The following is a 44,638-nucleotide window of genomic DNA, read 5'->3' on the forward strand; positions in this document are numbered from 1 at the left end:
CGGCCGCGCCAGTTCGGCGCGCATGAGCAGCGCGAGCACGCCGCCGATGATGAAGAACGCGAACGACGTGATCAGGTACAGGCTGCCGATGGTCTTGTGGTCGGTGGTGCTGAGCCACTTGACCACGACGGAGCCGCGGTCGTGCCGCCGGATGGGGATTTCGTCCTCGTACGAGTCGTCGGCCTCCGCCGCGCCCTGAGGTTCGTTGAGAATGCTCATGTGGTCTTGGGCTCCGAGTTCTTCGCGTTGCCCGTGGTGGGAATGCCGGCCGGGATGTAACCCGTCTGACCCTTCGCCGCCAGGTCCTTGAGGTGCTGCTGGTACTGCTGCGGCGTCACGACCTTGACGTTGAACAGCATCCGGGAGTGGTCCTGCCCGCAGAGCTCGGCGCACTTGCCCTTGAAGTCACCGATCTTGTTCGGCGTCACCTGGAAGACGTTGGTGTGGCCGGGGATGACGTCCATCTTCATCAGGAAGGGGATGACCCAGAAGGAGTGGATCACGTCGCGCGAGGTGAGCACGAACCGCACGGTCTGCCCCTCGGGCAGCCACAGGGTCGGGCCCGGCAGGCCCGTGTCCGGGTCCACGCTGGCGGGAGTGCCCACTTCGTAGACACCCTCGTCGCCGGGCGTGAAGTCCAGCTTGCTCGCGGGGATCGCGGACAGCTGGCTGGGCACGGTGGCTCCGGTGGCCGGGTTGCCGTCCACGTCGGCCACGTAGTTGAAGCCCCAGCTCCATTGGAAGCCGACCACGTTGATCACGTTCTGCGGCTTCTTGGAGGTCTCGAGCAGCTTCGACTCGTCCCGTGCGGTGAAGTAGAAGAGCACCGCGATCACGAGGATCGGCACGAACGTGTAGAGCGCCTCGATGGGCATGTTGTAGCGGGTCTGCGGAGGGACCTCCACCTTGGTCCGGCTGCGCCGGTGGAAGATCACGCTCCACAGGATCAAGCCCCAGACAAGGCAGCCCGTCGCCAGCGCGGCGGCCCAGGATCCCTGCCACAGGGAGAGGATCCGGGGTGCCTGTTCCGTGGCGGGACTGGGCATGCCGAGTCGGGGATAGTCCTTGTACGAGCAGCCAGTGGCGGTCGCCAGGACCAGGCCCGCGGCCAGCGCCCGCGGCAGCCATCGCCGTACCGGGCGCCGCGACGTGGAAGTACCTCCCACGCCAGTCTGGCCGTGGGGGAGGTCGGAGCCGTTGGGACTCACGTAGCGCCTTCCCGAGAGTCTCGCCCGCGCGTGTCGAGTGTTCCGGCCGTCTGCTGGTCGGTCGGCCCGTGCGCGGACACCAGGTGTGGATGTTTATGCGGACCAAACCCTACTGGACGCTATTTGGGGTCGCGCGGCCAGGGGGTACAACGCGCCGGGCCTCACTCCGAAGGGGCGCCGAAGGGGTGGAATCACCCGTTCCGCGCCCGTGGCACCCGGCATCCGACAGCGCCCGGAGGCGGGTTGTACCGTGCTGACGTGTCCTATTTCGACATGGCTTCGGCCGCTCCGCTGCACCCCGTGGCCCGCGAGGCACTGAACGCGGCACTTGACGAGGGATGGGCCGACCCGGCCCGGCTCTACCGCGAGGGCCGCCGGGCGCGGCTGCTGCTCGACGCGGCCCGCGAGGCCGCGGCGGAGGCGGTGGGCGCTCGCCCCGACGAACTCGTCTTCACTCCTTCGGGGACAAGGGCGCTGCACTCCGCGGTTGCCGGCGCGATGGCCGGGCGGCGCAGGACGGGCCGGCACCTGGTCCGGTCCGCGGTCGAGCACTCGGCGGTGCTGCACGCGGCCGAGCCGTACGACGTCACGTCGGTGGGCGTGGACCGCTCCGGCCTGGTCGCCGCCGGGGACTTCGCGGCGGCGCTGCGCGCGGACACCGCGCTGGCCTGCCTGCAGTCGGCGAACCACGAGGTGGGTACGGTCCAGCCGGTCGCCGAAGTGGCCGACCTGTGCCGGGCGTCGGGGGTGCCGCTGCTGGTGGACGCGGCGCAGTCGCTGGGGTGGGGACCGGTCGAGGGTGCGTGGTCACTGCTCGCCGGCAGTGCGCACAAATGGGGCGGACCGCCCGGAGTCGGACTCCTGGTGGTGCGCAAGGGGACCCGGTACGCGCCCCAGGAGCCCGCGGACGAACGGGAGTCGGGCCGCTCGCCGGGCTTCGGGAACCTGCCCGCCGTCGTCGCAGCGGCCGCGTCGCTGCGCGCGGTGCGCGCCGAGGCCGCGGCGGCCGCGCGGCGGCTGTCCGACCTGGTGGACCTGATCAGGGCGCGGGTCCCGGACCTGGTCCCCGACACCGAGGTGGTGGGCCACGACCGGCTGCGGCTGCCGCACCTGGTCACCTTCTCCTGCCTGTACGTGGACGGCGAGGCCCTGCTGACGGCCCTGGACCGGGCCGGGTTCTCGGTGTCCTCCGGTTCGTCGTGCACGTCGAGCACGCTGACCCCCAGCCATGTGCTCAAGGCGATGGGTGTGCTCTCCGAGGGCAACGTGCGGGTGTCGCTGCCGCCGGCCACCACCCGGGCCGAGGTCGACCGCTTCCTGGAGGTGCTGCCGGGCGTGGTGGCCGGGGTGCGGGCCGAGTTGGGCGCGCCGGAGGCGGTCGGGGCCGCCCCCTCCGGAACTCCGGACGAGGGCGGCCTGCTGGTCGACGCGCTCGGCAAGCGCTGCCCGATCCCGGTCATCGAGCTGGCCAAGGTGGTCGGCGACGTACCGGTCGGCGGCCTGGTGACCGTCCTGTCCGACGACGAGGCGGCCCGCCTCGACATCCCCGCGTGGTGCGGGATGGTCGGCCAGGAGTACGTGGGGGAACGCCCGTCCGCCCGCGGCGCCGCCTACGTGGTGCGCCGCAGGGCCTGAACGGCCGGAACTCCCGGTCCAGCGGGACCCGAGCGGTCTCAGTCCCGCAGGTGGGCGCGGACCTCGGACGCGGCGTCGTCGCCGTACGCCTTGGTGAAGCGCTCGACGAAGTGCGCGCGGCGCAGCTCGTACTCCTGGGTGCCGACGGTCTCGATGACGAGGGTGGCGAGCATGCAGCCGACCTGCGCGGCGCGTTCCAGGCCGACGCCCCAGGCCAGGCCGGACAGGAAGCCGGCGCGGAAGGCGTCGCCGACGCCGGTCGGGTCGGCCTTGGCCTCCTCCTCCGGGCAGCCGACCTCGATCGGCGGCTCGCCCTCGCGGTCCACGCGGACGCCCCGGGCGCCGAGGGTGGTGACGCGCGTACCGACCCGCTCCAGGATCTCGTCGGCCGACCAGCCGGTCTTGGACTCGATGAGGCCCTTCTCGTACTCGTTGTTGAACAGGTACGCGGCGCCGTCCACGAGGGTGCGGATGTCGTCGCCGTTCATGCGGGCGATCTGCTGGGAGAAGTCGGCGGCGAAGGGGATGCCGCGGGCGCGGCACTCCTCGGTGTGCCGGATCATCGCTTCGGGGTCGTCGGCGCCGATGGACACCAGGTCGAGACCGCCGACCCGGTCGGCGACGTGCTGCAGCTCGATCAGCCGGGCCTCGCTCATGGCTCCGGTGTAGAAGGAGCCGATCTGGTTGTGGTCGGCGTCGGTGGTGCAGATGAAGCGGGCGGTGTGCAGCACCTCGGAGATCCGCACGGAGGCGGTGTCCACACCGTGCCGCTCCAGCCAGGCCCGGTACTCACCGAAGTCGTTGCCCGCCGCGCCGACGAGGACGGGCCGCACGCCCAGCTGCCCCATGCCGAAGCAGATGTTGGCGCCGACCCCGCCGCGGCGCACCTCCAGGGCGTCGACCAGGAAGGACAGCGACACCGTGTGCAGCTGGTCGGCCACGAACTGGTCGGCGAACCGGCCCGGGAACGTCATCAGGTGGTCGGTGGCGATGGATCCGGTGACGGCGATACGCACGGTGGCTGACTCCTGGGGGCCTGTGTCGGGGGGTGGGCCTGTGTCGGGGGACCTGTGGCGGCGGGCGGGACCTGGGCGGACCCGGGGTTCGGGGAACCACCCGATAGTAGGGCTTTCTCCGCGGGGACCACGTGTCCAGGGTCGCAGACATGAGCGGTGTCCCGCCCGTGCTTCTCCCCCCTTCCCAGCCGGCCGAACCGCCGGTCGCCGAAAGCGGCCGGCCGGCGGCTGCCGGCGCGCGGCCGGGCTCGGGAGGGCCCCCGGCCACCGCGACGCGGCCCGCGTGACCCCGGCCGGCCTGCGGCGTGTCACCGTGCCGCCGGTGTCCGCCCATGTGGTGGAGGGGGACGCGGGGTACGCGGACCGGGCCGCGGCACCGGCCGGATTCCACCCGTTCGGCCGAGCGGCGAGCCCCCGTGGCGGCGCCCGGGCCGACGTCCGGGCCGACGCCCGCGGAACCGGTCGGCGGCTCGCCGCGTCCCATCGGCACCAAGCGGTCACCAGACGGTGAGCAAGCCGAAGGAGCACGCGGTGAGCAGCGAGCACGACGAGGACGCCCGCACAGGTGAGGACACCGGCACGGAGGCGCGGGAGCCCGGCCGGGACGAGGACCGCGGACCCGCCCGCAGGTCGCGGCTGGTGGTGGCCTGCGTTGCCGCGGCCGTGCTGCTGGCCGGGGGCGGCGGCGCCTGGTGGGCGGCCGCGGCGGGCGGCGGCTCCTCCGACGCGGGTGGGAACCGCCCGTCGGGGAACGGCGAACCGCGGGACGCGAGCGCGCCGGAGGGTTGGCCCGTCGCGGGTGCCGTGTACAAGCTGACGGGGACGCTTCCGGCCCACGGTCCGAAGAGCGCCCCGGTCTACCGCCCGTCGGGCCGGGTGGGCCAGGACGAGGTACGCCGGCTCGCCACCGCGCTGGGCCTGAGCGGCCCGGTCGTCGACGATCAGGGCTTCTGGCGGGTGGGTACGGCGCCGGGCACCGGCACCGGGCCCGTCCTGACCGTGGGCAAGGAGGGCCCGGCCACATGGTCGTACCTGCGGGCCGCGCCCCCGGTCCCGCACATGCGGCCGGACGCCACCGGGAACCAGGGCCCGGCCGCCTCCCCCGCGCCCGGCGGCGCCGGTCCCGCCTCCGGGGCTTCCACCTCCTCGCACCCGGGGTCCGGTGCTTCCGTTTCCTCGGGCCCGGCCGCCGCCGCCTCCTCCGGCGCCTCGGCGCCGGACGTCGCGGCCGCCCCGTCGGCGGTGGCCACGCCTGCCCCCGCCCCGCGGAACACGGTGATCACCTATACGGCGAAGGCGGCCGACCCCGCCGAGCCGCCGGTGTCCGAGGCGAAGGCGATGTCCGTGGCCGCCCCCGTCCTGGCGGAGCTGGGCCTGTCCGGCGCGCGGACCGACGCCTCGCGGACGCTCGGCCCGATGCGGACGGTGACCGCGGACCCGGTGGTCGGCGGACTGCCCACGTCCGGCTGGAGCACCCAGCTGGAGATCGGCCACGACGGGAAGCTGGACGAGGGCTACGGGCGGCTCGCGCCGCTCACCGCGGGCGGCACCTACCCGGTGGACGGCGCGGCCGCCGCCTTCAAGCGGCTCGGCGCCGAAAGCGCGGCCACGGCCACCGTGTGCTCGGCCCCGGTCCCGAGTGCGACGCACCCGTCCGACGACAAGAAGCTGCCGCTGTCGCGGCCGTGCATGTCGGCCGGCAGCCCCCGCACGATGGAGGTGCGCGGCGCGGCCTTCGGGCTGTCGGCGCAGTTCATGTCGGGTACGCAGGAGTTGGTGCCGTCCTGGCTGTTCGACGTCGCGCCCTCCGGCGTGCGGACGACGTCCGTGGTGGCCGAGCCCGCGGTGCCCGCCGCCGACCTGTCCGGCGGCTCGGCGGGGACCGAACCGGGTCAAAGCGGTCCCGGCCGGTCCGCTCCTGGCCGGACACCGTCGCCGGGCGTGAACCCGGGCGGCCCCGACATGCCGGGACCGGCCATGCCGTCCGACCCGCGGGCGCCGCTGCACGTGAAGCCGACCGGCTACCGGGCGAGCGGTACGACCCTGACCCTGACGTTCTTCGGCGGCGTGTGCGACACGTACAAGGCCACCGCGGACGAGAGCGCGACGCAGGTGCGGGTGAACGTGACGGCCACGCCCAAGCCGTCGGTCCGCGTGTGCCCGATGATCGCCCGCAGCTTCACCGTGTCGGTGCAGCTCAAGCAGCCGCTGGGGGACCGTACCGTGGTGAACGCCCAGGACGGGCGGCCGGTCAAGGGACAGTGACCGGTACGCCTGCACAAAGAAGCGGCGGCACCTGGTGGGGGTGCCGCCGCTTTCTGCCGCTCGGCGGGAGTCGCCGGTGGCGGGACTCAGTGGAAGGAGTCGCCGCAGGCGCAGGAGCCCGTCGCGTTCGGGTTGTCGATGGTGAAGCCCTGCTTCTCGATGGTGTCCACGAAGTCGATCGAGGCGCCGCCCAGGTACGGGGCGCTCATCCGGTCCGTGACGACCTTGACCCCGCCGAAGTCCTTGACGACGTCGCCGTCGAGCGAACGCTCGTCGAAGAAGAGCTGGTAGCGCAGGCCCGAGCAGCCACCGGGCTGAACGGCGACCCGCAGCGCGAGGTCCTCACGGCCCTCCTGCTCCAGCAAGCTCTTCACCTTGGCGGCCGCGGCGTCGGACAGGATGATGCCCTCGCTCGTGGTGGTCTCGTCCTGAACCGTCATCTGCTTCACTCCCGGGTTGTACGGACTTCTGGGTATCGATGGCCAACAGCGGCCCTCGCGGATTCATTCCGTGCCGGAGCGGCCGTCGCGGTACTCCGCGTCGTCCCTCTCCGTGCCCGCTTCTGTCCTCCTCCATGCTCGCACACGGCCGGATGATGCGGCCGCGGCAGCCGCCGGACGCCCCTACGTGCCCCTTTTCACCCGCGCGCGCCCCTGGCGGGCAGGTGTCCCCGCCGGGGCCGGCGCTCGCCTCCACTCGGGCCGGCGCCCGCCTCGGCCCCGGCCGCTGCCCGCCTCCGCCCCCGTACTCCGGGGAATGCGTCACATTGACGAGACCAGTGTCGTCAATGTGACACGAAGCGGCTATGATAGATAGCGTCAAGTAGACGAAAAGGTCTGCTGTGCCGCAAAGAAAGGGCTACGGGCCCGTGACCACCACCGAAACGCCGGCCGACGCGCTGGACGTACAGCCCACTCCCCTCGCCCTGCTCCTGCTCGGCCGCGAGTCCGACCCGCGCAGCGAGCGCGGCGTGGACTGCCCCGGCGACCTGCCCGCCCCGTCCGACCCCGACCTGGTGGCACGCGCCCGGGCCGCGAAGGCGCGCCTGGGCAGCAAGGTCTTCGTCCTCGGCCACCACTACCAGCGCGACGAGGTGATCGAGTTCGCCGACGTGACCGGCGACTCCTTCAAGCTGGCCAGGGACGCGGCGGCCCGGCCCGAGGCGGAGTACATCGTCTTCTGCGGGGTCCACTTCATGGCCGAGTCCGCGGACATCCTCACCACGGACCGGCAGCAGGTCGTCCTCCCCGACCTGGCGGCCGGCTGCTCCATGGCGGACATGGCGAGCGCGGAGCAGGTCGCCGAGTGCTGGGACGTGCTGACCGAGGCCGGCGTGGCGGACACGACGGTCCCGGTGACCTACATGAACTCCTCGGCGGACATCAAGGCGTTCACCGGGCGGCACGGCGGCACCATCTGCACCTCCTCCAACGCCCGGCGGGCCCTGGAGTGGGCGTTCGAGCAGGGCGAGAAGGTGCTGTTCCTGCCCGACCAGCACCTCGGCCGCAACACCGCGGTGCGCGAGATGGGCTTCTCGCTCGACGACTGCGTGGTCTACAACCCGCACAAGCCGGGCGGCGGGGTGAGCGCCGAGCAGCTTCGCGCGGCGAAGATGATCCTGTGGCGCGGCCACTGCTCGGTGCACGGCCGCTTCTCGCTGGACTCGGTGCGGGAGGTCAGGGACCGCATACCCGGTGTCAACGTCCTCGTGCACCCCGAGTGCAGGCACGAGGTGGTCGCCGCCGCCGACCAGGTGGGCTCGACCGAGTACATCATCAAGACCCTCGACGCGGCCCCGGCCGGCTCGGCGTGGGCCGTGGGCACCGAGCTCAACCTGGTGCGGCGGCTGGCCAACGCCCACCCGGACAAGCGGATCGTCTTCCTCGACCGCACCGTCTGCTTCTGCTCCACCATGAACCGCATCGACCTGCCGCACCTGGTGTGGGCCCTGGAGTCGCTGGCCGACGGCAAGGTGGTCAACCGCATCCAGGTGGACGCCGAGACCGAGCACTTCGCCAAGCTCGCCCTGGAGCGGATGCTCGCCCTCCCGTAACCCCCGCGCCCCGAAGGCCGTCGCGGGTCCGCGTCCAGGACGCGGTTCGCGTCCGCACCCTGGACGCGGTTGCGGCCCGCGCCCAGGACGCGGCTTCCCGGCCGTGTCCTTAACCGGCGGCGCCCCGGCGGCGGATGATGGAGCGGTGACTCCGCTGATTCTGCGACCGGTACGGGACGACGAGGCGGACGCCGCACTGGTACGGGAGGTGGCCGCCGCCGCGTTCGGCGCGCGCCGGGCGCTGCCCCTGGGGTACGGCTCCGGCGGGCGGGCGGGCGGCGGTCCGCCGCCCGCCGAGGAGTGGCCGGCGGACCGGACGGCGCGGTACGTCGGCCGTACCCGGCACCTGGCGCGTACCGACGCCGGAGGGTGCTGGCTGGTCGAGGACCGGGCGGCCGGGCCGATCGCGGTGGCGCTGTCCGCCCGGCGGGAGGGGACCTGGTCGCTGCCGCTGCTGGCGGTGGTGCCCGAGGCGCAGGGCAAGGGGGTCGGGCGGACGCTGCTGGCCCGGGCGATGGAGTACGGCAGGGCCTGTCTGCGCGGGCTGGCCTGCGCGCCGGCCGAACCCGTGGCCGTGCGCACCCTGCGCCACGCGGGGTTCGACGTGCACCCCACGATGCGGCTGACCGGACCGGCCGACCCCGCCCGCCTGGAGCCGCCGGACGGCGCTGTCCACGAGGGCACCGCCCGCCACCGCGACCTGATGGACTCCGTCGACCGGCGCACCCGCGGCGGCGCCCACGGCCCCGACCACGAGGAACTGCTGCGCCACCACCGCCTGTTCGTCGTGGACGACCTGGCCGGCAGCGGCTACTGCTACGCGCGCGGCGGCCGCGTCGAGGCCCTCGCGGCCACTTCCCGGCGGCTGGCCACCCGCCTCCTCACCGCCGCCCTTCTCGCCGCACCGCCCGGCGAACCCGTCCACGTGGGCCGTGTGGTGGCCGAGGCGCAGTGGGCGGTGGACGTCGCCGTGGCGGCGGGTCTGCAGATCGTCCCGGACGGCTTCGTGTGCCTGCGCGGCATGCGCCCGCACGAACTGGCGCTCACCTCGGACCTGCTGCCGTGACGAGGATGCGGCGACGAGGGTGCGGCGGAGCCCGGCGGGCGGTCAGTTCAAGCCGATCCACTGGCTGTTGAAGGGCAGCGGGACGACCTGGCGGGCGAGGTCGACGGCCGGCGGCAGGGTGGTGGCGGCCGCCCGGATCATGGAGTAGCGCATACGGCCGGGCGGGGCGCCCGCATCGGCGGTCATACCCGCGCCCGACGCCTTGAAGTTCAGGCCCGAGGTGACGCCGTTGCAGAGGAAGACGACGTAATAGCGCCCGGCGGCGGCGTGGTACGGCGTGGTCCACGGCACCTCGTTCACCCGCTGGTGCTCCGGGCTGGACCAGAGGGGCGTCTGGTCGGCGGTCCGCGCGAGGAGCCTGCCGGTGGAGCTGTAGAGGCCGATGAGGTTCTGGCCGGGGGTCAGGCCGGTGGGCTGGGCGCCGGACAGGCCGTACAGGACGTGGGTGAGGGTGGCCGGGGACCGCAGCAGGACCGCGGTGAGGAAGAGGTAGCCATTGGTGCGGGCGGTGGGGTTCCAGGTGGCGCCGGCGCCCGAGGGATCGTAGTCCCAGGCGATCAGCCCCTGGTCGGCGGGCTGCCACACCGGTACGGCGGCGCCTTTCGCGTCGCCGGGCCCACCGCCGCCCGACGTACAGCCGGCGAGTGCTCCGGCACACAGCAGCGCCACGACGGCACGGCGTACACGCATCGCTCCCACTCCCCCTGAAGCCAGATCGGCGATCCGTCCAGGGAGAGTACGCGGCGGCCCGCGCGGTTCCGGGCCGTGGCCGGCAACGGGGCGGAGGGCGGGGCGGTCAGCCCGGGATCAGGCCGTCCTCGCGGAGCATCTCCCGGACCTCCTCCAGACTGGCGTCGGGCGAGGGCAGGATCAGCTCGGAGGGTTCGAGCGAGTCGTCGGGCAGCGGGCTGCCGAGCCTGCGCACCCCGGCGAGCAGGGCCTCCAGGGTGCGGTGGAAGCCCTCGTCGTCGCCGGCCCGGACGGCGGCCATCAGCTCGTCGTCCAGCGCGTTCAGTTCGGCGACGCGGGCATCGTCCAGCGTCACCTGGCCCTCCCCCATGATCCGTACGATCATGTCGGCCTCCTCGTCGGGTCCGCGGTCGCGCGGTCCGTCGTCCGGTCGGTACGTGCGCGGGCCGGTCGAGTCCGCGGGCCGGGGCGCCCGCGGGCCGGGCGTCCCACGGCCCCCGGAGCCGCGGCCGGTCCCGGGGTGAGCGACAAGATCGTGTCAGCTCTTGTCGAACTTCGGCGTGTCCTGCGGCTGGTTCTGCGCGGACTGGCCGCTCTGGCCGCCCTCGATGGCCTGGGGGGCGGCGCCGCCGGCCAGCTCCGCCTTCATCCGCTGCAGCTCCAGCTCCACGTCGCTGCCGCCGGAGAGCCGGTCCAGTTCGGCCTGGATGTCGTCCTTGGCCAGGCCGCTCGGGTCGTCCAGGGCGCCGGAGGCCAGCAGCTCGTCCAGGGCGCCGGCCCGGGCCCGCAGCTGCTCGGTCTTGTCCTCGGCCCGCTGGATGGCCATGCCGACGTCGCCCATCTCCTCGGAGATGCCGGAGAACGCCTCGCCGATCTGGGTCTGCGCCTGGGCCGCGGTGTAGGTGGCCTTGATGGTCTCCTTCTTGGTGCGGAAGGCGTCGACCTTGGCCTGGAGCCGCTGGGAGGCCAGGGTGAGCTTCTCCTCCTCGCCCTGGAGCTGGGTGTGCTGCGCCTCCAGGTCGGTGACCTGCTGCTGGAGCGCGGCGCGGCGGGACAGCGCCTCCCGGGCCAGGTCCTCGCGGCCCAGCGCGAGCGCCTTGCGGCCCTGGTCCTCGTAGGTGGCGGACTTCTTCTGCAGCTCGGTGAGCTGCAGCTCCAGCCGCTTGCGGGAGGTGGCGACGTCCGCCACGCCCCGGCGCACCTTCTGCAGCAGTTCGAGCTGCTTCTGGTACGAGTAGTCGAGGGTTTCGCGCGGGTCCTCGGCCCTGTCCAGGGCCTTGTTGGCCTTCGCGCGGAAAATCAATCCCATCCGCTTCATGACACCGCTCATGGGCCTCGCGCGCCCCCTTCTCGGCAACAGCTCCGGCTCTACAGACCCCAGCGTACGGGCCCTGGTTCCATTACCGCACTGTTCGGGCACGGATGCGGTCATCCCCAAGGACGATCACGGTTCGGCGACCTCCGGCCCAGGGAGTAGGAGGGGGGCTGGGGTCGCGCGGCCGGAGTACGTAAGCTGGAGTCGTGTTCCGACGCCGTTCCCACGATGAGCAGTCCGCCAGCACCACCTTGCTGGAGGACCGGCCCCGCGATCCGCAGGCCCCCAAGGGCCGCCCGACCCCCAAGCGCAACGAAGCGCAGAGCGCCCGCCGCAAGGCGGCCGTCGCGCCCAAGGACCGCAAGGCGGCGGCCCGTGCCGCCCGCGAGGCGCGCCGGGTGGACCTCGCCAAGCAGCGCGAGGCCCTGGCGGGAGGCGACGAGCGGTACCTGCCGGGCCGCGACCGCGGCCCGGTGCGCAAGTTCGTCCGCGACTACGTGGACGGGCGCTTCCGGGTGGCCGAGATCTTCCTGCCGATCGCCGTGGTCATCGTGATCATGAGCCTGATCCAGGTCGGCTCGCTGCGCGACATCTCGCTGCTGCTGTGGCTGGTGGTGATCGTGATGATCGTCACGGACTCGCTGGTCACCGGACTGCGGCTGCGGAGCCTGCTGCGCAAGCGGTTCCCGGACGAGAACACCAGGGGCGCGGTCGCCTACGGGCTGATGCGCTCCATCCAGATGCGCCGGCTGCGGCTGCCCAAGCCCCAGGTCGGCCGCGGCGCCAAGCGCTGACGCCCTGAGTGCGCGGACCGCTCGCCGTACCTGCGGCGGCGGCCCGCGGATCGCTGCGAGCACCTGACCGGGCCCCCTGGGGGGACGCGCTCCCCGGCGTGGTGCGCCGGCCCCCGCCGGAGGCGGGACCACCCCGGCAGGCGGGAGGGAACGGAATCGCGATGGACTTCGGCGTGACCGGAAGCACGGTCCCGGGCGCGGCGGGCTTCTCCGGCGGCGCGGAGGGCTGGCTGGCGGGTCTTGGCGGGCTGCGGAACACCGTCCGCCAGGAGCTGGTCGCCCGGCAGCTCGACGAGCAGCTCGCCGCCTGCTTCCCCCAGCCGTCCGGCGCCCACGCGCTGCGGCGGCTGCGCGTCCTGGACATCGGCCCCGGGCAGGGCACGCAGGCGCTGCGGCTGGCCCGGGCCGGCCACCTGGTCACGGGCCTGGAGAAGGACCCGGCGATGCTCGCCGCCCTGCGCGCGGCGGTCGCCCGCGAGGCCGCCGACGTACGCGACAGGTTCGTGGTGCTGCCCGGCGACGGCCGGGAGACCGGCCGCCACTTCGGCCCCGCCTGCTTCGACGTGGTGCTGTGCCACGGCGTGCTGATGTACGTGCCGGAGCCCGAGCCGATGCTCGCCGCGCTCGCGCGGGTGCTGGCGCCCGGCGGACTGCTGTCCCTGGTGGTGCGCAACGGCGACGCCCTGGCGATGCGGCCCGGCCTGCTCGGCGACTGGCAGGGCGCGCTGGACGCGTTCGGCTCCGCCTCGTACACCAACCGGCTGGGCCTGGCGACCAGGGCGGACCGCCGCGAGGACCTCGACGCGACCCTGTCGGGCATCGGGGTGCCGCTGCGCGCCTGGTACGGGGTGCGGGTCTTCACCGACGCCGCCGCCGACCGGGCCCTGCCCCCGCGCGATCCGGCGGACCTGGCCCGCCTGCTCGACGCGGAGGACCGCGCGGGCCGCGAGGACCCGTACCGGGGGGTGGCGGCGCTCCTGCACCTGTGCGGCGTGCGGGGCTGAGCGCCGCCCGGGTCGCGCGCCGGCGCGTCCGGGAACGGGCGGGGGCCGGGGACCCGTATGGCCGCCCGGGCCGGGCCCGGGGGACCGCGGAAAGCGACAATTCCGGTATGAGCGGATCACGTCTTTCGAGGGGCCGGCTGCTGGGGGCGGCGGGCGTCGCCGGCGCCCTGGCGCTCGCCGCCGGGTGCGACTCCGCCGGGGGTTCGGGCGCCACCACCAGGACGGCGACGACCTCCGGGGCGACCGCGGGCGCGGCCGCCTCCTCGGCCGAGGATCTGCAGGCCGCGTACGAGAACGCCGTGCGGACCGTGCTGCCCTCGGTCGTGCAGATCACCACCAGCGCGGACCTGGGCTCGGGCATCGTCTACGACACCAAGGGCGACATCGTCACCAACGCCCACGTACTGGGCGGCGCCAAGTCCTTCAAGGTGCAGCTCGCGACCGGCGGCAGCCCCATCGGCGCGCGGCTCGTGTCGTCCTTCCCCGCCAACGACCTCGCCGTGATCAAGCTGGACTCGACGCCCGGCGGGCTGAAGCCGGCGACCTTCGCCGACTCGAACAAGATCGCGGTCGGCGAGATCGTGCTGGCGATGGGCAACCCGCTCGGCCTGTCCGGAAGTGTCAGCGAGGGCATCGTCTCGGCGACCGGCCGTACGGTCAGCGAGGGCGGCAGCGCCGGCGGGACGGGAGCGACCATCCCCGACATGGTGCAGACGTCCGCCGCGATCAACCCGGGCAACAGCGGTGGCGCCCTGGTCGACCTGAACGACCAGGTGATCGGCATCCCCACGCTCGCGGCCACCGACCCGCAGTTCGGCGGCGGCTCAGCGCCGGGCATCGGCTTCGCGATCGGCTCCTCCACGGTGAAGCGGATCGCCGACCAGATCATCGCCAACGGCAAGGTCACCGACTCCGGCCGGGCCGCGCTCGGGGTGACCGTGCGCGGTGTGGTCGACCAGAACTTCCAGCCGTCCGGCACGGCGATCGTCCGCCTCGCACCGGGGGGCGCGGCCCAGAAGGCGGGCCTGCGGGTCGGCGACGTGATCACGAAGGTCGACGGCTCCGCCATCACCACCGTGCAGTCGCTGACGGAGACCCTCGCGGGCTACAAGCCGGGCGAGCGGGTGCCGGTGACCTACGACAGGAGCGGGTCGTCGCACACGGTCCAGGTGACGCTGGGCTCGCTGTGACGGCCGGCCGACCCGGGGCGCCGCGAGCCCCGGGCCGGGCCGGCCGCCGCGCCGTCAGACCTCGGTGGTGTCGCCGTGCAGGCTCATCGGGCCGTAGACCTTCTGGTCGCCCTCGTAGAGCTCGACCTGGTCGGCGCCGCCTTCCAGCAGGTCCTTCCACACCTCGCCGATCCACGACTCGGCGTCCCCCTGGGTGGTGAACTCCTCGGGCTGCACCGCGGGCTCCACCTCGGTGCCGTCGGCCTTCTCGAACCGCCACATCCACGCCATGTGTGCTTCTCCTCGGTTGTCGTCGCCGGGTCGTCGTCGGGCTCGATCGGGCTGCTGCGGCCGCCTGGTGCAGCGTATCCGTCCGAGATCCTTTTGGCGCCGGCCACCCGCCACCCGCCGGGCCGCGGGGCCCCGGGAACCCGCCGCCCGGCGGTCGCCGCCGTCCCTCATCGTGAACCGGGCGCGACCGCGGCCGCCGGACGCGAGACGATCGTTGACGTGGAACTGACGTTGCTCGGCACCGGGTCCCCCGAGGGGCTGCCGGTGCCCGACTGCCCGTGCGCGGTGTGCGCGGCCTCGACGGGCGAGGGCGCGCGCGGCGCGACCGCCCTGCTGGTCGACGGCGTGGTGCTGGTGGACCTCACGCCCGGGCCGGCCCTGGCCGCGGCCAGGGCCGGGCAGAGCCTGGCCGGGCTGCGGCTCGTACTGCTGTCGCACCCGCACAACGGACCCGCGGTGGAGATCCCGCCGGTCCTGCCCGCCCCCACCCGGGTGCCGGACGGGCGCCGGCTGCCGCTGATCACCGGTCACCGGGTGGCGGCCGTGGCGACGGACGCGCCGGGCACGGGGTACGCGATCGAGTCGCCCGACGGCATGCGCGCGCTGTACCTGCCGCCGGGCTGCGCGCCCGCGGGCCCCGTACCGGCGCAGACGGCCCCGTACGACTTGGTGCTCCTCGACGCGGCCGGGCGGCCCGACGCGCTGGCGAAGCTGCGGGCGGCGGGCGCGGTCACCGGTACGACCGACGTGGTGGCGGTCCACCTCGGGCACGACGCCGCGCCGGCCGGCCCCGAGCTCGACCGGCGGCTGGCCGCGCTCGGCGCGCGGGCCGTGCCGGACGGCACCACCCTGGTCGCCGGCGACTACCAGAAGGTGCCCGACGTGCCCCGCCGCACCCTCGTGCTCGGCGGCGCACGTTCCGGCAAGTCGGTGGAGGCCGAGCGGCGGCTGGCGGCGTTCCCCGGCGTGGTCTACGTGGCCACCGGCGGCACCCGCGCGGACGACGCCGAGTGGACGCGGCGCGTGGCACACCACCGCGAACGCCGTCCGGCGTCCTGGCGCACGGAGGAGACCTGCGACCTCGTCCCCCTGCTGGCGGCGTCCGACGGTCCCCCGCTGCTCGTCGACTGCCTGTCGCTGTGGCTCACCGACGTCATGGACGAGGCCGGCGCCTGGGACGACGACGCCTGGCGGCGCGGAGCCGCCGACGAGGTCCGCGCGCGTGCCGCCGAACTGGCCGCCGCCTGGCGCGCCACCCGCCGCACGGTCGTGGCCGTCTCCAACGAGGTCGGCTCGGGCGTCGTCCCGGCAACCTCCTCCGGCCGGCGCTTCCGTGACGAACTCGGCCGCCTCAACGCCGCGATCGCCGCCGAGTCCGAGCACGTCCTGCTGGTCGTGGCGGGCCAGGCGGTACCGCTGCGCGGCTGACGGCGCATCGGACCGGCCCCCGGCGCCGGGCGTCCGGCGTCCGGGTACCCTTCGGCGGGTGAGCGGCATCGACTTGGACGAATTCGGCTCCCTGGTGGAGCGTCCCGACGCGGGTCTGCGCAGGGACTCGCAGGAACGGTGGACGCGGCTGGTCCCGCCGGCCGGCGCGCTGGGCAGGCCCGCGGAACTCGCCGACTGGCTGTCCGCGGTGCAGGGCGCCGTACCGGCCCGGCCGATCACCCGCCCCAAGGTGCTGCTGTTCGCGGCCGACCACGGGGTCGCCTCGCTGGGAGTGTCGGCCCGCCCGGCGGGCACCGCGGTGGAGCTGGTCCGGGCCGTCGTGGAGGGCACGGCCCCCGTCGCCGTGCTGTCGCGGCAGTACGGGGCCCCGGTCCGGGTGATCGACATGGCGCTGGACTGCGACCCGGCCGAGCTGCCCGCCGGCGTCGCCGCCCACCGGGTGCGGCGCGGCTCGGGCCGCTGGGACGTCGAGGACGCGCTCACCGCGCAGGAGGCCGAGCAGGCGTTCCGCGCCGGCGTGGCGATCGCGGACGAGGAGGCGGACTCCGGCACCGACCTGGTCCTGCTCGGCGACCTCAGCGTGGGCGGGACGACCACGGCGGGCGTGCTCGTCGCGGCGCTGTGCGGCACCGACGCCTCCGTGGTCACCGGGCGCGGTTCGGGCCTCGACGACCTGGGCTGGATGCGCAAGTGCGCCGCGATCCGCGACGGGCTACGCCGGGCCCGGCCGGTCCTCGGCGACCAGCTCGCCCTGCTGGCCGCGGTCGGCGGCGCGGACTTCGCGGCGACCACGGGCTTCCTCCTCCAGGCCGCCGTACGCAAGCTCCCGGTGGTCCTGGACGGCGTCGTCAGCGCGGCCTGCGCCCTGGTCGCCCAGCGCATCGCCTTCCGCGCCCCCGACTGGTGGCTCGCCGCCCACACCACCGGCGAGCCCGGCCAGGACAAGGCCCTGGACCGCGTCTCCCTCGAACCCCTCCTCACGCACGGCCTGCACACGGGCTCCGCCGTGGGCCCGCTGCTCGCCCTCCCGCTCCTGCAGGCCGCGGCCGCCCTCTCCGCCGAACTCCCGGACCCGAAGCCGGACGAGGCGCGGGACGACGTTCCCGACGAGGGGCCGGACCCGAAGCCGGACGAGGGTGCCGAGCAGGGGCTTGACGAGGGGCCGGGCCGGACGCAGGACGCAGGACAGGACGAGGGGCCCGACGGGACGCCCGGCCAGGCGCCGACCGTCTGAGCCGCCGGGGAGCCGCCGTCTCCCGCGCGGCTCCCCGGCCCGCCCGGAGGCGGGCACCGCCGGCGCCGTCGGCGCGGGGTGCCCGCACACCACCTGGCGCGGGGTTCCCGCATTCCGGACATCAGCGCATATGATCGCCCAGTATGGGAACGGTCACCGGGGGCCCGCCGCGGGGGATCACGCGCCCGCGCCCGTGGGCCCGCCGGGGCGCCGCGTACACCGTCTGGTACCTGCGCCTGGTCGCCCTGCTGAACGTCCTGGGCGTCGTCTGGGTGTCGTTCGGCAGCGACATCCGGCGGCACAACGCCCAGGACTACTTCACCCCCTACCTGCTGACCGCCGGCTTCACCTCCGGCTTCTTCGCGCTGTTCCTGGCGGTCACCATGCGCCGCAGGAAACGGGCCGCCTGGATCCTGAACCTGGTGCTGTGCGGCCTGTTCTTCGCCGCCCTGGCGGTGAGCATGGTGTGGCCGCAGATCCACCGGCACGCCCAGAACTGGGTCTCGCTCGTGCTGACCGGCTCCTTCCTCGCCGCGCTCGTCGTGGGCAGGAAGGAGTTCCGGGCCAAGGGCGATCCGGCGAACCCGTGGTACGCGGGGCTGACCGCCGCCGTCGGGCTCGTGGTCGCCGCGCTGCTGGGCACGGCGCTCGTGGCGGGCACGAACTCGGCCAACGGCGCGAATTTCGGCGACGTCTTCGGCTACGCCCTGGTACGGCTGATCAGCCTGGTGCCCAGCGACACCGAGTTCGCGGCCATCGAGGCACCGGGCTGGGTGGACGTGGCGATCAACGTCATGAGCGCCGCGCTCTTCCTGCTGGTGCTGTTCGTGGCGTTCCGCTCGCCCCGCAACCGCGAGCTGCTGTGCGGCGAGGACGAGGAGCGGCTGCGGGCGCTGCTGGACAGGTACGGCGAGCGGGACTCGCTGGGCTATTTCGCGCTGCGCCGCGACAAGAGCGTCATCTGGTCGCCGACCGGCAAGTCGGCGATCGCCTACCGGGTGCTCGGCGGCGTCACCCTGGCGTCGGGTGACCCGATCGGCGACCCCGAGGCGTGGCCGGGCGCCATCGACGCCTGGCTGGCGGAGGCCAAGCAGCACGCCTGGGTCCCGGCGGTCATGGGCGCGGGGGAGGAGGCGGGCAGGGTCTACGCCCGGCACGGCCTCGACGCCTTGGAACTGGGCGACGAGGCGATCGTCGACACCGCGGACTTCACGCTGGAGGGCCGGGCGATGCGCACCGTCCGGCAGGCGTACAACCGGGTGAGGCGCTCCGGCTGCACCGTACGGATCCGGCGGCACGCCGACATCCCGGCCCGGGAGATGGACGCCCTGGTGGAGCGGGCCGACCACTGGCGCGACGGAGGCACCGAGCGCGGCTTCTCGATGGCGCTGGGGCGACTGGGCGACCCGGCCGACGGCCGGTGCGTGATGGTGGAGTGCGCGGACGGGGAGGGCAGGCCCAAGGCGCTGCTGAGCTTCGTGCCGTGGGGGCCGCACGGCCTGTCGCTGGACCTGATGCGCCGGGACCGCTCGGCCGACAACGGCCTGATCGAGTTCATGGTGATCGAGCTGATCCAGCGGGCCGAGGAGGTGGGGGTGCGGCAGATCTCGCTGAACTTCGCGATGTTCCGGTCGGTGTTCGAGCGGGGGTCGCGGCTCGGGGCGGGGCCGGTGCTGCGGCTGTGGCACTCGCTGCTGACGTTCTTCTCGCGGTGGTGGCAGATCGAGTCGCTCTACCGCGCCAACGCCAAGTTCCGCCCCATCTGGGAGCCGCGCTATGTGCTGTTCGGCAAGTCCAGCGAACTGCCCAGGATCGGCCTCGCCGGCGCGCGGGCCGAAGGGTTCCTCGGCGTCCCCCGGCTGCCCGCTCCCCTGCGCCGCGGCGAGCGGCGCCGCGAAGGGCTCGGCGCCCGGATCGGCAACGCCCGGCCTGGCCGGCCCCACCCCCGGCGCGGAGGCGCGGACCGCGGACCCACCGCCGATCCGCGCCCGCACCGCTGACCGGCTGCGGCGGCTGGCCGTCCGCGAATGGGGCGCGGTCTTCCCTGACATCGGGCGCCGGCTGCGCGCGGCCCGGCTGCGCGCCCTCCCGCTGACCCTCGCCTCGTGCCTGGGCATCCTGCTCCTGCAGCTCCTGCAGCACACCGGCGGCGCCGCGGACTGGGTGGACCGGCTCGGCGGGGTGTACGCGACGCTGCCGTGGTGGCAGGCGCTGCTGCGCACCCCCCTGTCGCTGCTGGTACCCGACGCCTCGCTGCCGAGCTGGGGCCTGATCGTGCAGGTCGTGGTCGTCTTCGGCATCGCGGAGACCACGGTCGGCGCCCGCCGCGCCTTAGGCGTCGCCCTGCTGGCCACTCTGGCGGGAACCTGTTTCGCCCGCTACTCGCTGTGGACCGGACCGCACGGCTTCCTGGGCCTGCCGGCCGCCGACCTCGCCGTACGCGACACCGGCCCGTCGGCGGCGGTGGTCGCGCTCGGGGTGTACGTGGCCTGCCGCTACCGCGCCTGGCTGACGGCGTCGGCGGTCGCGCTGGCGATGGTCGCCGAGGTGGTGTGGGTGACGAACCTGGCGGGCTGCGAGCACCTCGCGGGCGTGCTGTGCGTTCTCGCCCTCGCCGCGGGGGAGGCGGTGCGCGGCCGAGGCGGTAGCCTCGCGCGGTGACCGACGCCGAAGCGACCCCGCCCGAGCACCGGCAGGCACCCCCGGAGGACGCCCCGCCCCCGCCCGCACCCCAGGAACCGTCGCCCATACCCGCGCCCCAGGCAGCCGCCCAGGACCCGGCGCCCGTACCCCGAACGCCCAGGCCGCAACCGGCGCCCCCGCCCGCACCCCAGGCAGCCGCCCGGCAACCCGCGCCCCAGACGCCCGCCCAGGACCCGGCGCCCGTACCCCGAACGCCCAGGCCGCAACCCGCACCTATACCGGCGCCCCAGGAACCGGCACCCGCCCCCCAGGCCACGCAGGACTCCGCGCCCGTACCCGCGCAGGAGTCCCCGCGGCCCGCGGCGCCGCCGGCGGACGTCCCGCTTCCGCCCGAGCATCCGCCGGCGCCGGCCGGGGAGCCGGTGGCCGAGGCCGCCGTGTCCGGTGGCGACGCGCTGCGGTTCGCGTTCGGGACGCTGAGCGTGCTGCCCGTGCGGGTGGGCCGCTGGGACCGTACGGCGGCCGGCGGCGGAATGGCGGCGGCCCCGGTCGTGGGTCTGGCGATCGGGCTGGCCGTGGCGGCGCTCGGCTGGCTGCTGCACGCGCTCGGCGCGTCGCCGCTGCTGACCGCCGTGGCCGCGGTCGCGGTGCCGGCCGCGGCCACGCGGGGGCTCCACCTGGACGGCCTCGCCGACACCGCCGACGGCTTGGGCTGCGGCAAGCCCGCCGAGGAGGCGCTGCGGGTCATGAAGCGCTCGGACATCGGCCCCTTCGGCGTCCTGGTCCTGGTGCTCGTCCTGCTCGCGCAGACCGCCGCGCTCGCGTCGTGCTACGGGCACGGGTGGGTGTACGGCGGTACGGCCGCGGTGGTGGCGGCGGTGACCGGGCGCACCGCCATGACGCTGGCGTGCCGCGAGGGGGTCGCGGCCGCCCGGCCCGACGGCCTGGGGGCGGCCGTCGCGGGAGCGGTCGACGCCGGTACGGCCTGGGGCACGGCGCTGCTCGTCACCGTGCTCGCGGCCGCGGCGGGAGCGCCCTTCGGCGGCGCGACCGCGCTGCGCTCGGGCCTGGCCGCGGGCGCCGGCCTGCTCGTCTCCGAGGCGCTGCTGCGGCGCTGCGGGCGGCGCTTCGGCGGGGTCACCGGGGACGTGTTCGGCGCGCTGTGCGAGAGCGCCGTCACCGCCGCCGCCGTGGTGCTGGCCATGCGCGGCTGACCGGCGGCGCATGGCCGGATTCCCGCCTCCGCGGTCGCGTTCTCGGGCCGCGGGCGGCGGCGGGTGCCGCCGGACCTGGGACGACGAAGGGCCGATGGGACGGGAGGGGCCCTCGCGCCGCCTGGGCGGGCGTAATCTCGACGGAATCGGCAGCCACCCCGCTCCGCACCGCTGATCTGGCGCAATACGATGCGGGGGGCCGGGCCGGGCCATCCACCGGCCGCTGACAGGACCTCGACCGAATAGGACCTCATCCACCGTGACTGCTCTGACTCTCAGTACCTCCTCCGCCGCGGCGTTGCGTGCGGACGCCGTCGTCGTGGGCGTGATCAAGGGGCCCAAGGGCCCGCGGCTCGCGCCCGGTGCGGAGGCGGTGGACTCCGCGTTCGACGGCGGGCTCGCGGCGACCCTGGAGACCCTGGGCGCCACGGGCGGCGAGGGCGAGGTCACCAAGCTGCCCGCCCCCGCGGGTGTGAAGGCCGCCGTGGTGGTCGCCGTCGGGCTCGGCGAGACGCCGGAGGACGGTTCCGGCCCCGACGCGGAGGCGCTGCGCAAGGCGGCGGGCTCGGCGGCCCGGGCGCTGGCGGGTGCGAAGAAGGCCGCGTTCGCGCTGCCGGCCGCGGAGGCGGCGGACGTCGAGGCGGTCGGGACCGGCGCGCTGCTGGGCGCGTACGCCTTCACCGCCTACCAGGCCGACGGCGGCAAGGCGCCGCTCGGCGAGGTCGCGGTGGTCGGCGCCAAGCCGCGGGACAAGGCGCACAAGGCCGCCGTCGAGCGGGCCGCCGCGGTGGCGTCCGAGGTCAACCGGGCCCGGGACCTGATCAACACCCCGCCCAACGACCTGACGCCGAAGGCGTTCGCGGCCGCCGTCAAGGACGCGGCCAAGGAGTTCGGGCTGAAGGTCGAGGTGCTGGACGAGAAGGCGCTGATCAAGGGCGGCTACGGCGGCATCATGGGCGTCGGCCAGGGCTCGGCCACCCCGCCGCGCCTGGTCCGCGTCGCGTACACCCACGCCGACGCCGAGCGCACCCTCGCCTTCGTCGGCAAGGGCATCACGTACGACTCCGGCGGCATCTCGCTCAAGCCGCCGGGGCACAACGAGACGATGAAGTGCGACATGAGCGGGGCCGCCGCCGTGTTCGCCGCCGTCGTGGCCACCGCGAAGCTGGGCCTGCGGGTCAACGTCACCGGCTGGCTGGCGCTGGCCGAGAACATGCCCGGCGGCGGCGCGGTCCGCCCCGGCGACGTGCTGCGGATGTACGGCGGCAAGACGGTGGAGGTGCTCAACACCGACGCCGAGGGCCGGCTGGTGCTGGCCGACGCGCTGGTCCGCGCCTCCGAGGAGCGCCCGGACGCGATCGTGGACGTGGCCACCCTGACCGGCGCGATGATCCTCGCGCTGGGCGACGGCCGGTTCGGCATCATGTCCAACGACGACGGCTTCCGCACCCGGGTGCACACCACCGCGCTGGCCGAGGGCGAGGACTCCTGGCCGATGCCGCTGCCCAAGCAGCTGCGCAAGACCTTCGACTCGCCGACCGCGGACATCGCCAACATCGGCGCGCGCCAGGGCGGCGGCCTCGTCGCGGGTCTGTTCCTGAAGGAGTTCGTCGGCGAGGGCATCACCTGGGCCCACCTCGACATCGCCGGTCCGGCCTTCCACGAGGGCGCGCCCTTCGGCTACACCCCCAAGGGCGGCACCGGCACGGCCGTCCGCACCCTGGTGGCGCTGGCCCGCCAGGCCGCGGACGGCGCCTTCTGACGCGGCTCCCGCACCCGCGGGCACGTTCGCCCCGATGGCCGCACGGCGAACCCGCTCCCGTGCCCCCGAACGGGTGAGTTGCGTCACCTACGGCTCCGGCCGCCGCGGACAGCGGCGCGCCCGGAGCCGTATCTCGTCGGTCTCACCTCACGGCCCGGTGGCCCGTCGGCCCTGAACAAGTGCGAAGATGTTGTCTCGGCGACAGGGCCCCCGTTTTTGGACAAGCGGCCGAACGAAAGCCGCCGCCGGTCACGGCAGGACCGGCGGGGCGAACCCATGCATGGAGGACGTGACGTGGCGAACGACGCCAGCACTGTTTTCGACCTAGTGATCCTCGGCGGCGGCAGTGGCGGCTACGCGGCGGCCCTGCGTGCCGCGCAGCTGGGACTCGACGTCGCCCTGATCGAGAAGAACAAGCTCGGGGGCACCTGTCTGCACAACGGCTGTATTCCCACCAAGGCGCTGCTGCACGCCGGTGAGATCGCGGACCAGGCTCGCGAGAGCGAGCAGTTCGGCGTGAAGGCCACGTTCGAGGGCATCGACATCGCGGCCGTCCACAAGTACAAGGACGACGTGATCTCCGGCCTCTACAAGGGCCTGCAGGGCCTGGTGGCCTCGCGCAAGGTGACGTACATCGAGGGCGAGGGCCGGCTGTCGTCGCCCACCTCGATCGACGTGAACGGGCAGCGGATCGAGGGCCGGCACATCCTGCTCGCGACCGGTTCCGTGCCGCGCTCGCTGCCCGGCCTGGTCATCGACGGCAACCGGATCATCTCCTCCGACCACGCGCTGACCCTGGACCGGGTGCCGCAGTCGGCGGTCATCCTGGGCGGCGGCGTGATCGGCGTGGAGTTCGCCTCCGCGTGGAAGTCCTTCGGCACCGACGTGACGATCGTCGAGGGCCTGCCGCACCTGGTGCCCGTCGAGGACGAGAACAGCTCCAAGCTGCTGGAGCGGGCCTTCCGCAAGCGGGGCATCAAGTTCAACCTGGGCACCTTCTTCCAGAGCGCCGAGTACACCGACAGCGGTGTCAAGGTCACCCTCGCGGACGGCAAGACCTTCGAGGCCGAGGTGCTGCTGGTCGCCATCGGCCGCGGCCCGGTCTCGCAGGGTCTGGGCTACGAGGAGCAGGGCGTGGCGATGGACCGCGGCTACGTGGTCGTCGACGAGTACATGCGCACCAACGTGCCGACCATCTCGGCCGTCGGCGACCTGGTGCCGACCCTCCAGCTCGCGCACGTCGGCTTCGCCGAGGGCATCCTGGTAGCGGAGCGTCTGGCCGGTCTGAAGGCCGTGCCGATCGACTACGACGGCGTGCCGCGCGTGACGTACTGCCAGCCGGAGGTCGCCTCGGTCGGCATCACCGAGGCCAGGGCCAAGGAGCTCTACGGGGCCGACAAGGTCGTCACCCTGAAGTACAACCTGGCCGGCAACGGCAGGAGCAAGATCCTCAAGACCTCGGGCGAGATCAAGCTCGTCCAGGTCCGCGACGGGGCCGTCGTGGGCGTCCACCTGGTCGGCGACCGGATGGGCGAGCAGGTCGGCGAGGCTCAGCTCATCTACAACTGGGAGGCGCTGCCCGCCGAGGTGGCACAGCTCATCCACGCGCACCCCACGCAGAACGAGGCGCTCGGCGAGGCCCACCTGGCCCTCGCGGGCAAGCCGCTGCACTCGCACGACTGACCCTCGAACACGCCATCCCCATCCGCACAGATCGTTAGGAGCAACCGCAACCATGGCGGTTTCCGTAACCCTGCCGGCGCTCGGCGAGAGCGTGACCGAGGGCACCGTCACCCGCTGGCTGAAGGCCGAGGGTGAGCGCGTCGAGGCCGACGAGCCGCTGCTCGAGGTCTCGACGGACAAGGTCGACACCGAGATCCCCTCGCCCGCCTCCGGCGTACTCACCTCCATCAAGGTCGCCGAGGACGAGACGGTCGAGGTCGGCGCCGAACTGGCCGTGATCGACGACGGCCAGGGCGCCCCCGCCGCCGCGCCGGCGCCCGCGGCCGAGCCGGCCGCCGCCCCGGCCCCGGCTCCCGCGCAGCCCGCGCCCGCCCCGGCCGCCGAGGCCCCGGCACCCGCGCCCCAGACGCCCGCCCCGGCCCCTGCCGCGGCCGAGCCCGCGCCCGCCGCCCCGGCCGGCGGCGCCTCCGGCACCGACGTCACGCTGCCCGCGCTGGGCGAGTCGGTCACCGAGGGCACCATCACCCGCTGGCTGAAGTCGGTCGGCGACAGCGTCGAGGCCGACGAGCCGCTGCTGGAGGTCTCGACGGACAAGGTCGACACCGAGATCCCCTCGCCGGTGGCCGGCACCCTGCTGGAGATCCTGGTCCAGGAGGACGAGACGGCCGAGGTCGGCGCCCGCCTCGCGGTCGTCGGCGCCGCCGGCGCGGCCCCTGCCGCGGCTCCGGCGCCTCAGGCGCCCGCCCCGGCTCCGGCCCAGCCCGCGCCCGCCGCTCCCCCGGCTCCGCCCGCTCCCCCGGCCCCGCCGGCGGCGCCCGCTCCGGCCCCGGCACCGGCACCGGCCGCCCCGGCTCCGGCTCCGGCGGCACCCGCACCTCAGGCACCCGCGCCCGCCGCCCCGGCCGCGCAGCCCGCTCCGGCCGCCGCGCAGGCCACCGACGAAGGCGCGTACGTCACCCCGCTGGTCCGCAAGCTCGCCGCCGAGAACGGCGTCGACCTCGGCTCGGTGCGGGGCACCGGCGTCGGCGGCCGGATCCGCAAGCAGGACGTGCTCGCCGCCGCCGAGGCCGCCAAGGCCGCGGCGAAGGCCGCTCCGGCCGCCCCCGCCGCCCCGGCGAAGGCGCCCCAGGCGGTGTCCCCGCTGCGCGGCCAGACGGTCAAGATGACCCGCATCCGCAAGCTCATCGGCGACAACATGATGCAGGCGCTGCACTCGCAGGCCCAGCTCACCACGGTCGTCGAGGTGGACGTCACCCGCATCATGCGGCTGCGCGCCCAGGCCAAGGACGCCTTCCAGGCACGCGAGGGCGTCAAGCTCTCGCCGATGCCGTTCTTCGTGAAGGCCGCCGCCCAGGCGCTCAAGGCGCACCCGGTGATCAACGCGCGCCTCAACGACCAGGAGGGCACGGTCACCTACTTCGACACCGAGAACATCGGTATCGCGGTGGACTCCGAGAAGGGCCTGATGACCCCGGTCATCAAGGGCGCGGGCGATCTGAACATCGCCGGCATCGCCAAGAAGACCGCCGAGCTGGCGGGCAACGTGCGCTCGAACAGGATCACGCCGGACGACCTGGCGGGCGCGACCTTCACGATCAGCAACACCGGTTCGCGCGGCGCGCTGTTCGACACGGTCATCGTGCCGCCGCACCAGGCCGCCATCCTGGGCATCGGCGCGACCGTGAAGCGCCCGGTGGTCGTGGAGACCGCCGACGGCACGGTCATCGGCGTCCGGGACATGACGTACCTGTCGCTGTCCTACGACCACCGGCTGGTGGACGGCGCCGACGCGGCCCGCTACCTGGTCGCGGTCAAGGAGATCCTTGAGGCGGGCGAGTTCGAGGTGGAACTCGGCCTGTAACCGCGAGCGGACGTACGGCGCCCCCGCCCCGGCCTGACACCGGGACGGGGGCGCCGCCGTGTCCGGGGGGAGGCATGGTTGCCGCGTCGTCGTATCGTCTATGTCACGCAGACCGTGGAGGAGTGCGCCCATGACCCAGCCCGCCGTCGCCTCGCACCTGGTGGTGCACAGTCTGCGTGAGCAGATCCGCGAGCACATCCTGGAAGGGATCGTCAGCGGGCGGTGGAAGCCGGGCGAGCGCATCGTGGAGCGCAGGATCGCGGTGGAGCTCCAGGTCAGCCAGACGCCGGTACGGGAGGCGCTGCGCGAGCTGGAGACGCTGCGGCTGATCGAGTCCGCGCCCAACAAGGGCGTGCGGGTGCGCAGCCTGACCGCGGCCGACCTCAAGGAGAGCTATCCGGTGCGGGCCGGCCTGGAGCAGGTGGCGGCCGAGCTCGCCGCCGGGCGGCTGGCCGCCGACCCCTCGCCCCTGGAGCACGAGGTGGCCGCCCTGCGCGCGGCCGACGAGAACCTCGACGGCGAGGCCCAGGTCCGGCACACCGTCGCGTTCCACCACGAGCTCGTGCGGGCCGCGGGCAACGCCGTGCTGCTGCACGCCTGGGAGTCGCTGGGCATCGAGGTGTGGACCACGCTGTCGATCCGCTGGCTCAGCCCCGCGCCGCGCGCGTACGCCGCCGAGCACCAGGAGATAGTGGACGCCTTCGTACGCCGCGACCCGGGCATCTGCGAGCTGCTGAAGGAGCACGTCCTCAGCTGCGCCCCGCAGGTCTGAGGCCCGCACCGGGGCGATGCCGCCCGCCCCCTCGCGCCAGCGTTTCCAAGGCCGCACGGCACTGACACTCGGTGCCTCTAAGGCTGTCATCGCGTGCCACCTGCGAATTTCCCACCAGTAACCATTGATCGATCATCGATCGCGGCGTACCGTCGAACCCGGGGTGCCCTGTCTGCCGACTCGTACAACCCGCACTCCTCACACCCCTCCCTCCGGAAGGCGGCGACGCATGCCCAGTCAGCTCGACCAGATCCCCGACCGGGACCCGGAAGAGACCGCGGAATGGCGCGAATCCCTGGAAGCGGTCACCAAAGCCGCGGGACCTCACCGCGCGGCGTACCTGCTGCGGCGCACCCTGGAGAGCGCCGCCGGCCGCCTCGACGTCCCCGCGCCGCTGGAGACGCCGTACCTGAACACGATCCCGACCTCCGCCGAGCCCGCGTACCCGGGTGACGAGGCGCTGGAGGCCCGGATCACGGCGTGGAACCGGTGGAACGCCGCGGCGATGGTCACCCGCGGCAGCAAGCTCGGGCTCGGCGGCCACATCGCCACCTTCGCCTCGGCGGCCTGGCTGTACGAGACGGGCTTCCAGCACTTCTTCCGCGGCAAGGAGGGCCCCGGCTCGGGCGACCAGCTCTACATCCAGGGCCACGCCTCCCCCGGCATCTACGCCCGCGCCTTCCTCGACGGCCGGCTCACCGAGGCCCACCTCGACCGCTTCCGCCGGGAGGCGGGCGGCGACGGTCTGCCCTCGTACCCGCACCCGCGGCGGCTGCCGTGGCTGTGGGAGTTCCCGACCGTGTCCATGGGCCTCGGCCCGCTGTCGGCGATCTACCAGGCCCGCTTCAACCGCTACCTGGAGCACCGCGGCATCAAGGACACCTCCGACTCCCACGTATGGGCGTTCCTCGGCGACGGCGAGATGGACGAGCCCGAGGCGACCGCCTCCCTGGCGCTGGCCAGCCGCGAGGGCCTGGACAACCTGACCTTCGTGATCAACTGCAACCTGCAGCGCCTCGACGGCCCGGTCCGCCCCAACTTCAAGATCGTCCAGGAGCTGGAGGCCCAGTTCCGCGCGGCGGGCTGGAACGTGGTCAAGGCGCTGTGGGGCACCGCCTGGGACGAGCTGTTCGCCCAGGACCTCGACGGCGCCCTGGAGCGGCGGCTGCGGCAGACCCCGGATGCCCAGTTCCAGACCTACGCCACCCGCGACGCGGCCTACGTCCGCGACCACTTCTTCGGCGCCGACCCCGGCCTGCGCGCCATGGCGGCGGGCCTGTCCGACGCCAGGCTGCTGGAGCTGTTCCGCGGCTCCCGGGCCGGGCACGAGCCGCGCAAGGTGTACGCGGCCTACCGCGCCGCCGTCGAGCACAAGGGCACCCCGACGGTGATCCTCGCGCAGACCGTCAAGGGCTGGACGCTGGGCGAGGGCTTCGAGTCGCGCAACGCCAACCACCAGATGAAGAAGCTCACGGCCGCGCAGTTCCGCACGATGCGCGACCTGCTGGAGCTGCCCATCCCGGACAGCGCCCTGGACGCGGACGTGGTCCCGTACTGGCACCCGGGCGAGAACTCGCCGGAGATGCGGTACCTGCGCGAGCGCCGGGCGGCGCTCGGAGGCCTGGCGCCGGCCCGCAAGGTGGTCCCCAAGCCGCTGCCGATGCCGGCCGACAAGGCGTTCAAGGCGCTGGAGAAGGGTTCGGGCGGGCAGGAGATCGCCACCACGATGGCGTTCGTCCGGCTGGTGAAGGACCTGATGCGGGAGAAGGAGACCGGCCGCCGCTGGGTGCCGGTGGTGCCCGACGAGGCGCGGACCTTCGGCATGGAGTCGCTGTTCCCGTCCGCGGGCCTGTACTCGCCCAAGGGCCAGACGTACGACCCGGTCGACCGCGACCAGCTGCTGTACTACAAGGAGGCGAAGGACGGCCAGATCCTCAACGAGGGGATCACCGAGGCCGGTTCGCTCGCCGACTTCACGGCCGCCGCCACGTCGTACGCCACGCACGGCGAGCCGATGATCCCCTTCTACATCTTCTACTCGATGTTCGGCTTCCAGCGCACCGGTGACCAGTTCTGGGCGCTGGCCGACCAGTTGGGCCGCGGCTTCGTCATCGGCGCGACCGCCGGCCGTACCACCATGACCGGCGAGGGCCTGCAGCACGCCGACGGCCACTCCCACCTGCTCGCCTCGACCAACCCGGCGGCGATCGCGTACGACCCGGCGTTCGCGTACGAGGTGGCGGTGATCGTCCGCGAGGGCCTGCGCCGCATGTACGGCCCGCAGGCGGAGGACGTCTTCTACTACCTGACGGTCTACAACGAGCCCAAGGTCCAGCCCGCCATGCCGCCCGGCGTGGAGGAGGGCATCCTCAAGGGCCTGTACCGCTACCAGCGGGCCGCGACCCTCGCCGAGGACGCGCCGCGCGCCCAGCTCCTGGCCTCCGGCACCGCGATCCACTGGGCGCTGGAAGCCCAGCGGCTGCTCGCCGAGGAGTGGGGCGTGGCCGCCGACGTGTGGTCCGCGCCCTCGTGGACCGAGCTGCGGCGCGAGGCCATGGAGTGCGACGCGGCCCGGCTGCGCGGCGAGGAGCGGATCCCCTACGTCACCGGCGCGCTGGCCGGGGCTCCCGGCCCGGTGGTCGCGGTCAGCGACTGGATGCGGGCGGTCCCGGACCAGATAGCCCCGTGGGTCGAGCAGGACTGGGTCTCGCTCGGCACGGACGGTTTCGGCCTGTCCGACACCCGCGACGCGGCCCGCCGCCACTTCGGCGTCGACCCGCAGTCCCTGGTGGTCCAGACCCTCTCCGCCCTCGCCCGGCGGGGCGACGTGAAGCCGGAAACCGTCAAGGAGGCCGCCGAGCGGTACGGACTGTAGGGGATGCGGCCCCGGTCCGGGTGCCCCGGCGAGTCCGGCAAACACCTTGCTGGCCGCCGTGGGCACCCGCTACGGTCCCCCGGGTGTCCGTCGACGTGAACCCACTGACCGCTCCCTCCGCGCACGACATCCGCACCTGGCACCAGGTGCGGTCCGCCGCGCTGGCCTACGACCGGCCGGGGGAGCCGGCGCCCTCCGAGGCCGAGGTGCGGGCCGAGCTCACCGTGCCCGGCGCGCGCAGCCGGAAGCTGCTGTGGCTGGTCCGCGGAGCCAGGGGCGAAGGGGTGGCGACGGCGTCGCTGCGGCTGTTCGAGGACCCCGGGCGGCGCCATCTCGCCGAGGGGCTCATCACCGTGCACCCCGCGCACCGGCGGCTCGGCACGGGCTCGCGGCTGCTGGCCACGCTCACCGAGGCGGCCGCCGCGGCCGGGTGCCGCAGCCTGGTCACCGAGGTGGCGGCGGGCTCGCCCGGCGAGGGCTTCCTGGCCACCCGCGACTTCGTCCCCGTACTGCGGCTGACCTGGCTGCGGCTGGCCCTGGACCAGGTGCCCGACCGGATCACGAAGCTGCCCGGCGAGGCCCACCCCGGCTACCGGCTGGCCTTCTGGGAGGGCGTGGTCCCGGACGGCCTCGCCGACAGCTTCGCCCGCGCCCGGCAGGGCATGGACGACATGCCGACAGGCGGGATGGACGTCGGCGAGGTCGCCTGGGACGCCGAACGGGTCCGCGAGATCGCCCGCGTCGTGGCCCGGCGCGGCGAGCGCCTGCTGACCGTCGCCGCCATCGCCGAGGCCGACGGCTCCGTCGCCGGCTTCACCGAACTCGTCCTGCCCGCCGACGGCTCCTCCCGCGCCCAGCAGTACGACACCGCCGTGCTGGCCGGCCACCGCGGCCACGCTCTGGGCCTATGGATCAAGGCCGACATGCTGCGCCGGGTCCGCGAGGACTTCCCCGGCATCACCGAGATCCGGACCGACAACGCGGACGACAACCGCCACATGCTGGCCGTCAACACGGCGCTGGGCTTTCGTCCGCTGCGCAGGACCGTCGAGTACCAGTTGACGCTGCGCCCGCGCTGAGCCGCCGGTCCCGTACCCGCCGCGCGCCTCCCTGTCGCGCGTCCCCCCGCCGCGCGCCTCCCCGTCGTACGCCTGCCGAACCGTTCCTGCGAGACGTGCCGCCGAGCCGCGTGGCCGGGCCCGGCAGGCGGCGCCCAGGCACGGCCGGATAACGACACGGACGCGTCCGGGGCGCCGGGCGTGCGGGGGCGGGTGGCAGACGCGAAGCTGTACCCGTGATGGACGAGACGCAGTTCTGGGAGATCGTCGACAGCACGCGCGAGGCCGCGGACGGCGACCCGGAGGACCACGCGGACCTGCTCGTCGAGCGTCTGGCGCAGCTCGACCCGGAGTCGGTGACGGACTTCGCGCGGCACTTCGAGACCCGCTTCCTGCGCGCGTTCCGGTGGGACCTGTGGGGCGCCGCCGACATCATGCTGGGCGGGGCGGACGACGAGTCCTTCGACTACTTCCGCTGCTGGCTGATCGGCCAGGGCCGGCCCGTCTTCGAGGGCGCGGTGCACGCCCCGGACGACCTGGCGGACCTCGTCGCCGACTTCGACCCGGACCGGGACGGCGACGCCGAGGACCTGGGGTACGCCGCGGACGAGGCGTACGAGCAGCTCACCGGGGTGCGCCTGCCGGACCTGGGACTCCCGCAGCCGGAGAGCCCCGAGGGCGAGCCGCTCGACTTCGACGACGAGTCGGCGATGGCCGCGCGGCTGCCCAAGCTGTGGGCCCGGTTCGGCTGACGGCCGGACCGGGCCCGCGGTCCGGCCACCGCGCCGGACCGGTGGTCCTGACCGTCCCGGCGGTCCGGGCGAGTTCGGCGCCACGGGCGAACTCGGCGCCACGGGCGGTCTCGGCAGGCCGCGCGGGCCGCGGGCGGGCACAATGATCCCCATGCGTATCGCAGTCTCCGGTGCCTCCGGGCTGATCGGCTCCGCCCTGTCCGCGTCCCTCGCCGCGGACGGCCACGAGGTGGTCCGCCTGGTCCGGCGGGACCCCCGGCAGCCGGACGAGATCCGCTGGGACCCGGTGGCGGGCACGGTCGACACCGCGGGGCTGGCCGGCTGCGAGGCCGTCGTCCACCTCGCGGGCGCGGGCGTCGGCGAGCGCCGGTGGACCGAGGCGCGCAAGCGGGTGATCCGGGACAGCCGCGTCCTCGGCACCACAGCCGTGGCCCGCGCCGTGGCCGCCCTCGACACCCCGCCCCGCGTCCTGGTGTGCGGCAGCGCCATCGGCTACTACGGCGACACCGGCGACTCCTACGTCGACGAGGACAGCCCCCAGGGCGCCGGTTTCCTCGCCGAACTGGTGGCGGACTGGGAGGCGGCGGCGGAACCGGCGCGCGCGGCGGGCATCCGCACGGTGCACGCCCGTACCGGGCTGGTCGTGGCCAAGGACGGCGGGGCGTGGGGCCCGCTGTTCACCCTCTTCCGGGCCGGCCTCGGCGGCCGCCTCGGCAACGGCCGCCAGTTCTGGAGCTTCATCTCCCTGCGCGACGAGGTCGCGGCCCTGCGCCACGTCCTCGACACCCCCTCCCTGTCCGGCCCGGTCAACCTCACCGCGCCCGAGCCCCTCACCAACCGCGAGATCACCGCCGCGATGGGCCGCGCCCTGCACCGCCCCACCCTGGCCACCGTCCCGGCCCCGGTCCTGCGCCTGACCCTGGGCGAATTCGCCTCGGACGTCCTGTCCAGCCAGCGCGTCCGCCCCGCCCGCCTGCTGGCCTCCTCCTTCACCTTCGCCCACCCCCACATCGACCAGGCCATCGCGGCGGCACTGGAGCAGTGACGGTTCCGGGCCGGCCGGGGTTCGCACGGGAGCCGGGGCGCGCCGGGCGCGCCCCGGGCGGCCAGGCGTACGCGGCCGGTACGCGGCCCACGAGGCGTACGCGGCCGGTACGCGGCCCACGCCGGGCCCGCCCGGGAAGCCCCGGAGGCGCCGGGTCCCCCGGGGCACCGCCCGGACACGCCCGCGCGCGACGGCCCGGTTCCGATCCGGCCGGAACCGTCCGGCCGCACCCGCATTGATCGGGTTTGTTGAGGGCATGACCACTACGCCCTTGTCGCCGCCGCGCGCCCACAAGTCCCGCGCGGCGGGACCCGCACCCGCCACCCGGGAGGGACATGCTCTCGACAGGACCGCGGCCGGCGCCCCGGCCCGCACCACCGACGGCCCAGCGCCCGGCACCGCGACCCCGCCCCGACGTGATCGTGATCGGCGCGGGCCTGGCCGGACTGGCCGCGGCTCACCACATGCTCGCCTCGGGACTGACCGTCACCGTGCTGGAGGCGAGCCGGCGGCCGGGCGGCCGCATGGCCACCGACACCGTGGACGGGTTCCGGCTCGACCACGGGCCGCAGCTCCTGAACACCGCCTACCCCGAGCTCGACCGCACGCCCGGGCTGCGCGGGCTGCCGCTGGCCCCGCTCGCGCCGGGTGCGCTGGTACGTGTCGCCGGACGCTCCCACCGGATCGGCCGGCCGCGCGGCCACGGCCCCGCGCCGGGCCCGTTCACCTCCCCGTTCGCCTCGCCGCTGGCCTCCCCGCTGGACAAGGCGCGGCTCGGTGCCGCGCTCGGCCGGCTGGCGGGCACCGCGCCCGCCCGGCTCGCCGCCCGTACCGAGACAACGGCGGCGCAGGCGCTGCCGGAGCGCGGGTTCGCGCCGCGCACGGTCGACGGGTACCTGCGCCCGCTGCTGGCCGCCCTGCTGTGCGATCCGGAGCTGGGCACGTCGAGCCGGGTCGCCGACCTGGTGCTGCGCGGCTACGCCAGGGGCCGGGTCTGCCTGCCCGTCGCGGGCGCGGCCTCCGTACCGGAGCGGCTGGCGGCGGGACTGCCGCCGGGGACGATACGTTTCGGGACGCGCGCGACCGAGGTGGCCGTGAACGCGGTGCGCACCGAGGACGGCGCCGAACTGCCCTGCCGCGGCGTCGTGGTGGCGACCGACGCGCGGTCGGCCGGGGAGCTGCTGCCCGGCCTGCGGGTGCCGGCGTTCCACCAGGTGACCGTCGTCCATCACGCGGCGCCCAGGCCACCGCTGCGCGAAGGCGTCCTCGTCCTGGACGGCGACCGGCTCGGCCCGGTCTCCCACTCCCTCCCGGCGAGCGAGATCGACCCGACCCGCGCCCCGGCCGGCCGGTCGCTGATCACCTCGGTCGTCCTGGGGCCGCCGCCGGACGACGACGGCAAGGCGGTCCGCGCCCACCTGGCCGAGCTCTACGAGACGTCGACCGACGAGTGGGAACTCCTCGCCGTCCGCACCGACCCGCGAGCCGTCCCGGCGATGCCCGTGCCCCACGACCTGCGCCGGCCGGCGCGCCTGCTGGCCGGGCTGTACGTGTGCGGCGACCACCGCACCACGAGTACGGTCCAGGGCGCCCTGCTGTCGGGCCGCAGGGCCGCGGAAGCGGCCGTACGCGACCTGGTGCGGGACGCGTCCGCGCCCCCACCGGAGTCCGGGGAGTCGCGGCCGCCCGGGACACCGCCGCGGTCCGAGGACGCGGGGGGACGGGAGGAGGAGGCGGCGTAGGCGGCCGGGTTCCGCGCGTGGCGCCGCCCCTGCCGCTCAGCGGGGCGGCGCCGCTCAGCGGGGCAGCGCCGCGCACCTCTCGTGGTAGGTCCGCACCACGGCCGTGTCGCGGTAGGGCCCCAGCCGGCGCTCGAAGTCCCGTACGTACTCGGCCGCGCGGACGGACCGCATCTCGGCCGCCTGCTGGGCGACGTCGAAACCGAGCGCGCAGGCCGCGTCGAGGTCGCCGAGGCCGAGGCGGGCGGTGGCCAGGACCGTACGGCAGAACAGGCGGCTGCGGACGTAGCCGGCCGCCCGTAACTGCAGGGAGCGCTCGGCGTGCTGGGCGGCGGTGCGGTACTGCTGCAGGTCGCGGTGGCAGTGCGCGAACTCGTCGGCGAGCTGGGCCTCGTCGAAGAACCGGGCCCAGGACGGGACCTCCTCCCCGGCGCGGGCGGCGGACAGCGCCCGCTCGGACCGGGCCAGCGCGGCGGCACAGGCCCGGGGCTCGCCGAGCAGGCCGTGCCCGCGGGCCTCTGCGGCGTGCAGCAGGGCTTGGACGACCGCGGGGGCCGCGGTGCCGACGCCCTGCTGGGCGACCCGGGCGAGCTGGACGGCCTCGCGGCCGTGGCCGAGGTAGACGGCCTGGCGGCTCATCGTGACGAGCACGTAGCCGCCGTAGACGCGGTCGCCGGCGGCCTGGGACAGGCGCAGGGCCTGGACGAAGTACCGCTGGGCCAGGCCGTGCGCCCCGATGTCGTACGACGTCCAGCCGGCCAGCCGGGTCAGCTCGGCGACCGCGCCGAACAGCCGCCGGCCGAGTGCCTCCGCGTAGCCGCCGCGAAGCATCGGCTCGACCTCGTGCTCCAGGTAGCGGACGAGGGCGAGGCGGGCGTGCCCGCCGCCGTAGGCGTGGTCGAGGGTGCGGAAGAGGTCGCCGACGGCCCGGACGGCGGCGACGTCCCCGCCTCCGACCCGCTGCCTGCCCGGGGCCGTCCTGGCGGCGGACGGCGCCAGGACGGCGCCTCCCGGGCCGGGGACGCCGCGCCCCCGGCTCTGCGCGGGAACCCTGGCCGCGGTGGCGGCCGTCTCGGCCGGGCTCCGGGCCACGGAATCGTCGGGGCGCCCGATCAGCCAGTCCCTGCTGGGCACGACCAGCCCCGCGGGGGTGAACGCGATCTTGCGCAGCTCGGCCTGCTGGCCGGTGTCCTTGCGCCACAGGCCGCTGACGATGTCCACCGCCTCGTCCGGCGTCCCGGCGTACTCCAGGCCCGCGTAGACCGGCGCACAGGCGTCCAGGCCGAGGTCCTGGGCGGACAGGCGGCGGCCGAGCCGCTGGGTGAACACCTCGGCGATGAGCGCGGGAGTGGTCCCGCGCGGCTGCTGCCCGCGCAGCCAGCGGGTCACCGACGTCTTGTCGTACCGCAGGTCGAGGCCGTGCTCCAGGCCGAGCTGGTCGACGCGGCGGGCCAGACCCGCGTTGGAGAAACCGGCTTCGGCGATCAGCGCGGCCAGTCTCCGGTTGGGCCGGGCCGGGCGGTCGGGGTCGGTACCGGGGGCGGGATCGGCACCGGGACGGGAGTCGCGACCTGCGCCCGCGCCGGGGCCGGGACCGGGACCGGGACCGGGACCGGGGGCAGTATCGGCACCGGTGCCGGGGGCGGGATCGGGGCCGGGGGCGGGATCGGGGTACGGCTCGGCGGCCGACCGGTCCTGGAAACGGTCGGCGGACTCCCGGAGGGGGTCCGGGGCACGGTCCTCGGTCTGCTGCGTGGAACGGTCCGTCATCGGCGGTGCGGCCACTTCCTCTGGTTCTCTCCGGCTCCGGTCTCTCCGGCTCTGGTTCTCTCCGGCCCCGGCTCTCTCCGGCTCCGGCTTCTCCGGCCCCGGTCCTCCCCGGCTCCGGCTCTCCGCGGCTCTGCTGTCTCACTCGGCTCTCGTGCCTCGGGGGAATCCCGGGGACGGCGCGAATGTAACTCTCCGTACCGGAAAGCTCACCGTAAGAGCCGCATATTCGCCCGAACGGGCTACAAGCGCGCGCGGGGAAGCGAGGGCCGGGAGGGTTGTCCACAGGCCCGCGCGGGTCCGGCCGGGAGCCGCCGTACAGTGAGGTGAGGCGCATGTCCGGCGGCGGATGTGCGCACAGCGGAGGGAGTCGTCGTGAGTGAGCTGCGCTTCGTGCACCTGGGGTTCGGGGCCGACGCCGTGGAGTACCGGGAGGCCTGGCAGGAGCAGCGCAGGGTGCACGCGGCGAGGTTCGCGGACGAGATACCGGACACCTGCCTGCTGCTGGAGCACCCCCCGGTCTACACGGCCGGCCGCCGCACCGCCGACAGCGAGCGGCCGCTGGACGGCACGCCGGTGGTCGACGTGGACCGCGGCGGCAAGATCACCTGGCACGGCCCCGGCCAGCTGGTCGGCTACCCGATCCTGAAGCTGCCCCGCCCGGTCGACGTGGTCGCCCACGTGCGCCGGCTGGAGGAGGCGCTGATCCGGGTGTGCGCGGATTTCGGTCTGGAGACCTCCCGGGTCGAGGGCCGCTCCGGGGTGTGGGTGCTGGGCGACCCGGTGGAGGAGCGCACCAGCAACGGGCTGACCCTGGACTTCGACCCGCGGCTGGCGGACGAGGAGTTCGACCCGCGGCTCAACGGCCCGGAGTACGCCCCGTCGAACGCCGGCCAGCGCGGCGAGGACCGCAAGGTCGCGGCGATCGGGATCCGGGTCGCCAAGGGCGTCACCATGCACGGCTTCGCGCTCAACTGCGACGCCGACAGCACCTGGTTCGACCGGATCGTGCCGTGCGGCATCAGGGACGCGGGTGTGACGTCGCTCTCGGCCGAGCTCGGCCGCCGGGTCACGGTGGCCGAGGTGCTGCCGGTCGTGGAGAAGCACCTGACGCAGGTGCTGACCACGGCGGTGCCGCTGCCGCGCGCGGTCTGACGCCCGGCGGCCGCGCCCGCGCCGGGGTCCCGCCCCGGGCAGGGTCCGGGCGGTCGGCGGGTGCGGGAATGCGCCTTGAGGGCCGGTGGTTGAAACCGCTGAGGGGCCATATGAACAACGGGCGTACCCTGGGGTTCGCCGAAGAATCGAAGTCGTAGGGAGCCGGTCGTGTCCGCAGTCGCACCCGACGGACGCAAGATGCTGCGCCTGGAGGTCCGCAACAGCCAGACCCCCATCGAGCGCAAGCCCGAGTGGATCAAGACCCGGGCGAAGATGGGTCCCGAGTACACGCAGATGCAGAAACTCGTCAAGAGCGAGGGCCTGCACACCGTCTGCCAGGAAGCCGGCTGTCCCAACATCTACGAGTGCTGGGAGGACCGCGAGGCCACCTTCCTCATCGGCGGGGACCAGTGCACCCGGCGCTGCGACTTCTGCCAGATCGACACGGGCAGGCCGCAGGCGCTGGACCGCGACGAGCCGCGCCGGGTCGGCGAGTCGGTGCTGACCATGGACCTCAACTACGCGACGATCACCGGCGTGGCGCGGGACGACCTGGAGGACGGCGGTTCCTGGCTCTACGCGGAAACGGTCCGGCAGATCCACGCCATGACCGCGCAGCGCCCGGGCGGCCGTACCAAGGTCGAGCTGCTCATCCCGGACTTCAACGCGGAGCCCGCCCAGCTCGCCGAGGTCTTCGGGGCCCGCCCCGAGGTGCTCGCGCACAACGTGGAGACGGTGCCGCGGATCTTCAAGCGGATCCGGCCGGCGTTCCGCTACGAGCGCTCGCTGGAGGTCATCACCCGCGCCCGCGAGGCCGGCCTGGTGACGAAGTCCAACCTGATCCTGGGCATGGGCGAGGAGCGGGCCGAGGTCAGCCAGGCGCTGCGGGACCTGCACGGCGCCGGGTGCGAGTTGATCACCATCACCCAGTACCTGCGGCCGTCGGTGCGGCACCACCCGGTGGAGCGGTGGGTGAAGCCCGCGGAGTTCGTGGAGCTGAAGGAGGAGGCCGAGGAGATCGGTTTCGCCGGGGTGATGTCCGGGCCGCTGGTCCGTTCGTCGTACCGGGCGGGCCGCCTTTTCCAGCAGGCCATGGACCGGCGCGCGCAGCAGCCCGCCGCGAGCTGACCGGTCGGCCGGTAGGGGCCGGACCGCGGTCGTGCCGCGGCCCACGGCGGCGGCGCGACCAGGGAGTTCGGCGGGTTCCCCGACGCTGCGGGAGCAAGCTCGGCTTCGTCCGCCCGGGCGACTTCACCCGGCCGGTCGCGCGGTTCCCGGCGTCGTCCCTTTGGCCGGATGACGGTTTCATGTGAGATTGACCGGCTGGTCACCGGCTGGTAACACGGTGTGGCGAGGCTGGTTTCCGCCACACTCCCATTTCCGCTGCGTTCTGAGAGTTTCCGAGAGGGCGCCATGTCATCCGAGCCCGCGTACGCCGCTCGCCCGGTCCGCCTGTCCCCCGCGGCCCACCCGTATGTGCCCGTGGCGGGTGCGCTGCGAGCCGTCGAATCGTTTCTGCTGCGCGGCGGCCAGCAGACGGCCCGCCGCAACGCCTGGGCGGCCGTCGTCGCCGACCGGCAGCGCGCCAGGGACCGCAGGGAGGCCGAGCACGAGATGGCCGCGCTGCTGCGGGCCGGCCGCGGGCCGGAGCTGACCCCGGGCGCCGGTTCGTAGCACCGCCGCACGGCCGGCCGCGCACCGCGGGTCACGCACCGCGGGTCACGCACCGCCCGCGCGCGCACCACCCGCGCGCGCACCGCCCGCCGCATCAGGCACCGCTCGCCCGCCCGCTCGGCCGGCGGCCCCGCGCCCGGCGGCCCCGCGCAGACCCGTGACACGGCCGCCGTGACGGTGGACCGCCAGGCCACGTATCCTTTGCGGCATGGCGAGGAAGGAACCATCCGAGAACCCTGGGCGGCTGTCACAGATCGCGCAGACCTACAAGATGACCCGGCAGGCCGATCCGCGGATCGGGCTTGTCATTGCGGCTGTGGGAATCGTCACCTTCGGTGTCATCCTCGCCCTCGGCTTCTTGATCGGCCATCCCATCTACGCGGGCATCCTGGGCGCCCTACTGGCCGTCCTGGCGATGGCCGTCGTCTTCGGCCGCCGGGCCGAGCGGGCCGCCTTCGGGCAGCTGGAGGGCAAGCCGGGCGCGGCGGCGGCCGTGCTGCAGAACGTGGGCCGCGGCTGGACGGTCACCCCCGCGGTGGCGATGAACAAGAGCCAGGACGTGGTGCACCGCGCAGTCGGCCGCGCGGGCGTGGTCCTGATCGGCGAGGGCAACCCCAACCGGGTCAGGAGCCTGCTGGCCGGTGAGAAGCGCAAGGTCGCCCGGGTCGTCTTCGACGTCCCCGTGCACGACTACATCGTGGGTGACGGCGAGGGGCAGATCCCGCTGAAGAAGGTCCGCGCCACCCTCATGCGGCTGCCCCGCACGCTGAGCGGTCCGAAGACCACGGAGGTCAACGACCGGCTGCGGGCCCTCGGCGACCTGATGAGCAACATGCCGATCCCCAAGGGTCCGATGCCCCGCGGGATGCGGCTGCCGCGCGGCCGCTGAGCGCCGGACGGCACGTGACGGCCGGGGCCCGGGACCAGCAGCCGTCTGCTGGTCCCGGGCCCCGGCCGTGTCGGTCTCATCGGCCGTGTCGGTCTCATCGGCCGTGCCGGTCGCCCTACGTGCCGGTCGCCCCGGCCGCGTCGGCCGTGTGTCGGCCGGCGTGGATCGTGCCGGCCGTGCGGTCTTGCGGATCTTGCGGGGCTTGCGGGTCGTACGCGTCGGTCGCCCCGGTCAGATGCGGCGCCCCGGTCAGATGCGGACCTCGACCGTCCTGGCGGCCTTGTCGTGCAGGCCGCGGCTGTCGCGGTCCCAGATGACGGCCGGCACGAACAGGAGCAGCAGGACCGTACGCAGCAGGGCGGCGCCGAAGCCGAGGCGGGTGCCGCCGTCGACACGGACCACGCGCAGCCGCAGCAGGCGCTTGCCGGGAGTGCTGCCCACCAGGAGCAGCGAGATCAGCGCGACCGCGCCGAACACGGGCAGTGCCCAGGAGTTGGCCGCGTGCGCGTCACGGTGCGCGATCAAGCCGTATGCGATCAGCACGCTCAGCAGCCAGTCGACGAGCACCGCCGCCAGCCGCCGGCCGAAGGGCGCGATGGATCCGGGCCCCTCCTTGGGCAGGCCGAGCCGCTCGCCGCGGTACCCGAGTTCCACGCCCATCCGCTCGGCCGCCGCGCGCGGGCCGGACAGCCATGATCCGATTGCTTCCCTGTTGTCCACCCGTCCACGGTAACCCCCGGTGGCGGCCGCGGGACCGTGCGGGTGCCCCGGCCGCCGCCCGGCGATCGGGGCCCGCCGACGTCGCGGTTAACACCCACGAAACAAATGGGTCATGCTGGAGAAACCCCCGATCCCTATGGTGCGGGCAGTGTGGGCCGCCGTACTGGCCGCGCTTCGAAACGCATCCCGACCCCCGGGGCCGGGCCTAGGAGGAGTTGGATGTTCCAGAACGCCGACGACGTCAAGAAGTTCATCGCGGACGAGGACGTCAAGTTCATCGACGTGCGGTTCTGTGACCTGCCCGGCATCATGCAGCACTTCACCGTGCCGGTCTCGTCCTTCGACCCGGCCGAGGAGCTCGCCTTCGACGGCTCGTCCATCCGCGGTTTCCAGGCCATCCACGAGTCGGACATGGCGCTGCGCGCCGACCTCTCCACCGCCCGGGTGGACCCCTTCCGCAGGGACAAGACCCTCAACATCAACTTCTTCATCCACGACCCGATCACCGGCGAGGAGTACAGCCGGGACCCGCGCAACGTGGCGAAGAAGGCCGAGGCGTACCTGGCCTCCACCGGTATCGCGGACACCGCGTACTTCGGCCCCGAGGCGGAGTTCTACGTCTTCGACAGCGTCCGCTTCCAGACCTCGCAGAACGAGTCGTTCTACCACATCGACTCCGAGGCCGGCGCCTGGAACACCGGCGCCCTGGAGGACAACCGCGGCTACAAGGTCCGCTACAAGGGCGGCTACTTCCCGGCCCCGCCGGTCGACCACTTCGCCGACCTGCGTGCCGAGATCAGCCTGGAGCTGGAGAGGGCCGGGCTGCAGGTCGAGCGCCAGCACCACGAGGTGGGCACGGCCGGCCAGGCGGAGATCAACTACAAGTTCAACACGCTGCTGGCCGCCGCCGACGACCTGATGCTCTTCAAGTACATCGTGAAGAACGTCGCCTGGCGCAACGGCAAGACCGCCACCTTCATGCCGAAGCCGATCTTCGGTGACAACGGCTCGGGCATGCACGTCCACCAGTCGCTGTGGCAGTCCGGCTCGCCGCTGTTCTACGACGAGGCCGGCTACGCGGGCCTGTCGGACACCGCCCGCTACTACATCGGCGGCATCCTCAAGCACGCGCCGTCGCTGCTGGCCTTCACCAACCCGACGGTGAACTCCTACCACCGCCTGGTCCCCGGTTTCGAGGCCCCGGTCAACCTGGTGTACTCGCAGCGCAACCGGTCCGCGGCCATGCGCATCCCGATCACGGGCTCGAACCCGAAGGCCAAGCGCGTCGAGTTCCGCGCCCCGGACTCCTCCGGCAACCCGTACCTGGCCTTCTCGGCGCTGCTGCTGGCCGGCCTGGACGGCATCAAGAACAAGATCGAGCCGGCCGAGCCGATCGACAAGGACCTGTACGAGCTGGCTCCCGAGGAGCACGCGGGCGTGCCCCAGGTGCCGACCTCCCTCCCGGCGGTCCTGGACTCCCTGGAGGGCGACCACGAGTTCCTCCTGCAGGGCAACGTCTTCACCGCGGACCTGATCGAGACCTGGATCGACTTCAAGCGGACCAACGAGATCGCACCCCTGCAGCTGCGCCCGCACCCGCACGAGTTCGAGCTGTACTTCGACGTGTGATCGGCGTGTGATCGGCGCGGACCGCGTGTGACCGTGCGTGATCGGCGCGTGACCGTGCGTCGTCGCGTGGCGGCGTGTTTCGACGGGCTCCGTGGCCGCCGGCCGTGACCTTCCTCACCGGGAGGCACGGCCGGCGGCCGTTGTGCGGGCGGTCGGGGGCAGACTGGGGTACATGCCTGAATTGCCGGAAGTCGAGGCCCTCGCCCGGTTCCTCGGGGAACGGGTGGCCGGGCGCGCGGTGGGGCGGGTGTACCCGGTGGCGGTGCACGCGCTGAAGACGTACGACCCGCCGGTCGGGTCGCTGGAGGGGCAGACCGTGGCGGGCGTGGCCCGGCACGGGAAGTTCCTGGACTTCCGGGTCGGCCCGGCGCACCTGGTGGTGCACCTGGCGCGGGCCGGTTGGGTGCGCTGGAGCGACAAGCTGCCCGCGCTGCCGCCGCGGCCCGGCAAGGGGCCGCTGGCGCTGCGGGTGCTGCTGGCGGCGGACGCGGAGGGCGGGGAGGGCGGGGACGGCGGGGAGCGCGGGACGGGCGCCGGGGCGGCGCTGTCCGGTGAGGGCTTCGACGTGACCGAGGCGGGCACCCAGAAGCACCTGGCCGTGTACGTGGTGCGCGATCCGCGGGACGTGCCCGGGGTGGCGCGGCTGGGTCCTGACCCGTTCGACCCGGCGTTCACCCTCGACGCCTTCCGGGACCTGCTCGGCGGGGAGCGGCGGCAGATCAAGGGGGTGCTGCGCGACCAGAGCGTGATCGCCGGCATCGGCAACGCGTACTCCGACGAGATCCTGCATGCCGCGAGGATGTCGCCGTTCAAGCTCGCCGCCGGCCTGTCCGAGGCCGAGGTCGAGGGGCTGTGGGCGGCGGTCGGCAGCACTCTCGCCGATGCGGTCGAACGGTCCCGCGGCCTGCCGCTGAAGGACCTCAAGGCCGAGAAGAAGAGCGGGCTGCGGGTGCACGGCCGCACGGGCGAGCCCTGCCCGGTGTGCGGGGACACCGTCCGCGAGGTCTCGTACCGCGACTCCTCGCTCCAGTACTGCCCCACCTGCCAGACCGGCGGCCGGCCACTGGCCGACCGCCGGCTGTCCCGGCTGCTGAAGTAGCCGGCGGCTCAGACGGCCGCGGTGAGCGCCTCGTACTCCTCGTCGGTGAGGGTGATCCGCGCCGCCTCGGTGTTCTCCTCCAGGTGCGCCACGCGGGACGTGCCGGGGATGGGCAGCGTCACCGGTGAGCGGCGCAGCAGCCAGGCCAGGGCGAGCTGGGAGGGGGACGCCTCGTGCCGCTTGGCGAAGGCGTCCAGGGGGCTGCCCGGGCGGGCGAGTTCGCCGGTGGCCATCGGGTACCAGGGGATGAAGGCGAGGTTCTCCCGCTCGCAGTAGTCGAGGACGTCCTCCGAGCGGCGGTTGGCGAGGTTGTAGAGGTTCTGCACGGACGCGATCCCGGTGATCCGCCGGGCCTGCTCGATCTGGTCGACGGTGACCTCGGACAGCCCGATGTGCCGGATCTTGCCCTCCTGCCGCAGCAGTTCGAGCTCGCCGAGCTGCTCCTCCAGCGGCACCTTGGGGTCGATCCGGTGGAGCTGGTAGAGGTCGATCCGCTCCACCGCGAGGTGCCGCAGGCTCAACTCGGTCTGCTGGCGCAGGTATTCGGGGCGTCCGACCGGCCGCCAGTCGCCGGGTCCGGAGCGGGTGAAGCCGCCCTTGGTCGCGATGACCAGGTCGGCGGGGTACGGGTGCAGGGCCTCGCGGATGAGCCGCTCGCTGACGAAGGGCCCGTACGAGTCCGCGGTGTCGATCAGGGTGATGCCGAGCTCGACGGCCCGGCGCAGGACGCGGACCGCCTCGGCCGGGTCCTCGGGCTCGCCCCACACCCCGGGGCCGGTGATCCGCATGGCGCCGAAGCCGAGGCGGTTGACGGGCAGGTCGCCGCCGATGGCGAAGGTGCCGGAGGCGTCGGCCGGACGGGCTTGCGTGGTCATGGGGGATCCTTTCGGAGGCCTTCCGGGGGCTCGTGTCCGCCGCCATCATGCCGCGTACGCAGGGGGGCGGCGCGGTGGGCAGCGGTGGCAGCGGGGGGCCGCGGCGGCCGCGGTTACGGCGACGTGGCGGCGGACACGGGCGGGAAAGCGGCAGGGGGGGGGGGGGGAGGGGGGGGGCCCGGCGCCCCCCCCCCCCCGGGGGGGGGGGTTGGGGGTGGGTTTCTGCGTCCCGACCGG

37 protein-coding genes and 1 pseudogene are annotated in these 44,638 nt (G+C 74.2%); 27 read left to right on the plus strand and 11 right to left on the minus strand.

Annotated elements, in window-relative coordinates:
- Positions 1-219: pseudogene (locus K7G61_RS32975) on the minus strand (cytochrome ubiquinol oxidase subunit I); the annotation flags it as partial.
- On the minus strand, positions 216-1,208 hold the full coding sequence (locus K7G61_RS32980) for a cytochrome c oxidase subunit II (RefSeq protein WP_225850819.1): 993 nt from the start codon (positions 1,206-1,208) through the stop codon (positions 216-218). The pseudogene K7G61_RS32975 and the gene K7G61_RS32980, both read right to left, overlap by 4 nt.
- A 258-nt stretch (positions 1,209-1,466) precedes the next feature.
- On the opposite strand from K7G61_RS32980, the gene K7G61_RS32985 reads away from it, so the two are divergent.
- Positions 1,467-2,843 carry a cysteine desulfurase/sulfurtransferase TusA family protein gene (locus K7G61_RS32985; RefSeq protein WP_225850820.1) on the plus strand — a complete coding sequence of 459 codons (1,377 nt, stop codon included), beginning with the start codon at positions 1,467-1,469 and terminating at the stop codon, positions 2,841-2,843.
- Positions 2,844-2,881: 38 nt separating this feature from the next.
- Here the strand turns inward: K7G61_RS32985 and K7G61_RS32990 are convergent, their stop codons facing one another.
- Positions 2,882-3,859 (minus strand): carbohydrate kinase family protein, encoded by a 978-nt coding sequence (locus K7G61_RS32990; RefSeq protein ID WP_225850821.1) that lies wholly within the window; start codon positions 3,857-3,859, stop codon positions 2,882-2,884.
- Between the two features lie 531 nt (positions 3,860-4,390).
- Here K7G61_RS32990 and K7G61_RS32995 point away from each other — a divergent pair.
- On the plus strand, positions 4,391-6,124 hold the full coding sequence (locus K7G61_RS32995) for a hypothetical protein (protein ID WP_225850822.1): 1,734 nt from the start codon (positions 4,391-4,393) through the stop codon (positions 6,122-6,124).
- A gap of 86 nt (positions 6,125-6,210) precedes the next feature.
- Here the strand turns inward: K7G61_RS32995 and K7G61_RS33000 are convergent, their stop codons facing one another.
- Entirely contained in the window at positions 6,211-6,564 is a 354-nt protein-coding gene (locus K7G61_RS33000) for an iron-sulfur cluster assembly accessory protein (RefSeq protein WP_225850852.1), read from the minus strand.
- Positions 6,565-6,992: 428 nt separating this feature from the next.
- Here K7G61_RS33000 and nadA point away from each other — a divergent pair, with 428 nt between their 5' ends.
- Together nadA and K7G61_RS33010 are read left to right on the plus strand one after the other, a co-directional pair.
- Positions 6,993-8,177, plus strand: coding sequence for a quinolinate synthase NadA (gene nadA, locus K7G61_RS33005; RefSeq protein WP_225850823.1), 1,185 nt, complete (start codon positions 6,993-6,995; stop codon positions 8,175-8,177).
- Between the two features lie 154 nt (positions 8,178-8,331).
- A complete protein-coding gene (locus K7G61_RS33010; RefSeq protein WP_225850853.1) occupies positions 8,332-9,243 on the plus strand; it encodes a GNAT family N-acetyltransferase in 912 nt (303 codons plus the stop codon).
- Between the two features lie 42 nt (positions 9,244-9,285).
- On the opposite strand, the gene K7G61_RS33015 is transcribed toward K7G61_RS33010, so the two are convergent.
- The 3 genes from K7G61_RS33015 to K7G61_RS33025 all read right to left on the minus strand — a co-directional run bounded on the left by K7G61_RS33015 (position 9,286) and on the right by K7G61_RS33025 (position 11,263).
- A complete protein-coding gene (locus K7G61_RS33015) occupies positions 9,286-9,933 on the minus strand; it encodes a hypothetical protein (RefSeq protein WP_225850824.1) in 648 nt (215 codons plus the stop codon).
- 106 nt (positions 9,934-10,039) lie between these two features.
- Entirely contained in the window at positions 10,040-10,318 is a 279-nt protein-coding gene (locus K7G61_RS33020) for a hypothetical protein (RefSeq protein ID WP_225850825.1), read from the minus strand.
- Positions 10,319-10,471: 153 nt separating this feature from the next.
- On the minus strand, positions 10,472-11,263 hold the full coding sequence (locus K7G61_RS33025) for a PspA/IM30 family protein (RefSeq protein WP_225850826.1): 792 nt from the start codon (positions 11,261-11,263) through the stop codon (positions 10,472-10,474).
- A gap of 191 nt (positions 11,264-11,454) precedes the next feature.
- On the opposite strand from K7G61_RS33025, the gene K7G61_RS33030 reads away from it, so the two are divergent.
- The 3 genes from K7G61_RS33030 to K7G61_RS33040 all read left to right on the plus strand — a co-directional run bounded on the left by K7G61_RS33030 (position 11,455) and on the right by K7G61_RS33040 (position 14,236).
- Positions 11,455-12,042: a DUF3043 domain-containing protein gene (locus K7G61_RS33030; protein WP_225850827.1), complete on the plus strand. Its 588-nt coding sequence runs from the start codon at positions 11,455-11,457 to the stop codon at positions 12,040-12,042.
- Between the two features lie 161 nt (positions 12,043-12,203).
- Complete coding sequence (locus K7G61_RS33035) at positions 12,204-13,046, plus strand: class I SAM-dependent methyltransferase (RefSeq protein WP_374204323.1); 843 nt, start codon at positions 12,204-12,206, stop codon at positions 13,044-13,046.
- A gap of 107 nt (positions 13,047-13,153) precedes the next feature.
- Positions 13,154-14,236 (plus strand): S1C family serine protease, encoded by a 1,083-nt coding sequence (locus tag K7G61_RS33040; protein ID WP_225850828.1) that lies wholly within the window; start codon positions 13,154-13,156, stop codon positions 14,234-14,236.
- 54 nt (positions 14,237-14,290) lie between these two features.
- Here the strand turns inward: K7G61_RS33040 and K7G61_RS33045 are convergent, their stop codons facing one another.
- Positions 14,291-14,506, minus strand: coding sequence for a hypothetical protein (locus tag K7G61_RS33045; protein ID WP_225850829.1), 216 nt, complete (start codon positions 14,504-14,506; stop codon positions 14,291-14,293).
- Positions 14,507-14,725: 219 nt separating this feature from the next.
- Between K7G61_RS33045 and K7G61_RS33050 the strand changes: the two genes are divergently transcribed.
- The 14 genes from K7G61_RS33050 to K7G61_RS33115 all read left to right on the plus strand — a co-directional run bounded on the left by K7G61_RS33050 (position 14,726) and on the right by K7G61_RS33115 (position 34,596).
- Entirely contained in the window at positions 14,726-15,934 is a 1,209-nt protein-coding gene (locus K7G61_RS33050) for a bifunctional adenosylcobinamide kinase/adenosylcobinamide-phosphate guanylyltransferase (RefSeq protein ID WP_225850830.1), read from the plus strand.
- Between the two features lie 58 nt (positions 15,935-15,992).
- The gene (gene cobT / locus K7G61_RS33055; RefSeq protein ID WP_225850831.1) at positions 15,993-17,189 is read left to right on the plus strand and encodes a nicotinate-nucleotide--dimethylbenzimidazole phosphoribosyltransferase; all 1,197 of its coding nucleotides are present in this window, start codon (positions 15,993-15,995) and stop codon (positions 17,187-17,189) included.
- A 143-nt stretch (positions 17,190-17,332) separates the two neighbouring features.
- The gene (locus K7G61_RS33060) at positions 17,333-19,189 is read left to right on the plus strand and encodes a phosphatidylglycerol lysyltransferase domain-containing protein (RefSeq protein ID WP_225850832.1); all 1,857 of its coding nucleotides are present in this window, start codon (positions 17,333-17,335) and stop codon (positions 19,187-19,189) included.
- A 163-nt stretch (positions 19,190-19,352) separates the two neighbouring features.
- Complete coding sequence (locus tag K7G61_RS33065) at positions 19,353-19,850, plus strand: hypothetical protein (RefSeq protein ID WP_225850833.1); 498 nt, start codon at positions 19,353-19,355, stop codon at positions 19,848-19,850.
- A 404-nt stretch (positions 19,851-20,254) separates the two neighbouring features.
- Positions 20,255-21,046 carry an adenosylcobinamide-GDP ribazoletransferase gene (locus K7G61_RS33070; protein ID WP_225850834.1) on the plus strand — a complete coding sequence of 264 codons (792 nt, stop codon included), beginning with the start codon at positions 20,255-20,257 and terminating at the stop codon, positions 21,044-21,046.
- Positions 21,047-21,305: 259 nt separating this feature from the next.
- Complete coding sequence (locus tag K7G61_RS33075) at positions 21,306-22,808, plus strand: leucyl aminopeptidase (RefSeq protein WP_225850835.1); 1,503 nt, start codon at positions 21,306-21,308, stop codon at positions 22,806-22,808.
- Between the two features lie 294 nt (positions 22,809-23,102).
- Entirely contained in the window at positions 23,103-24,491 is a 1,389-nt protein-coding gene (gene lpdA, locus K7G61_RS33080; RefSeq protein ID WP_225850836.1) for a dihydrolipoyl dehydrogenase, read from the plus strand.
- 52 nt (positions 24,492-24,543) lie between these two features.
- Positions 24,544-26,352: a 2-oxoglutarate dehydrogenase, E2 component, dihydrolipoamide succinyltransferase gene (gene sucB / locus K7G61_RS33085; RefSeq protein WP_225850837.1), complete on the plus strand. Its 1,809-nt coding sequence runs from the start codon at positions 24,544-24,546 to the stop codon at positions 26,350-26,352.
- Positions 26,353-26,482: 130 nt separating this feature from the next.
- A complete protein-coding gene (locus tag K7G61_RS33090) occupies positions 26,483-27,124 on the plus strand; it encodes a GntR family transcriptional regulator (protein WP_225850838.1) in 642 nt (213 codons plus the stop codon).
- 229 nt (positions 27,125-27,353) lie between these two features.
- The gene (aceE, locus tag K7G61_RS33095) at positions 27,354-29,999 is read left to right on the plus strand and encodes a pyruvate dehydrogenase (acetyl-transferring), homodimeric type (protein ID WP_225850839.1); all 2,646 of its coding nucleotides are present in this window, start codon (positions 27,354-27,356) and stop codon (positions 29,997-29,999) included.
- A gap of 83 nt (positions 30,000-30,082) precedes the next feature.
- The gene (locus tag K7G61_RS33100) at positions 30,083-31,078 is read left to right on the plus strand and encodes a GNAT family N-acetyltransferase (protein ID WP_225850840.1); all 996 of its coding nucleotides are present in this window, start codon (positions 30,083-30,085) and stop codon (positions 31,076-31,078) included.
- Positions 31,079-31,296: 218 nt separating this feature from the next.
- Positions 31,297-31,809, plus strand: coding sequence for a DUF4240 domain-containing protein (locus K7G61_RS33105; RefSeq protein ID WP_225850841.1), 513 nt, complete (start codon positions 31,297-31,299; stop codon positions 31,807-31,809).
- A 142-nt stretch (positions 31,810-31,951) separates the two neighbouring features.
- Positions 31,952-32,854, plus strand: coding sequence for a TIGR01777 family oxidoreductase (locus tag K7G61_RS33110; RefSeq protein WP_225850842.1), 903 nt, complete (start codon positions 31,952-31,954; stop codon positions 32,852-32,854).
- A 425-nt stretch (positions 32,855-33,279) separates the two neighbouring features.
- Positions 33,280-34,596 (plus strand): NAD(P)/FAD-dependent oxidoreductase, encoded by a 1,317-nt coding sequence (locus tag K7G61_RS33115; RefSeq protein WP_225850855.1) that lies wholly within the window; start codon positions 33,280-33,282, stop codon positions 34,594-34,596.
- 54 nt (positions 34,597-34,650) lie between these two features.
- On the opposite strand, the gene K7G61_RS33120 is transcribed toward K7G61_RS33115, so the two are convergent.
- Positions 34,651-36,363, minus strand: coding sequence for a regulator (locus tag K7G61_RS33120; protein WP_225850843.1), 1,713 nt, complete (start codon positions 36,361-36,363; stop codon positions 34,651-34,653).
- Between the two features lie 372 nt (positions 36,364-36,735).
- On the opposite strand from K7G61_RS33120, the gene lipB reads away from it, so the two are divergent.
- The 4 genes from lipB (at position 36,736) to K7G61_RS33140 (ending at position 40,078) form a co-directional block, all read left to right on the plus strand.
- Positions 36,736-37,515, plus strand: coding sequence for a lipoyl(octanoyl) transferase LipB (lipB, locus tag K7G61_RS33125; RefSeq protein ID WP_225850844.1), 780 nt, complete (start codon positions 36,736-36,738; stop codon positions 37,513-37,515).
- A 168-nt stretch (positions 37,516-37,683) separates the two neighbouring features.
- The gene (lipA, locus tag K7G61_RS33130; RefSeq protein ID WP_225850845.1) at positions 37,684-38,643 is read left to right on the plus strand and encodes a lipoyl synthase; all 960 of its coding nucleotides are present in this window, start codon (positions 37,684-37,686) and stop codon (positions 38,641-38,643) included.
- A 285-nt stretch (positions 38,644-38,928) separates the two neighbouring features.
- Entirely contained in the window at positions 38,929-39,189 is a 261-nt protein-coding gene (locus K7G61_RS33135) for a hypothetical protein (protein WP_225850846.1), read from the plus strand.
- A 208-nt stretch (positions 39,190-39,397) separates the two neighbouring features.
- Positions 39,398-40,078: a DUF4191 domain-containing protein gene (locus K7G61_RS33140; RefSeq protein WP_225850847.1), complete on the plus strand. Its 681-nt coding sequence runs from the start codon at positions 39,398-39,400 to the stop codon at positions 40,076-40,078.
- 249 nt (positions 40,079-40,327) lie between these two features.
- Here K7G61_RS33140 and K7G61_RS33145 read toward each other — a convergent pair whose 3' ends face one another.
- Positions 40,328-40,798 (minus strand): RDD family protein, encoded by a 471-nt coding sequence (locus K7G61_RS33145; protein ID WP_225850848.1) that lies wholly within the window; start codon positions 40,796-40,798, stop codon positions 40,328-40,330.
- A 219-nt stretch (positions 40,799-41,017) separates the two neighbouring features.
- Between K7G61_RS33145 and glnA the strand changes: the two genes are divergently transcribed.
- Positions 41,018-42,427, plus strand: coding sequence for a type I glutamate--ammonia ligase (glnA, locus tag K7G61_RS33150; protein ID WP_225850849.1), 1,410 nt, complete (start codon positions 41,018-41,020; stop codon positions 42,425-42,427).
- A gap of 172 nt (positions 42,428-42,599) precedes the next feature.
- Entirely contained in the window at positions 42,600-43,526 is a 927-nt protein-coding gene (locus K7G61_RS33155) for an Fpg/Nei family DNA glycosylase (protein WP_225850850.1), read from the plus strand.
- Between the two features lie 8 nt (positions 43,527-43,534).
- On the opposite strand, the gene K7G61_RS33160 is transcribed toward K7G61_RS33155, so the two are convergent.
- Positions 43,535-44,401 (minus strand): aldo/keto reductase, encoded by an 867-nt coding sequence (locus K7G61_RS33160; RefSeq protein WP_225850851.1) that lies wholly within the window; start codon positions 44,399-44,401, stop codon positions 43,535-43,537.
- Between the last annotated feature and the right edge of the window lie 237 nt (positions 44,402-44,638).

The sequence above is a fragment of the Streptomyces sp. HPF1205 genome (assembly GCF_020400825.1).
Taxonomy (GTDB): domain Bacteria; phylum Actinomycetota; class Actinomycetes; order Streptomycetales; family Streptomycetaceae; genus Actinacidiphila.

Bases quoted from the DNA above. Each gene is read 5' to 3' on its own strand.
- K7G61_RS33000 (WP_225850852.1), bottom strand. From the start codon at position 6,564: ATGACGGTTCAGGACGAGACCACCACGAGCGAGGGCATCATCCTGTCC.
- K7G61_RS33015 (WP_225850824.1), bottom strand. From the start codon at position 9,933: ATGCGTGTACGCCGTGCCGTCGTGGCGCTGCTGTGTGCCGGAGCACTC.
- K7G61_RS33020 (WP_225850825.1), bottom strand. From the start codon at position 10,318: ATGATCGTACGGATCATGGGGGAGGGCCAGGTGACGCTGGACGATGCC.
- K7G61_RS33025 (WP_225850826.1), bottom strand. From the start codon at position 11,263: ATGAGCGGTGTCATGAAGCGGATGGGATTGATTTTCCGCGCGAAGGCC.
- K7G61_RS33035 (WP_374204323.1), top strand. From the start codon at position 12,204: ATGGACTTCGGCGTGACCGGAAGCACGGTCCCGGGCGCGGCGGGCTTC.
- K7G61_RS33040 (WP_225850828.1), top strand. From the start codon at position 13,154: ATGAGCGGATCACGTCTTTCGAGGGGCCGGCTGCTGGGGGCGGCGGGC.
- K7G61_RS33045 (WP_225850829.1), bottom strand. From the start codon at position 14,506: ATGGCGTGGATGTGGCGGTTCGAGAAGGCCGACGGCACCGAGGTGGAG.
- K7G61_RS33060 (WP_225850832.1), top strand. From the start codon at position 17,333: ATGGGAACGGTCACCGGGGGCCCGCCGCGGGGGATCACGCGCCCGCGC.
- sucB (WP_225850837.1), top strand. From the start codon at position 24,544: ATGGCGGTTTCCGTAACCCTGCCGGCGCTCGGCGAGAGCGTGACCGAG.
- K7G61_RS33090 (WP_225850838.1), top strand. From the start codon at position 26,483: ATGACCCAGCCCGCCGTCGCCTCGCACCTGGTGGTGCACAGTCTGCGT.
- aceE (WP_225850839.1), top strand. From the start codon at position 27,354: ATGCCCAGTCAGCTCGACCAGATCCCCGACCGGGACCCGGAAGAGACC.
- K7G61_RS33105 (WP_225850841.1), top strand. From the start codon at position 31,297: ATGGACGAGACGCAGTTCTGGGAGATCGTCGACAGCACGCGCGAGGCC.
- K7G61_RS33110 (WP_225850842.1), top strand. From the start codon at position 31,952: ATGATCCCCATGCGTATCGCAGTCTCCGGTGCCTCCGGGCTGATCGGC.
- K7G61_RS33120 (WP_225850843.1), bottom strand. From the start codon at position 36,363: ATGACGGACCGTTCCACGCAGCAGACCGAGGACCGTGCCCCGGACCCC.
- K7G61_RS33135 (WP_225850846.1), top strand. From the start codon at position 38,929: ATGTCATCCGAGCCCGCGTACGCCGCTCGCCCGGTCCGCCTGTCCCCC.
- K7G61_RS33140 (WP_225850847.1), top strand. From the start codon at position 39,398: ATGGCGAGGAAGGAACCATCCGAGAACCCTGGGCGGCTGTCACAGATC.
- glnA (WP_225850849.1), top strand. From the start codon at position 41,018: ATGTTCCAGAACGCCGACGACGTCAAGAAGTTCATCGCGGACGAGGAC.
- K7G61_RS33155 (WP_225850850.1), top strand. From the start codon at position 42,600: ATGCCTGAATTGCCGGAAGTCGAGGCCCTCGCCCGGTTCCTCGGGGAA.
- K7G61_RS33160 (WP_225850851.1), bottom strand. From the start codon at position 44,401: ATGACCACGCAAGCCCGTCCGGCCGACGCCTCCGGCACCTTCGCCATC.